Source organism: Streptomyces sp. NPDC030995 (assembly GCF_055571215.1).
Map to the genome: position 1 here is coordinate 54,241 of NZ_JBVIFS010000002.1, position 55,863 is coordinate 110,103.

At 72.5% G+C, this 55,863-nt stretch carries 51 protein-coding genes, 3 tRNA genes and 1 pseudogene (1 of these 55 only partly in view); 37 read left to right on the top strand and 18 right to left on the bottom strand.

The window, feature by feature from the left end; translation table 11 throughout:
- Positions 1–343: the start of a Gfo/Idh/MocA family protein gene (locus tag ACZ45T_RS03775; protein WP_468437153.1), read on the bottom strand. Its footprint begins 761 nt before the window's first position; 343 of the gene's 1,104 nt are visible here — the first part of the coding sequence; the start codon lies at positions 341–343; its stop codon lies off the left edge, out of view.
- A 76-nt stretch (positions 344–419) separates the two neighbouring features.
- Between ACZ45T_RS03775 and ACZ45T_RS03780 the strand changes: the two genes are divergently transcribed.
- The 13 genes from ACZ45T_RS03780 to ACZ45T_RS03840 all read left to right on the top strand — a co-directional run bounded on the left by ACZ45T_RS03780 (position 420) and on the right by ACZ45T_RS03840 (position 13,892).
- Positions 420–1,526, top strand: coding sequence for an ROK family transcriptional regulator (locus tag ACZ45T_RS03780; protein WP_468437991.1), 1,107 nt, complete (start codon positions 420–422; stop codon positions 1,524–1,526).
- 524 nt (positions 1,527–2,050) lie between these two features.
- Entirely contained in the window at positions 2,051–2,818 is a 768-nt protein-coding gene (locus tag ACZ45T_RS03785; protein ID WP_468437155.1) for a hypothetical protein, read from the top strand.
- 114 nt (positions 2,819–2,932) lie between these two features.
- Complete coding sequence (locus ACZ45T_RS03790; RefSeq protein WP_468437157.1) at positions 2,933–3,697, top strand: GntR family transcriptional regulator; 765 nt, start codon at positions 2,933–2,935, stop codon at positions 3,695–3,697.
- Positions 3,698–3,845: 148 nt separating this feature from the next.
- A complete protein-coding gene (locus ACZ45T_RS03795) occupies positions 3,846–4,967 on the top strand; it encodes a TIGR03364 family FAD-dependent oxidoreductase (RefSeq protein WP_468437159.1) in 1,122 nt (373 codons plus the stop codon).
- 5 nt (positions 4,968–4,972) lie between these two features.
- Positions 4,973–5,668, top strand: a complete 696-nt coding sequence (locus ACZ45T_RS03800; RefSeq protein WP_468437161.1) for a phosphonatase-like hydrolase — start codon at positions 4,973–4,975, stop codon at positions 5,666–5,668.
- Positions 5,665–6,714 (top strand): ABC transporter ATP-binding protein, encoded by a 1,050-nt coding sequence (locus tag ACZ45T_RS03805; RefSeq protein WP_468437163.1) that lies wholly within the window; start codon positions 5,665–5,667, stop codon positions 6,712–6,714. Before ACZ45T_RS03800 ends, ACZ45T_RS03805 begins: the two co-directional genes overlap by 4 nt.
- A gap of 193 nt (positions 6,715–6,907) precedes the next feature.
- A complete protein-coding gene (locus ACZ45T_RS03810; protein ID WP_468437993.1) occupies positions 6,908–7,783 on the top strand; it encodes a 2-aminoethylphosphonate ABC transporter permease subunit in 876 nt (291 codons plus the stop codon).
- The gene (locus ACZ45T_RS03815; protein ID WP_468437165.1) at positions 7,770–8,567 is read left to right on the top strand and encodes an ABC transporter permease; all 798 of its coding nucleotides are present in this window, start codon (positions 7,770–7,772) and stop codon (positions 8,565–8,567) included. The genes ACZ45T_RS03810 and ACZ45T_RS03815 overlap by 14 nt, the downstream gene beginning before the upstream one ends.
- A 56-nt stretch (positions 8,568–8,623) precedes the next feature.
- On the top strand, positions 8,624–9,697 hold the full coding sequence (locus ACZ45T_RS03820; protein WP_468437167.1) for a 2-aminoethylphosphonate ABC transporter substrate-binding protein: 1,074 nt from the start codon (positions 8,624–8,626) through the stop codon (positions 9,695–9,697).
- Between the two features lie 148 nt (positions 9,698–9,845).
- Positions 9,846–11,393 (top strand): alkaline phosphatase family protein, encoded by a 1,548-nt coding sequence (locus ACZ45T_RS03825; RefSeq protein ID WP_468437169.1) that lies wholly within the window; start codon positions 9,846–9,848, stop codon positions 11,391–11,393.
- A 167-nt stretch (positions 11,394–11,560) separates the two neighbouring features.
- Positions 11,561–12,340 (top strand): HAD-IIA family hydrolase, encoded by a 780-nt coding sequence (locus ACZ45T_RS03830; protein WP_468437171.1) that lies wholly within the window; start codon positions 11,561–11,563, stop codon positions 12,338–12,340.
- A 158-nt stretch (positions 12,341–12,498) separates the two neighbouring features.
- Complete coding sequence (locus ACZ45T_RS03835) at positions 12,499–13,116, top strand: hypothetical protein (protein WP_468437173.1); 618 nt, start codon at positions 12,499–12,501, stop codon at positions 13,114–13,116.
- 101 nt (positions 13,117–13,217) lie between these two features.
- Positions 13,218–13,892 (top strand): class F sortase, encoded by a 675-nt coding sequence (locus ACZ45T_RS03840; protein ID WP_468437175.1) that lies wholly within the window; start codon positions 13,218–13,220, stop codon positions 13,890–13,892.
- Positions 13,893–13,966: 74 nt separating this feature from the next.
- Here ACZ45T_RS03840 and ACZ45T_RS03845 read toward each other — a convergent pair.
- A tRNA-Lys gene (locus ACZ45T_RS03845) sits at positions 13,967–14,040 on the bottom strand.
- A 227-nt stretch (positions 14,041–14,267) separates the two neighbouring features.
- On the opposite strand from ACZ45T_RS03845, the gene ACZ45T_RS03850 reads away from it, so the two are divergent.
- The 4 genes from ACZ45T_RS03850 to ACZ45T_RS03865 all read left to right on the top strand — a co-directional run bounded on the left by ACZ45T_RS03850 (position 14,268) and on the right by ACZ45T_RS03865 (position 21,704).
- Positions 14,268–15,731: a peptidoglycan-binding protein gene (locus ACZ45T_RS03850; RefSeq protein ID WP_468437995.1), complete on the top strand. Its 1,464-nt coding sequence runs from the start codon at positions 14,268–14,270 to the stop codon at positions 15,729–15,731.
- 1,811 nt (positions 15,732–17,542) lie between these two features.
- A complete protein-coding gene (locus ACZ45T_RS03855) occupies positions 17,543–19,147 on the top strand; it encodes an SPFH domain-containing protein (protein ID WP_468437177.1) in 1,605 nt (534 codons plus the stop codon).
- A gap of 241 nt (positions 19,148–19,388) precedes the next feature.
- The gene (locus ACZ45T_RS03860; RefSeq protein ID WP_468437997.1) at positions 19,389–19,982 is read left to right on the top strand and encodes a lytic polysaccharide monooxygenase auxiliary activity family 9 protein; all 594 of its coding nucleotides are present in this window, start codon (positions 19,389–19,391) and stop codon (positions 19,980–19,982) included.
- Between the two features lie 39 nt (positions 19,983–20,021).
- Complete coding sequence (locus ACZ45T_RS03865; protein WP_468437179.1) at positions 20,022–21,704, top strand: AMP-binding protein; 1,683 nt, start codon at positions 20,022–20,024, stop codon at positions 21,702–21,704.
- Positions 21,705–21,774: 70 nt separating this feature from the next.
- Here ACZ45T_RS03865 and ACZ45T_RS03870 read toward each other — a convergent pair whose 3' ends face one another.
- Positions 21,775–21,981 carry a hypothetical protein gene (locus ACZ45T_RS03870; protein WP_468437181.1) on the bottom strand — a complete coding sequence of 69 codons (207 nt, stop codon included), beginning with the start codon at positions 21,979–21,981 and terminating at the stop codon, positions 21,775–21,777.
- Positions 21,982–22,113: 132 nt separating this feature from the next.
- On the opposite strand from ACZ45T_RS03870, the gene ACZ45T_RS03875 reads away from it, so the two are divergent.
- On the top strand, positions 22,114–23,976 hold the full coding sequence (locus ACZ45T_RS03875) for a TIR domain-containing protein (protein ID WP_468437183.1): 1,863 nt from the start codon (positions 22,114–22,116) through the stop codon (positions 23,974–23,976).
- Between the two features lie 24 nt (positions 23,977–24,000).
- Here the strand turns inward: ACZ45T_RS03875 and ACZ45T_RS03880 are convergent, their stop codons facing one another.
- Genes ACZ45T_RS03880 through ACZ45T_RS03890 form a run of 3 tightly spaced genes read right to left on the bottom strand, consistent with a single transcriptional unit; the run spans position 24,001 to position 26,833 of the window.
- Positions 24,001–24,489, bottom strand: coding sequence for a hypothetical protein (locus ACZ45T_RS03880; protein ID WP_468437185.1), 489 nt, complete (start codon positions 24,487–24,489; stop codon positions 24,001–24,003).
- Positions 24,490–24,520: 31 nt separating this feature from the next.
- A complete protein-coding gene (locus tag ACZ45T_RS03885; protein ID WP_468437187.1) occupies positions 24,521–26,365 on the bottom strand; it encodes an alpha/beta hydrolase in 1,845 nt (614 codons plus the stop codon).
- A gap of 9 nt (positions 26,366–26,374) precedes the next feature.
- On the bottom strand, positions 26,375–26,833 hold the full coding sequence (locus ACZ45T_RS03890) for a hypothetical protein (protein WP_468437189.1): 459 nt from the start codon (positions 26,831–26,833) through the stop codon (positions 26,375–26,377).
- A gap of 403 nt (positions 26,834–27,236) precedes the next feature.
- Between ACZ45T_RS03890 and ACZ45T_RS03895 the strand changes: the two genes are divergently transcribed.
- From ACZ45T_RS03895 to ACZ45T_RS03905, 3 genes are all read left to right on the top strand, one after another.
- Positions 27,237–28,592: a sensor histidine kinase gene (locus tag ACZ45T_RS03895; protein WP_468437191.1), complete on the top strand. Its 1,356-nt coding sequence runs from the start codon at positions 27,237–27,239 to the stop codon at positions 28,590–28,592.
- Positions 28,589–29,230 (top strand): LuxR C-terminal-related transcriptional regulator, encoded by a 642-nt coding sequence (locus tag ACZ45T_RS03900; RefSeq protein WP_468437193.1) that lies wholly within the window; start codon positions 28,589–28,591, stop codon positions 29,228–29,230. The genes ACZ45T_RS03895 and ACZ45T_RS03900 overlap by 4 nt, the downstream gene beginning before the upstream one ends.
- A 56-nt stretch (positions 29,231–29,286) precedes the next feature.
- Positions 29,287–29,360 (top strand) — tRNA-Lys (locus tag ACZ45T_RS03905).
- A gap of 85 nt (positions 29,361–29,445) precedes the next feature.
- On the opposite strand, the gene ACZ45T_RS03910 is transcribed toward ACZ45T_RS03905, so the two are convergent.
- Entirely contained in the window at positions 29,446–30,204 is a 759-nt protein-coding gene (locus ACZ45T_RS03910) for an IclR family transcriptional regulator (protein ID WP_468437195.1), read from the bottom strand.
- A 240-nt stretch (positions 30,205–30,444) separates the two neighbouring features.
- Between ACZ45T_RS03910 and ACZ45T_RS03915 the strand changes: the two genes are divergently transcribed.
- From ACZ45T_RS03915 to ACZ45T_RS03940, 6 genes are all read left to right on the top strand, one after another.
- Positions 30,445–31,596 (top strand): LLM class flavin-dependent oxidoreductase, encoded by a 1,152-nt coding sequence (locus ACZ45T_RS03915; RefSeq protein ID WP_468437197.1) that lies wholly within the window; start codon positions 30,445–30,447, stop codon positions 31,594–31,596.
- Between the two features lie 40 nt (positions 31,597–31,636).
- Positions 31,637–32,215 (top strand): IS607 family transposase, encoded by a 579-nt coding sequence (locus ACZ45T_RS03920; RefSeq protein ID WP_468437199.1) that lies wholly within the window; start codon positions 31,637–31,639, stop codon positions 32,213–32,215.
- Positions 32,208–33,848 (top strand): nuclease/transposase family protein, encoded by a 1,641-nt coding sequence (locus ACZ45T_RS03925; protein ID WP_468437201.1) that lies wholly within the window; start codon positions 32,208–32,210, stop codon positions 33,846–33,848. Before ACZ45T_RS03920 ends, ACZ45T_RS03925 begins: the two co-directional genes overlap by 8 nt.
- Positions 33,849–34,121: 273 nt before the next feature.
- Entirely contained in the window at positions 34,122–35,822 is a 1,701-nt protein-coding gene (locus ACZ45T_RS03930; protein ID WP_468437203.1) for a glycosyl hydrolase family 18 protein, read from the top strand.
- A 167-nt stretch (positions 35,823–35,989) separates the two neighbouring features.
- Positions 35,990–36,838, top strand: a complete 849-nt coding sequence (locus ACZ45T_RS03935) for a helix-turn-helix domain-containing protein (RefSeq protein ID WP_468437205.1) — start codon at positions 35,990–35,992, stop codon at positions 36,836–36,838.
- A complete protein-coding gene (locus tag ACZ45T_RS03940) occupies positions 36,798–37,058 on the top strand; it encodes a DUF397 domain-containing protein (RefSeq protein WP_468437206.1) in 261 nt (86 codons plus the stop codon). The genes ACZ45T_RS03935 and ACZ45T_RS03940 overlap by 41 nt, the downstream gene beginning before the upstream one ends.
- Before the next feature lie 53 nt (positions 37,059–37,111).
- Here the strand turns inward: ACZ45T_RS03940 and ACZ45T_RS03945 are convergent, their stop codons facing one another.
- Together ACZ45T_RS03945 and ACZ45T_RS03950 are read right to left on the bottom strand one after the other, a co-directional pair.
- Positions 37,112–37,465 (bottom strand): VOC family protein, encoded by a 354-nt coding sequence (locus ACZ45T_RS03945; RefSeq protein ID WP_468437207.1) that lies wholly within the window; start codon positions 37,463–37,465, stop codon positions 37,112–37,114.
- Positions 37,466–37,511: 46 nt separating this feature from the next.
- Positions 37,512–39,416: a putative bifunctional diguanylate cyclase/phosphodiesterase gene (locus ACZ45T_RS03950; protein WP_468437208.1), complete on the bottom strand. Its 1,905-nt coding sequence runs from the start codon at positions 39,414–39,416 to the stop codon at positions 37,512–37,514.
- A gap of 346 nt (positions 39,417–39,762) precedes the next feature.
- On the opposite strand from ACZ45T_RS03950, the gene ACZ45T_RS03955 reads away from it, so the two are divergent.
- Complete coding sequence (locus ACZ45T_RS03955; protein ID WP_468437209.1) at positions 39,763–40,998, top strand: M6 family metalloprotease domain-containing protein; 1,236 nt, start codon at positions 39,763–39,765, stop codon at positions 40,996–40,998.
- A 42-nt stretch (positions 40,999–41,040) separates the two neighbouring features.
- On the opposite strand, the gene ACZ45T_RS03960 is transcribed toward ACZ45T_RS03955, so the two are convergent.
- The 4 genes and pseudogenes from ACZ45T_RS03960 to ACZ45T_RS03975 form a co-directional block, all read right to left on the bottom strand.
- Positions 41,041–41,114 (bottom strand) — tRNA-Lys (locus ACZ45T_RS03960).
- Positions 41,105–41,717: pseudogene (locus tag ACZ45T_RS03965) on the bottom strand (bifunctional DNA primase/polymerase). The gene ACZ45T_RS03960 and the pseudogene ACZ45T_RS03965 overlap by 10 nt, the downstream one beginning before the upstream one ends.
- A 149-nt stretch (positions 41,718–41,866) precedes the next feature.
- Positions 41,867–42,208, bottom strand: a complete 342-nt coding sequence (locus ACZ45T_RS03970; RefSeq protein WP_468437210.1) for a hypothetical protein — start codon at positions 42,206–42,208, stop codon at positions 41,867–41,869.
- A 78-nt stretch (positions 42,209–42,286) separates the two neighbouring features.
- The gene (locus ACZ45T_RS03975; protein WP_468437211.1) at positions 42,287–42,856 is read right to left on the bottom strand and encodes an NADPH-dependent FMN reductase; all 570 of its coding nucleotides are present in this window, start codon (positions 42,854–42,856) and stop codon (positions 42,287–42,289) included.
- Between the two features lie 116 nt (positions 42,857–42,972).
- Here ACZ45T_RS03975 and ACZ45T_RS03980 point away from each other — a divergent pair, with 116 nt between their 5' ends.
- Positions 42,973–43,449: a MarR family winged helix-turn-helix transcriptional regulator gene (locus tag ACZ45T_RS03980; protein WP_468437212.1), complete on the top strand. Its 477-nt coding sequence runs from the start codon at positions 42,973–42,975 to the stop codon at positions 43,447–43,449.
- Positions 43,450–43,459: 10 nt separating this feature from the next.
- Here the strand turns inward: ACZ45T_RS03980 and ACZ45T_RS03985 are convergent, their stop codons facing one another.
- From ACZ45T_RS03985 to ACZ45T_RS03995, 3 genes are read right to left on the bottom strand one after another with little or no spacing between them, the layout of a single operon-like run.
- Positions 43,460–44,791 (bottom strand): AAA domain-containing protein, encoded by a 1,332-nt coding sequence (locus ACZ45T_RS03985; RefSeq protein ID WP_468437213.1) that lies wholly within the window; start codon positions 44,789–44,791, stop codon positions 43,460–43,462.
- Positions 44,788–46,359 carry a hypothetical protein gene (locus tag ACZ45T_RS03990; RefSeq protein WP_468437214.1) on the bottom strand — a complete coding sequence of 524 codons (1,572 nt, stop codon included), beginning with the start codon at positions 46,357–46,359 and terminating at the stop codon, positions 44,788–44,790. Before ACZ45T_RS03990 ends, ACZ45T_RS03985 begins: the two co-directional genes overlap by 4 nt.
- On the bottom strand, positions 46,347–47,504 hold the full coding sequence (locus ACZ45T_RS03995; RefSeq protein WP_468437215.1) for a hypothetical protein: 1,158 nt from the start codon (positions 47,502–47,504) through the stop codon (positions 46,347–46,349). Before ACZ45T_RS03995 ends, ACZ45T_RS03990 begins: the two co-directional genes overlap by 13 nt.
- A gap of 125 nt (positions 47,505–47,629) precedes the next feature.
- On the opposite strand from ACZ45T_RS03995, the gene ACZ45T_RS04000 reads away from it, so the two are divergent.
- Positions 47,630–48,226 (top strand): histidine phosphatase family protein, encoded by a 597-nt coding sequence (locus tag ACZ45T_RS04000; protein WP_468437216.1) that lies wholly within the window; start codon positions 47,630–47,632, stop codon positions 48,224–48,226.
- A 241-nt stretch (positions 48,227–48,467) separates the two neighbouring features.
- Here ACZ45T_RS04000 and ACZ45T_RS04005 read toward each other — a convergent pair whose 3' ends face one another.
- Positions 48,468–49,790 carry a tetratricopeptide repeat protein gene (locus tag ACZ45T_RS04005; protein WP_468437217.1) on the bottom strand — a complete coding sequence of 441 codons (1,323 nt, stop codon included), beginning with the start codon at positions 49,788–49,790 and terminating at the stop codon, positions 48,468–48,470.
- Between the two features lie 243 nt (positions 49,791–50,033).
- On the opposite strand from ACZ45T_RS04005, the gene ACZ45T_RS04010 reads away from it, so the two are divergent.
- The 3 genes from ACZ45T_RS04010 (at position 50,034) to ACZ45T_RS04020 (ending at position 52,135) form a co-directional block, all read left to right on the top strand.
- Positions 50,034–50,447 carry a hypothetical protein gene (locus ACZ45T_RS04010; RefSeq protein WP_468437218.1) on the top strand — a complete coding sequence of 138 codons (414 nt, stop codon included), beginning with the start codon at positions 50,034–50,036 and terminating at the stop codon, positions 50,445–50,447.
- Between the two features lie 17 nt (positions 50,448–50,464).
- The gene (locus ACZ45T_RS04015) at positions 50,465–51,343 is read left to right on the top strand and encodes a spermidine synthase (RefSeq protein ID WP_468437220.1); all 879 of its coding nucleotides are present in this window, start codon (positions 50,465–50,467) and stop codon (positions 51,341–51,343) included.
- A gap of 141 nt (positions 51,344–51,484) precedes the next feature.
- Positions 51,485–52,135: a class I SAM-dependent methyltransferase gene (locus ACZ45T_RS04020; protein WP_468437222.1), complete on the top strand. Its 651-nt coding sequence runs from the start codon at positions 51,485–51,487 to the stop codon at positions 52,133–52,135.
- A 16-nt stretch (positions 52,136–52,151) separates the two neighbouring features.
- Here ACZ45T_RS04020 and ACZ45T_RS04025 read toward each other — a convergent pair whose 3' ends face one another.
- Positions 52,152–52,697: a hypothetical protein gene (locus ACZ45T_RS04025; RefSeq protein ID WP_468437224.1), complete on the bottom strand. Its 546-nt coding sequence runs from the start codon at positions 52,695–52,697 to the stop codon at positions 52,152–52,154.
- A 79-nt stretch (positions 52,698–52,776) separates the two neighbouring features.
- On the opposite strand from ACZ45T_RS04025, the gene ACZ45T_RS04030 reads away from it, so the two are divergent.
- Genes ACZ45T_RS04030 through ACZ45T_RS04045 form a run of 4 tightly spaced genes read left to right on the top strand, consistent with a single transcriptional unit; the run spans position 52,777 to position 55,739 of the window.
- Positions 52,777–53,463: a response regulator transcription factor gene (locus ACZ45T_RS04030; RefSeq protein WP_468437226.1), complete on the top strand. Its 687-nt coding sequence runs from the start codon at positions 52,777–52,779 to the stop codon at positions 53,461–53,463.
- Positions 53,464–53,473: 10 nt separating this feature from the next.
- Complete coding sequence (locus ACZ45T_RS04035; RefSeq protein WP_468437228.1) at positions 53,474–54,886, top strand: sensor histidine kinase; 1,413 nt, start codon at positions 53,474–53,476, stop codon at positions 54,884–54,886.
- 36 nt (positions 54,887–54,922) lie between these two features.
- A complete protein-coding gene (locus ACZ45T_RS04040) occupies positions 54,923–55,087 on the top strand; it encodes a DUF5993 family protein (RefSeq protein WP_468437230.1) in 165 nt (54 codons plus the stop codon).
- Between the two features lies 1 nt (position 55,088).
- On the top strand, positions 55,089–55,739 hold the full coding sequence (locus tag ACZ45T_RS04045) for a disulfide bond formation protein B (protein WP_468437232.1): 651 nt from the start codon (positions 55,089–55,091) through the stop codon (positions 55,737–55,739).
- Positions 55,740–55,863: the final 124 nt, after the last annotated feature.

The following is a 55,863-nucleotide window of genomic DNA, read 5'->3' on the forward strand; positions in this document are numbered from 1 at the left end:
TGGCGGCGAGCGGCTTGTCCACGACCACCGGGATGCCGGCTTCGAGGGCGGTGGTGGCGAGCGGGACGTGCGTCCGGTTGGGGGAGGCGATCACGACGAGGTCGAGGTCCTGGCCCCGCTCCCACAGCTCGTCGGCGGTGGCGGCGATGCGGACGTCGGGGAACTCCGCGCGGGCCTGGGCCTGGCGGGCGGGGTCGGAGGTGACGACCGTGTCGAGGACGAGTCCGGGGGTGGCGGCCACGAGGGGGGCGTGGAAGACGGAACCGGCGAGTCCGTAGCCGATGACGCCGACGCGCAGGGGGGTGGAGGGGGAAGTGGGGGTGGAGGGGGCGGGGGTGCTCATGCGACTACTTTGGCAACAGTGTTGCCGAAGTGCAAGGAAGGTGGACAATGGGCAGGTGAACAGGGGTAGCGGGGACATGACGGGCGGCGGGGTGAACCTGCCCGCGCTGCGCGGGCACAACGAGGCGCTGCTGCTGGATCTGCTGCGCGGAGCCGGCCCGGCGGGCCTGGGCCGCAGCGAACTCGCGGCCCGTACGGGGCTCACCCCGCAGGCCGTCAGCAAGATCACGGCACGGCTCGGTGCGGAGGGGCTGGTCGCGGAGGCCGGCCGCGCCGCGTCCACCGGCGGCAAGCCGCGCACGCTGCTGCGGCTGGTGCCGGAGGCCCGGTGCGCGGTGGGGGTGCACCTGGACCGCGACGAACTCCGGGCGGTACGGGTGGACCTGGCCGGCCGGGTCGTCGCCGAGGGTGGTGGCCCGCTGGACTTCGGGGCCGGGCCGGAGGCGGCGGTGGAGGCGGTGGAGGCGGTCGTACGGGAGGTCGCGCGGGTTTCCGGCGGGGGCGCCGGGGCCGCGTTGCTGGGGGTGGGGGTGGCTGCGCCCGGCCCGCTCGATCACTGGGCCGGCGTGATGGGGCGGGTGACGGGGTTCCCGCAGTGGGAGGGCTTTGCGCTGCGGGAGGTGCTGGAGGGGCGGCTGGGGTTGCCGGTGGTGCTGGACAAGGACACGAATGCGGGTGCCGCGGCCGGGGGTCTCGGGGTCGGGCCGGGTGCCGCGCTGTACGTGCACGTCGGCACCGGGCTCGGTGCGGGGCTGTGGCTGGGCGGCGGGGTCTACCGGGGGGCGCGGTCGGCGGCGGGGGAGTTCGGCCACCAGGTGCTGCTGCTGGACGGCCCGCCGTGCAGGTGCGGAGGGCGGGGCTGCGCGGAGGTGCTGTGCCTGGGGGCGGTGGCGCGGGGGGATCTGCCCGAGGCGGCGCGGATCCTGGGTGAGGGTGTGGCGAACCTGGTCGCGTTGCTGGATGTGGACCGGGTGCGGTTGGGAGGGCGGGTGGTGGCGGCGGCCCCGGAGGTGTTCGTGGCCGGGGTGCGGGGGGTGCTGGGGGCGCGTGCGCTGGCTCTGCGGGTGGCTCCGCCGGTGGTTGAGCCGGTGGTTGAGCCGGCGGATGTCGGGGTGGCGGAGGTCGGGGTGGCGGAGGGGGCGGCGGAGTTGGCGCTGGCGTCGTTCTTCGGCCGGGCGGGGTGACCGTCGCCTCCGGCGGGGGCGGCAGTGGACGGCGGGGTGCGGCGCCGTTGCCGGGGGCCGCTGCCCCCGGACCCCCGCGCCTCAAACGCCGGCGAGGCTGAAAGAGCGGGGCTCCGCCCCCGACCCCGCGCCTCAAGCGCCGGCGGGGCTGGATTGGGGCGGCGGGGCTGAAAGAGCGGGGCTCCGCCCCGGACCCCGCGCCTCAAGCGCCGGCGGGGCTGGATGGGGCCGGCGGGGCTGAAAGAGCGGGGCTCCGCCCCCGACCCCGCGCCTCAAACGCCGGCGGGGCTGGATTGGGCTGGCGGGTCTGGATTGGGCCTGCGGGGCTGATTGGGCCCGCGGGGCTGATTGGGCCGGTGGGGCCGGTCGGGGTTGACCCCGTGCGCTGTTCGGGCGTAAACCGGGGTGACTCAGGCGTGGTGCCCGGTGCGGGTGCGGGGTGGCGTGGCAGCGTGCGGGCTGGGCCGGGGTGATTGTCACCTGGTCCGACCATCGTCCCGTCCGGCGAGCAGCGAAGGTCTTCCATGCGACTGCGCAAAGCCCTTGCCCTCACCGCCGTACTTTCCGCCGCCCTGGTCGCCACCACCGCACCCACCGCCGGAGCGGACGTCGGTACCGGCGGCGGAGCCCGTCCCGCGCCCGCGCTGCCGTCCCGCGTGCAGGCCACCTGCGGCGACGGGAAGAGCACCGCCTTCCCGATCGGCGCGCGCATCCGGGGCGGCCCGGCCGTGTACCGGACCGGCGGCGGGCCGCAGACCTGGTACCTGGACCTGACCAACACCACCGGGTCCCAGTGCACGGCCATCCACCCCGTCGTCGTCTTCACCGACAAGGCCCGCGCCCTGCGCCCCGCCCACCTGCGGATGGAGTTCGACGCCCCGGGCGGCACCTTCCCCGCCAGCCTGGAGCGCAGCGACCGCGACGAGATCATCGCCGTCTTCGACGGCGGAGACGCCTTCCCCGGATTCACCGTCGGCGCCGGAGCGTCCCTGACCGTCAGGGTCGGCCTCGCCTTCGCCCCCGACGCCCCCACCGGCGAGGTCCTCGCCGACGCCGCCCTCGTCCAGCGCAAGGGCGACGACGGCGACTGGATCGGCGAGGCCGGCGGCTACCGCTTCTCCGTCGAGGGGCCGGAGGATTCCGGCGAAGCGGGCTCCCTCGCCCACACCGGCCCCCGCGCGTGGGCGTACGGGGCCGGCGCGGGGGCCGGCGCCGTGGTCGCGGTCGCCGCCGGCGGCGGGCTGCTGCTGGGGGCCCGGCGGCTGCGCACCACCCCGCGCACCCCGCGCTGATCCCCGCGCATCCCGCGCTGATCCCCGTACGGGGCCGCGTACGAGGGCGCGTACCAGGTCACGTACGACCGCGCGCGCCGAGGCCCGTTCATTTCGCCCGCATAGAGTCCCTCCGTGGAAGAACAGATCCAGAGCCACCGCCCCGGCTCACCCGTCCGCTCCGGCATTCCCGAGCACGGCCGCATCCCCAAGTACTACGCCGTCAAGGCCCGGATCGCCGGGCTCCTCGACGAGCTCGGCGAGGGCGGCCTGCTGCCCACCGAGCGTGATCTCGCCGAGCGGTACGAGGTGTCCCGCGAGACCGTCCGCCAGGCCCTGCGCGAGCTGCTGCTGGAGGGCCGGCTGCGCCGCTCCGGGCGGGGGACCGTCGTCGCCGGCCCGAAGCTGGAGCAGCCGCTCTCCCTGGCGAGCTACACCGAGGGAGTGCGCCGCCAGGGCCGTACGCCGGGCCGGAACCTGATCGGCCTGGAGCAGTTCCCCTGCCCGCCCGACCTCGCCCCCGGCATCGGCGCCGAGCCCGGCGAGCCCGTCTGGCACCTGGAGCGGGTCCTGCTCGCCGACGACGAGCGCGTCGGCCTGGAGAGCACGTACATCCGCGTGGCCCGCGCACCCCGCCTGGACAGCGATTTCCAGCCGGACTCCTCCTTCTACGGATACCTCCGCGACAGCCTCGGCATCTCCTTCGGCGACGCCGACGAGAAGCTGGAGACGGTCCTCGCGACCCCCCGCGAAGCCCTGTTGATCGGCACCCCGCCCGCTCTCCCCATGCTGCTCATCCACCGCTTCTCGCGGGACCAGGACGGCCGGCCCCTGGAGCGGGTGCGTTCGCTCTACCGTGGTGATCGGTTCAGCTTCACGACCCGCCTGCGCGCCGAATAGTCCCGCGCGAATCCGCATGGAAGTGACCTAAAGGGGCATCCACGCATCACGGAATGGTAACGGGTCTGGTCCAAGCGTCGGGGGCTGTTCACCGGCGCGTTGCCGCACTGATCCTCCCGGGTCACCGGCCCCGCCCACCGTGGACGCCGTGAGAGTCATAGTCGTCGGAGGCGGCGTGGTCGGCACCATGCACGCCTGGCAAGCAGTCCAACGCGGCCACGAGGTCGTCCAGATCGAGCGAGAAGCGGAGGCCCGCGGCGCGTCCCTGCGTAATTTCGGCCAGATCTGGGTCAGCGGACGGGCCGGGGGCGAGGAGCTCGACACCGCCCTGCGGGCCCGCGAGCTCTGGGAGCGGATCGGCGCGGAGGTGCCCGGCCTGGGCTTCCGCGCGATCGGCTCCCTCACCCCCGTGCGCACCCCCGGCGAGTACGCCGTCGCCGAGGCGGCCGTGGCCCGCTCCGACGCCGCCGCCCGCGGCTACGAGCTGGTCACCGCCGAGCGGGCACGGGAGCTGAACCCTGCCCTGCGCGGCGCCTTCGAGGCCGCCCTGTGGTGCGAGCGCGACGCGGCCGTCGAGCCGCGCACCGCGCAGCTCCACCTCCGCGAGGCCCTGCGCGCCAGCGGCCGCTACACCTTCCTCGCCGGCCGCGAGGTCCGCGAGGTCGTCGGCGCGGCCGCCGTCCGCGACGACCACGGCGACGTCCACCGCGGCGACGCGGTCGTCCTCGCCACCGGCGCCTGGCTGTCCGGCCTGGTCCGCGAACTGGTCCCCGACCTGCCCGTGCGCCGCGTACGGCTCCAGATGATGCAGACCGCCCCGCTCGGCGAGCGGCTGACCACCTCGGTCGCGGACGCCGACAGCTTCCGCTACTACCCCGCCTACACGTCCCCCGCGCTCGATGCGCTGGGCGCCGAGCAGGAGCAGGCGCCCATCGCCGCCGCACACAAGATGCAGCTGCTGATGGTCCAGCGGCAGGACGGCGGACTGACCATCGGCGACACCCACGAGTACGAGCACCCCTTCGCCTTCGACACCCTCGAGGACCCCTACGAGCACCTCACCGGGGTGGTCGAGGCCTTCCTGGGCCGCCCGCTGCCGAAGATCCACCGCCGCTGGGCGGGCGTGTACGCGCAGTGCACCGACACCACCCGCGTCGTCCACCGCCAGCAGGTGGCCGACGGCGTCTGGCTGGTGACCGGACCCGGCGGGCGCGGCATGACCTGCTCGCCCGCCATAGCCGAGACCACCGCGAACGAACTGGGCTGGTAAGTCACATGACCGAAAGCAGCGGCAAGAAGCTGATCGTCCTCGACATGGCCGGCACCACCGTCACCGACGGCGGCCTCGTCGAGCGCGCCTTCGAGCGCGCCGCCGAGCACCTCGGCGTCGAGCCGGGCACCCCCGACCACGCCGAGAAGCTCCAGTACGTCCTCGACACCATGGGCGAGTCCAAGATCTCCGTCTTCCGCCACCTCTTCGGCACGGAGGAGCTCGCCCAGCGCGCCAACTCCGCCTTCGAGGAGGCGTACGGGGAGCTCGTCGACGGCGGCCTCGTCGCCCCGGTCCCCGGCGCCCGCGCCGCCATCGAGAAGCTCCGCGCCGACGGCCGCACCGTCGCCCTGACCACCGGTTTCGCCCGGGTCACCCAGGACACCATCCTCGGCGCCCTCGGCTGGCAGGACCTCGCCGACGTCACCCTGTGCCCCGCCGACGCGGGCGGCCGCGGCCGGCCCTACCCGGACATGGTGCTGACCGCGTTCCTGCGGACCGGCGCCGTGGCCGACGTACGCGACGTCGTGGTCGCCGGCGACACCGCGTACGACATGCTCAGCGGCCGGCGCGCCGGCGCCGGGATCGTGGCGGGCGTCCTGACCGGCGCCCACGACCGCGCGGCGCTCACCGAACACGGTGCGACGCACGTCCTCGGCTCCGTCGCCGAACTCCCGGCGCTCCTGGAGGAGTCGGCGTGAGCGGCATCCGCTTCGACGGGGTCAGCGTCGCCTACGACGGCAACACCGTCCTGGACTCCCTCGACCTCACCGTCGAACAGGGCGAGGTGATGGCGCTGCTCGGCCCCTCCGGTTCGGGCAAGACCACGGCGCTGCGCGCGGTCGCCGGTTTCGTACGGCCCGTCGCGGGCCGGGTGCTGATCGGCGGGCAGGACGTCACCGCGCTCCCGCCGCACAAGCGCGGCATCGGCATGGTCGTCCAGCAGTACGCGCTCTTCCCGCACATGCGGGTCGAGGACAACGTGGCCTTCGGCCTCAAGGCCCGGAAGGCGCCCAAGGCTGAGATCCCCGGCCGGGTCGCCGAGGCCCTGGAACTGACGGGCATGGCCGCCTATGCCAAGCGCTACCCCCGCGAGCTCTCCGGTGGCCAGCAGCAGCGCGTGGCCATCGCCCGCGCCCTCGCGATCCGCCCCGGCGTGCTGCTGCTGGACGAGCCCCTCTCGGCCCTCGACGCGCAGCTGCGCTCCGGGATGCTGGCGGAACTGGCCCGGCTGCACCGCGAGTTGCCGGAGGTGTCCATCCTGTACGTCACGCACGACCAGGTGGAGGCGCTGACCCTGGCCGACCGGATCGCCGTCATGGACAAGGCCCGGCTCCAGGACTGCGGGACCCCGCAGGAGCTCTACCGGGCCCCGCGCACCGAGTTCACCGCGTCGTTCGTCGGCAACGCGAACCTGCTGCCGGTGACGGTGGCCGAGGAGGGCGCCGTCTTCGAGGGCCGCGCGCTGGCCCTCGACCGCGGCCGCGCGGCGCCGGGCTCCACGGCCACCCTGTGCGTACGGCCGCACCTGCTCGGCCTCGGGGACGGCCCGAACGCACTGAGCGGCACCATCGCCGAGGTCCAGTGGCGCGGGTCGACGCACCGGCTGTACGTCGACGTCGACGGCCACCGGGTGAAGGCGGACCTCCCCGAGCTGCGGGAGACTCCGGCGTTGGGGGACCGGGTCACGCTGCACTTCGAACCGCGGGACGCGGTGCTGCTGGCCGCAGGGGTGTCGGATGCCTGACGCCTCGCGGCGAGCCGCCGCCGTTCCGGCTGCCGGTGGGCCCCCCTCCGGGGAGGCTCGGGGCTCCGCCCCGGACCCCGCGCCTCAAACGCCGGCGGGGCTGGATGGTGCGGCGGGGCTGGATGGTGCGGCGGGGCTGAGAGACCCGGGGCTGCGCCCCGGACCCCGCGCCTCACACGCCGGCGAGGCTGGAATCGGCGCGGCGGAGCCGCACGGAGCAGCGCGGGTCGAAGCAACCCCGCAGGGGAGACGGCTGCCGCGCAGTGTGTGGGCGTTGCCGCCCGTGGTCGTGCTCGGGCTGGTGTTCCTCTACCCGCTCGCGCTGGTCGTCCGGCAGTCCCTCACCCCCGAGAACGGCGGCGGGGCCTTCGACGCCTATGCCTCCGTCTTCGCCTCGCAGAGCTTCCGCGAGGCCCTCGGGACCACCGTCTGGCTGGCCGTCGGCGCCACCGCCGGCTGTCTCGTCCTCGGCTTCGTGCTCGCGCTGATCATCGCCTTCGTGCCCTTCCCCGGGGCCCGTGCCGTCGCGAAGTTCATCGACGTCTTCCTCTCCTTCCCCTCCTTCCTCATCACCCTCGCGCTGCTGTTCATCTACGGGACCGTGGGCATGGCGAACGGGGCATGGACCGACCTCACCGGCGACGCGGAGGGACCCTTCCACTTCCTCACCACCCCCTGGGGCGTTCTCCTCGCGGAGATCACGTACTTCACGCCCTTCGTGATGCGCCCTCTGCTCGCCGCCTTCTCCCAGCTGGACACCGCCCAGCTGGAGGTCGCCTCCAGCCTCGGCGCCCGGCCCGCCCGGATCATCCGGCGGGTGATCCTCCCCGAGGCCCTCCCGGCGCTCGCCGCCGGCGGCAGCCTCGTCCTCGTCATGTGCCTCAACGAGTTCGGGATCGTCCTGTTCACCGGAGCCAAGGACGTCACGACCCTCCCGATGCTCATCTACGGCAAGGCGATCCTCGAATCCGACTACTCGGCCGCCTGCGTCGTCGCCGTCGTCAACATCGCGATCTCCGTCGGCCTGTTCGGCCTCTACCGGGTGGTGAGCAAGCGTGCTGGTGCATAGCAAGTCCGGCCGCTGGGCCGCCTGGGGCCTCTTCGGCCTGCTCTTCCTGCCCCTCTTCGCCCTGCCCCTGCTCGTCGTGGTCGCGGCTTCCTTCTCCACCCACTGGTCCGGCGCCTTCCCCTCCGGTCCCACGACGGAGAACTACGCCTCCGCGGTACGCGGCGAATCCCTCCAGGCCCTGACCACGTCCCTGGTCACCGCCCTCGCCGCGAGCCTGCTCGCGCTCACCGTCGGCACCTGGGCCGCGCTGGCCGCCGCCGGGCTGAAGAAGCGCGGAAGGCGGTCCCTGGACGCGCTGTTCATGCTGCCCGTCGCCGTGCCGTCCGTGGTCGTCGGCCTCGCCGTGCTCGTCGCCTTCAGCCGGCCGCCCGTCCTGCTCAACGGCACCGGCTCGATCGTCGTCCTGGCGCACACGATCCTTGTCACGGCGTTCGCCCACCAGTCGGTTTCGGCCGCGATCGTACGGCTCGACCCCGCGTACGAGCAGGCGGCGGCCTCCCTGGGCGCCCGTCCCGCGTACGTCCTGTGGCGGGTCAGGCTCCCCCTCCTGCTGCCGTCGCTCACCGCGGCGGCCGGGCTCTGCTTCGCCCTGTCCATGGGCGAGTTGAGCGCCACGATGATGCTCTACCCGCCGGACTGGATGCCCCTCCCGGTCCGCATCTTCAGCGCCACCGACCGCGGTTCGCTCTTCAGCGGCTCCGCCGTCGCCGTGGTCCTGATGGCCGCCACCCTGCTGGTCCTCCTGGCGGTCTCCCGCATCCGCACCAAGGCCTCGTACCGCTGATCCCCGGTGCCGGGCCCCCGTACCCCGCTGACTCCCTTTCCCCGTGAGGAAGTTCCATGCCCAGCACGCCCCTGCTCCGCGCCACCGCCGCCGTCACCGGCAGCCTCGCCCTCGCCGCCTCCCTCACCGCCTGCGGCGGCTCGCCCGCCGCCGACTCCAAGGGCGGCGAGAAGGTCGTCACCGTCTACAGCGCCGACGGCCTCAAGAGCGAGAAGGGCGACGGCTGGTACGACAAGGTCTTCGCCGACTTCACCAAGAAGACCGGAATCGAGGTCAAGTACGTCGAGGGCGGCTCGGGCGAGATGGTGCAGCGCGCCGTCCGCGAGAAGACCAACACCCAGGCCGACGTACTGATCACCCTGCCGCCCTTCATCCAGCAGGCCGACGGCAAGGGCCTGCTCCAGGCCTACGAGCCGCAGGGCTCCGACAAGGTCAACGGCGGGGACAAGGCCGCCGACGGCAAGTGGACCTCGGTCGTCAACAACTACTTCGGCTTCGTCTACAACAAGAAGGAGCTCGCCCAGGCCCCCAAGACCTGGGAGGAGCTGCTGGACGCCAAGTACAAGGGCAAGCTCCAGTACTCCACCCCCGGCGTCGCGGGCGACGGCACCGCCGTCCTCATCAAGTCGATGCACGACTTCGGCGGCAAGGAGCCCGCGATGGAGTACCTGAAGGAGCTCCAGGCCAACAACGTCGGCCCGTCCTCCTCCACCAGCAAGCTCGCGCCGAAGACGGACAAGGGCGAGCTGCTCGTGGCCAACGGTGACGTTCAGATGAACTTCGCGCAGTCCAAGTCCATGCCGAACCTGGGCATCTGGTTCCCGGCCAAGGACGGCGGCAGGCCCACCACCTTCGCCCTGCCGTACGCGGCCGGCCTGGTCGCCAAGGCCCCGCACTCCGAGAACGGCAAGAAGCTACTGGACCACCTGCTGAGCGAGGACGCCCAGAAGCTGGTCAGCGAGGTCGGCGGCGGCTTCCCGGCGCGCACCGACGTCAAGGCGACGGACGCCAACGCCGTCGAGCTCACCAAGATCATGACGGGCGTCGAGATCTTCGAACCGGACTGGGCCGACATCGACAAGAACCTCACGGGCTACGTCGACGCGTGGAAGTCGGCAACCGGAAGCTGACCGGTTACTTCCTGGCCACCCGCGACCAGGACCATGACGCTTGCATAACGGGTCTGGACCGAAGACCGCACCTTCGGTCCGGACCCGGCGCATGCCACCGCTCATGTTCCCGCACCTTTCGCCGCTCACTTGCTCCCAGGAGGAGTACGTGTCCCCTGTCCTGCCCGGACGCCGCGTCATCGCCGTGACCGCCACCGCCACCGCCCTGATCGCCGCGGCCATCGCGGCCACCCCCACCCCCGCCGGCGCCGCCGACGCGGTCGCCGTCGCCGTCGCCAACACCGACAAGGTGCTCGTCATCGGCATCGACGGCACGGTCCTCGACCGCGTCAAAGCCGCCAACGCCCCGCACCTGAACGGCCTGATGGCCCAGGGCCTGACCGCCCGCAGCACCCTGTACGCGAACCCGATGGCCGCCACCTCCTCCGGCCCCGGCTGGTCCACCATCGCCACCGGTGTCTGGCCCGACAAGCACGGGGTGAAGGACAACTCCTTCACCGGCAAGAACTACACGGCCTACCCGGACTTCCTCACCCGCATCGAGACCGCCAAGCCGGCGCTCAACACGTACGCGGCCGCCGACTGGGAGCCCATCACCTCCACCGATCAGAACGGACCGATCTTCTCGGCCAAGGTCGACAAGCGCCTCTCCCTCAAGGGCGACCGCGACGGCTACCGCAACGAGGACCCGAAGATCGCCGCCGCGGCCGCCGCCGAACTGCGCGACCAGAACCCGGACGCCGCCTTCGTCTACCTCGGCGAGATCGACGCGGCCGGCCACTCCTACGGCGCCGCCAGCCAGCAGTACCTCGACACCATCGCCCGCGTCGACGTACTGGTCGGCCAGCTGCTCACCGCCGTCCAGAACCGCCCGACCTACGCCCAGGAGAACTGGAAGGTCCTGGTCACCACCGACCACGGCCACACCAACACCGGTGGCCACGGCGGCTCGACCATCCAGGAGCGCGGCACCTTCGTCATCGCCAAGGGCGCGGGCATCGCGGCCGGTTCGGTACGGGACGACGTGAAGCTCGTCGACGTGGCCGCGACCGCGCTCCAGCAGGTCGGCGTCCCCGCCGGCGGGCTGGACGGCGTCCCGCTGGGCGCCCCGGACGACGACCCCTTCGACACCCTGCGCCCGAACCTCCAGGCGCGCGTGGACGAGACGGGCATCCCGGCCGGCGTGAAGGGCTTCACGCACACCCCGCCCGCGGGCTGGTCCGTCGACAACTCCAAGATGGGCACGGGCGGTGTCGCCGAGTGGGCCGGCTGGGCCTTCGCGACCGACGAGTTCTGGAGCCAGTCGCAGCGCGACCAGTGGCGCGAGCTGAACGTCCGCTCCCGTGACGTCTTCGCCGTCGCGGACTCCGACGAGTGGGACGACAAGAGCCACACGGGCAGCTTCGACTCCACCCTGATCACCCCCAAGTGGGCCGTCACCGGCGGCAGCACGCGGAGTCTGACCTTCCAGACCCACTACCGCCAGGAGGCCGGGCAGACCGCCCAGGTCCTCGTCTCCTACAACGGCGGCACGCCGACCGTGGTGAAGTCCTACAGCGCCGACGCCGACGCCGTCGCCAAGGCCGAGTCCCTCGCGCTCCAGGTCCCGGCCGGTGCCACGGACGTCCAGATCCGCTTCCGCTACACCGGCAGCAACAACTGGTACTGGACCGTCGACAACGTCCGACTGGGCTGATCCAGGCCCTTCGCGCCGTCCTCGCGCGGTCCTAATGTGGTTCTCGCGCTGCCCTCGTGGTCCGGGCTGTGGACGGGAAAAGCGTCCACGGTCCGGCCCCGATAGGGTGGTACAGACCAGCGGCCAAGGTCAGAGGGTCACGGCCACCGAGAGCGGAGAACAATCCAGTGGCAGAGCGCAAGCCGATCGAATCCTGGCTCACCGACATGGACGGGGTCCTCATCCACGAGGGCACCCCGATCCCCGGTGCCGATGCCTTCATCAAGCGGCTGCGCGAGTCCGGCAAGCCCTTCCTGGTGCTGACCAACAACTCGATCTACACCCCGCGCGACCTTCAGGCCCGCCTGTTCCGCATGGGCCTGGACGTCCCCGTCGAGAACATCTGGACCTCCGCGCTGGCCACCGCGAAGTTCCTCGACGACCAGCGCCCCGGCGGCACGGCGTACGTCATCGGCGAGGCCGGTCTGACCACCGCCCTGCACGACATCGGCTACATCCTGACCGACCACGAGCCCGACTACGTGGTCCTGGGCGAGACCCGGACGTACAGCTTCGAGGCGATGACGAAGGCGGTCCGCCTGATCAACGCGGGCGCGCGCTTCATCTGCACCAACCCCGACGAGACCGGCCCCTCCACCGAGGGCCCGCTCCCGGCCACCGGCGCGGTCGCCGCGCTGATCACCAAGGCGACCGGCAAGAAGCCGTACTTCGCCGGCAAGCCGAACCCGCTGATGATGCGCACCGGGCTGAACGCCATCGGCGCGCACTCGGAGACCAGCGCGATGATCGGCGACCGGATGGACACCGACGTACTGGCCGGGCTGGAGGCGGGCATGCAGACCTTCCTCGTCCTCACCGGCCTGACCAGCGCGCAGGACACCGAGAAGTTCCCGTACCGCCCGACCAAGACGGTCGACTCGATCGCGGATCTGGTCGACCTCGTCTGACGCGGCCGGCCCGGCGCGTTCTGCCCGGCGCGTTCGGCCGACAGCGCGTTCGGCCGACGGGGCGTACCCCGTTTGAGGCGTACGGCTGACACGTACGGCGCCGTTCCGGATGCGGAGCGGCGCGCCGCGCGTGAATCTCCTTGACGAGGAGGTTCACCATGCGCAGTGTTCCGATCGCTCTCCGCGCCGCCGGGGTGGCCGTCGCCCTGACGGCATTCTCCGCAGTGACCACGCCCATCGCCCTCGCGGGCGAGGAGGACCGCGGCGACCGCGGCGACCGCGGCAGCATCACCGTCGACCCGAACCCGGCTCACCCCGGAGCGCAGGTCAAGCTGCGCGTCCAGGGGTGCGAGGGCACCAGGGGTGCGGCCAAGTCCTCCGTCTTCGTGGCGGACGTCGACCTGTACGGCCGCGACGGCGGCCGCAGCCCGCTCTACGGCGACGCGTTGATCAGCTCGCACGCCTCGCCCGGCTGGCACTCCGTCCGGGTGACGTGCGACGGCCACGAGAAGGTCAGCGGCTCCGTCCAGATCTCCGAGTACCGTCCGAGCCACCACCCCTCGCCGGTCTGGCCGGTCCACGCGGGCGGCGGCGGCATGGCCGCCGAACTCGCGGCGGCCGATCCGGCCGCCGTCGCGGCGGCGGCCAAGAAGCACCACGGCGACGACGGCCCGAGCCTGCCGCACACGGTGATCGGCGCCGTCCTGGCCGCGGTGGCCACCCTGGCCGTGGCGGGCCGGGCGCTGGCCCTGCGCCGCCGCCGCAGCGGTGAATGAGCGAGCCGTGATTGCGCGGGCGGTGAGTGAGTGGCCGGTGAATGAGCGCGCCGTGAATGACCGCGTCGTGAATGAGCGCGCCGTGAATGAGCGAGCGGTGAATGCGCGAGTGGCGCATGAGTGAGGGCAAGCCCTCGGCGGGCGGCCGGCTGCTGACCTTCGCCGCCTGGTCCGTGCTGGTGCTCGGCCTGTGGCTGTGGGGCCGCCAGCTCACCGGGGTGCCGGCCCCCGTCGCCGGCCAGGCGGGCGGGGTGGTGGGCCCGGGGCTCCCGGCCGCGCACGCCCCCCTCGCGGGGGCCCTGCCCCAGCGCGTCGACGTGCCCTCCATAGGCATCCAGGCCCCGGTGGTCCCCCGGGGCCTGGACAAGGACGGCGCGATCGATCCGCCACCGTACGACAGCCCGGGCACGGTGGGCTGGTGGGGCAAGGGTGCCCAGCCGGGGACCGCCGGGACCGCGCTGATGGTGGGGCACGTGGACACCCGCTCCAAGCCGGCCGTGTTCTACGGCCTGAGCTCGGCGCAACCGGGCGACAAGGTGCGGGTGGTGCGGGCGGACGGCTCGGTCGCCGAGTTCACCATCGAGGACGTACGGGTCTACGAGCGCACGGCTTTCGACGCGCACAAGGCCTACGGCCAGCGGATCAAGGGCCGGGCCGAGCTGAGGCTGGTGACCTGCGGGGGCTCGTACGACAAGGCGGCCAAGGAGTACACGGCCAATGTGGTGGTCTCCGCCTACCTGACGGGCGTCGGCATCCGCCCGGGCACGGCGGCCTAGGGGGTGTCTTGTCGATCAGGCCGGGAACGAAGAAGCCCCCCGCAGCTTTCGCTGCGAGGGGCTTCCTCCGTCTGTGCGCCGCCAGGGACTCGAACCCCGGACCCGCTGATTAAGAGTCAGCTGCTCTAACCAACTGAGCTAGCGGCGCCTGCTGACAGAGAAAACTCTACCCCACCTCTGCCGGTGCTCGTGACCAGCCACGCCCACCTTGTCCGATTAACCCATGTTTGAGGTGGTTATCGTGCACGATATGTCTGCGCCGTGCCACACCTGATGCTTTATCAGATGTGGCCCCGGTCGGCCAGTGGACGAGCAGGGGACGAGCAGGGGAGTGGACGGAACCGCATGACGATGCAGCCTCCGACGCATGTGCAGATGCCGATGCCCGCCTTCGAGGAGTACGAGCCCGCGGGCGACTGCGTGTGCCGGGGATGCGCGCAGCGCCGACGCGCCCTCGCCCGGGCGCGGGCCATACCGCTGCGCGACGGGGGTCATCCCGCGGCCCGCGGGGCCCGCCGGGCGCTGGTCCTGGCCACCGCCGCGGGAGTGGTCCTCGGCGGTGGCGGCGGAGCCGCGGTGGCGGTGACCACCCCGGCGCCCGGTCCGGTGGCGCTGGACGATCCCGGCTCCCCGCAGGGCGGCCAGACCCCCCTGCACGGCCCGAAGGCGAGCCCGGTCGGGCAGCCGGGCGCCCCCGGCAAGCCTGCCGCCGTGAAGCGGATCGACCGCACGACGATCATCAACCGGGCGAAGCTGTGGCTGGACGTGAAGGTCCCGTACAGCATGTCCACGTACTGGACGGACGGCTACCGGCAGGACTGCTCGGGCTACGTCTCCATGGTCTGGAACCTTGGTACGAACGAGTGGACCGGCAGCCTCGACAAATTCGCCACCAAGATCACCAAGGAGGAGCTGCTGCCGGGGGACATGCTGCTCTTCCACAACCCGGCGGACCCCAACAACGGCTCGCACGTGGTCATCTTCGGCGGCTGGGTCGACGAGACGCGCACGCACTACGTCGCCTACGAGCAGACGCGCCCGACGACGCGGAAGCTGGCCACGCCGTACGGGTACTGGAGCAACGCGGCGAAGTACGTCCCGTACAGGTTCAACGGGGTGACGGGCGGGGTCGTCCCGGAAATCCCGGAAATCCCGGAGGTCCCGGGAGCCCAGCCTCCGGTGGCCCAGCCTCCGGTGGCCCAGCCTCCGGTGGCCCAGCCTCCGGTGGCTCAGCCCCCGGTAGCCCAGCCTCCGGTGGCCCAGCCCCCGGCCGTCGAGCCGCCGGCGGGCCCGAAGCCCGGGGACGCGACGGTCTTCCCGGGCGCGGACAAGTTCGGCCCGGGCGCCTCGAACGACCACGTGGCCCAGCTGGGCCGGATGCTGATCGAGCGCGGCGCGTACCGCTTCTACCCGAAGGGGCAGGCCAGTCGCACCTGGACGGACGCCGACCGCCTGGCCACCCAGGCCTTCCAGAAGGCGCAGGGCTGGACGGGCGCGGACGCGGACGGCGTCCCGGGCGCGCACACCTGGCGGCTGCTGGTCGAGCGCCAGGGCATGGACATCCCGCCGACGGTGGGAGCCGCGCCGGGCCCCGGCGGTGTACGGGCCTATCCCGGGGCGGCGGTGTTCCGACCGGGCCGGTCGCACCCGGCCATCACGGCCCTGGGCCGCCAACTGATCAAAAAGGGCTTCGGCAAGCACTACACATCCGGTCCCGGACCCCGCTGGGGCGAGGCCGACCGCCGCAGCGTCGAGGCCTTCCAGCGGGCACAGGGCTGGCGCGGCGCCTCGGCCAACGGCTACCCGGGCCCGGAAACCTGGCGCCGGCTGTTCGCATGACGGAGGAAACGATGTTCCCCACGCGCACCACCTCAACCACGGGCACCCTCCACATCCCACCGCCCCCCACATCAGCCCCCGCGCCTGCGGCGGGTCCGGCCGGGGCTGCTGCCTCCGATCCGGTGGCCGTGGCCGGCCGGGCCGCTGCGCCTGCGCCTGCGGCGGGCTCGGCGCGGGCTGCGGATCCCGAGTCTGCGCCTGCGGCGGGCTCGGCCCGCGCTACGGATCCCGCGTCTGCGCCTGCGGCTCGCCCAGGGTGGGCCGCCGCCGATCCGGTGGCCGTGGACTCCACTGGCCGGGCTGCCGCCCCTGCGCTTGCGGGCTTGGCCCGCGCTACGGATCCCGCACCTGCGCCTGTGGCGGGCTCGGGGTGGGCCGCTGCCGCCGATCCGGTGGCCGTGGCCCCGCACGGCCGGGCTGCCACCCCTGTTCCTGAGGGGGGCTCGGCCCGGGCTCCGGGTCCCGCCGCTGCGCCTGCGGCGGGCTCGGGGTTGGTCTCGGCTGGCTGGGCCGATGCCCCGGTGCCTGCGGGGGGCCCGGCCTGGTCTGCGGATCCCTCTGCTTCGCCTGCGGCCGGCTCAGGGTGGGCTGCGGCTGCGGCTGCGGCTGCGGCTGCGGAGCTGGTGGCCGTGGCCTCGCCCGGCCGTGCCGCCGGCCCTGCACCTGCGGGGGGCTTGACCGGGGCTGCGGATCCCGCGCCTGCGCGTGCGGCCCGCCCGGAGTGGGCCGCGGCCACCGACCCGGTGGTCGTGGCCGGCCGGGCCGCTGCGCCTGCGGCGGGCTCGGCCCGGGCTGCGGATTCCGCCGCTGCGCCCGCGGTCGGCTCGGGGTGGGCCGCGGATGCGGAGCCGGTTGCCGTGGCCTCGCCCGGCTGGGCCGCCGCCCCCGCCGGTGCTGCCCGGTTGGAGTGGGCCGCGGATGCGGGGGCCGTGCCTGCGCCCGGGGCTCCGCCCGCGGAGGTCGTGGGTCTTGCCGCGCCGCGCGAGGCGGTCGAGCCGGGTGTCTCGTCGGCGCTGGCGGGCGTACCGGTCGAGCCGGGTCAACAGGTCGCTGCCGAGACCTCGTTCGGCTGGGCCGCCGCGTCCGCGCCTGCGGGCCGCCCGCGGTGGGCCGAGGACCCGGCTCCCGCCCCTGCGGACCGCCCGGAGTGGCCCGCGGATGCGGAGCCGGTGGTCGTGGCCTCGCCCGGCCGGGCCGCTGCCCCCGCGCCTGCGGCAAGTTTGGCCCGCGCTACGGATCCTGCCGCTGCGCCTGCGGCCCGCCCGGGGTGGGCTGCGGATGCGGAGCCGGTGGCCGTGGCCTCACCCGTCCGGGCTGCCGACCCTGCGTCTGCGGCGGGCTCGGCCCGGGCTGCGGATCCTGCCCCTGCACCGGCGGCCCGCCCGGAGTGGCCCGTGGCTGCGGAGCCGGTTGCCGTGGCCTCGCCCGGCTGGGCCGCCGCCCCTGCGTCTGTGGCGGGCTCGGCCCGGGCTACGGATCCTGCGCCTGCGCCTGGGGCTCGCTCGGCCCGGGCCGTGGACGCGGAGCCGGTGGCCGTGACCTGGCCTGGCTCGGATGCCGCTCCCGCGGCCCGCCCGGCCGAGGTCGTGGGTCTTGCCGCGCCGCGCGAGGCGGTCGAGCCGGGTCAACAGGGCGCTGCCGAGACCTCGTTCGGCTGGGCCGCCGTGCCCGCGCCTGCGGCGGGTTCCGCCCCGGGGCTCGTTCCTGCGGATGCGGGCCGCCCGGCCCGGGCCGCGGGTTCGGGTGCTGCGGCCGGGGCCGAAGTTCCGTCCGGCCGGGCCGCCGGTCCCGCGCTTGGCGAATCCGGCCCTGTGCCCCTGGCCGGCGCGGAGTGGCCCGCCGACCCGGGTCCCGCCCCTGCACATGCCGCCCAAGCGCCCGCCCGCCCCGCCGAGGTCGTGCCGCTTGCCGCGCCGCGTGAGGCGGTCGAGCCGGATCGACCCGCGCCCGACCCCGTACCGGCTGAGCCCAGCGCGCCCGTGCTGGTGGGCGCGCCCGCCGGGCAGGCTTCGCCCTGGGCGGCGGAGCCGGACGCGGAGTCCCGGCCGGCCGCCCGGGCGGGCCGGGCCGACGAGCCGCCGCTCGGGCCGGAAGTCCCTGCCGCCCGGAGTCAGTCCGAGCCCGAGCCGATGCACGCCTCGCCCTGGCCGGGCGTTCGGCACCCGCAGGACGAGGAGGCCCGCGCCGGGGACGCCCCCCTCCGCCGGAGGGACACCGACGGAGCCGAACGCCCTGCGGATGCGCACCCGCAGGGCGAGGACCCGGCTGCCGAACCCGCGGACGCGAACCGCGTGCCCGGGCCCGGCGTCGCCGAGATCGTCGCCCAGGCGGTGTCGCGCGGCCTGGCCGAGGACGACACGCTGGACCTTCCCCACCTGCGGCCGTCACCGCGGGGGACCGCCGTCACCGAGGTCCCGGTGCACCTCCCGTTCCGTGGCGAGCCGAAGCCCCTGCCGAAGCCTCCGCCGGCGCCCGTCCCCGCCCGGGCCCCCCGCCCCGCCCCCGGCCGCCGCGTACCCCGCGGTGACGGCCGGCTCCGGGAGCACCGCGGTCCCGTACTGCCCGGCTGGGTCGGCGTGGCCGTCGGCGGGATCGCCCTCGCCGGATGCACGGCAGTGCTGTGGCGGGCCGGGGCCGTCCCCGACCCCTTCCTGGCCGCCTTCGGCGCGGCCCCCCGCGCCTACCACGGCCTGCGCGCCACCCACTGGCCCCCGCTCGCCTTCCTCGGGATCGTCGCCCTCGTCGCACTCGGCGGCCTCGGCCGCGCCCGTACCGGCCACGCCTGGGTGCTCACCCTCTTCGGCCGCTACCGGGGCACGGTCCGGCGTACCGGCCTGACCTGGGTCAGCCCCCTCCTCCTGCGCCGCCGGGTCGACGTACGCCTGCGGCACTGGCGCAGCGACCCCATGCCCGCCGTGGACTCCGGCGGCCTCGCCCTCCAGGTCGTCGTCCAGGTCGTCTGGCAGGTCAAGGACACCGCCAGGGCCACCCTCGCCGTCGCGGACCACACGGAGTACCTCGCCGAGCAGGTCGAATCGGCCATGGCCCGCGTCCTGTCCCAGCTCCCCGCCGACGCCTTCCACGAGGACGCCCCGACCCTGCGCGACGCCGAGGCCGTCGGCGACGCGCTGACCCGGATGCTGGCGGCCGAGACCGAGGCCGTCGGGATCGAGGTGTTCTCGGCCCAGCCGACCCGGATCGAGTACGCCGCCGAGGTGGCCGAGGCCATGCGCCGCCGCCGGATCGCGGCGATCGACGCCAAGCACCGGGACACCGTGCTGACCTCGATCGTGGACGCGGTCGACGACACCGTCCACCGGCTGACCTCGCGCGGGCTCGTGGAGCTCGACGACTACGAGCGCAAGGCCCTGGTGAAGGACCTCACGGTCGCCTTCTACACCGGGCGCTCGGAATAGGACCCAGGAGACGTACGGGAACGGGTGGCCGGAATCGACCGGACCACCCGTTCTCTCATTGGTCTGGACATGGCCAACTTCCGTCAATAATCTGGGACTTGGTCTAGACCTAAATCCCCACACGTGTACGTCCATGCACACGCACACGCACACGCACACGTACACGTACACGTACACGCACAGCACGTGCGCGCTCGCCGAACTCCCCCCACGTTCAAGGAGCATCATGCGTAACGTCCGCATGCCCAGACGGGCCGGCGCCGCCGCGCTCGGCCTCGGCCTCGTCGCCGGAATCACCCTCCTCGGCGCCCCCAGCGCCAGCAGCCACGGCTACACCGACACCCCCATCAGCCGCCAGAAGCTCTGCGCCAACAAGACCGTCTCCGACTGCGGCGCGATCCAGTGGGAGCCGCAGAGCGTCGAGGGCTACAAGGGCTTCCCGGCCGCCGGCCCCGCAGACGGCAAGATATGTTCCGCGGGCCTCCCGCAGTTCGCCGAGCTCGACAATCCGCGCGGCGGCGCCTGGCCCACCACCAAGGTGACCAGCGGTCAGAGCTACGGCTTCCGGTGGCAGTTCACCGCCAACCACTCCACCACCGACTTCAAGTACTACGTCACCAAGAACGGCTGGACCGGCACCAAGGCCCTCACCCGCGCCGACCTCGAACCCCAGCCCTTCCTCACCGTCGCCTACAACGGCGCCCGGCCCGCCATGACCACCGTCCACCAGGGAGCCATGCCGAGCGGCAAGACCGGCCGGCACCTGATCCTGGCCGTCTGGACCGTCAACGACACCCCGATGGCCTTCTACGCCTGCTCCGACGTCCAGTTCTGACGTTCAGTTCTGACGTCACGTCAGCTACCCTCGGGCGGCATGCGGACGACGACGACGCCGACGACCGAACCCGAGACCGTCGCGGAGCTCATAGCGCGCCAATGGGGCGACCACCGGCCCGGGCTGAGGCACGCCGGCGGTGTCCTCAGCCACCACCGGACCGCCCAGGCGGCCGCCGCACGCGCCGCGCTCCTCGTCGACCTCATGCCTCCGGGGGCCGAGCCGCACCTCGGGCTCCTGCTCGACAACACCCCCGAGTTCCCGTTCTGGCTCGGCGCGGCGGCCCTCGCCGGGGCCGCCGTCGCCGGGATCAACCCCACCCGGCGCGGCCCCGAACTGGCCCGCGACATCCTGCACACCGACTGCCGGATCCTGATCACCGAACAGGCCCACCTGCCCCTCCTACGCGGCCTCGACCTGCCGGGCGTACGCATCCTGATCACCGACACCGAGGAGTACGCGGCCCTCCTCGCCCCCTACGCGGCCGCCAAGCCCGGCGAAGCCGCCCTGCGCCCGCCCGCCCCCGGCGACCGGCTGCTCCTCTACTTCACCTCCGGCTCCACCGGCGCCCCCAAGGCCGCCATCTGCAGCCAGGGCCGGCTCGCGGCGGCCGGTTCCGCGCTGGCCCGCCGCTTCCAGGTCACCCCGGACGACGTCCACTACATCTGCATGCCGCTCTTCCACGGCAACGCCGTCATCGCCGACTGGCTCCCGGCGCTCGCCGGCGGGGCCGCGGTGGCGCTGCGCCGGCGCTTCTCGGCCTCCGCGTTCCTGGACGACGTACGGGCGTACGGGGCCACGTACTTCACCTACGTCGGACGGGCGGTCCAATACCTCCTGGCCACGCCCCCGGGCCCGAACGACCGGACGCACTCCCTCCGGCTCGGCTTCGGCACCGAGGCCGGGGCGGTGGACGCGGAGCGCTTCGCCGAGCGGTTCGGGGTCCGGCTGGTGGAGGGCTACGGGGCCACCGAGGGCGGCGCCTCCGTCCAGCGCACCCCCGACACCCCGCCGGGCGCCCTGGGCCGGGCGGGGGAGGGCGACGACCTGGCGGTGATCGACCCGCGGACGGGCCTGGAATGCCCGGCCGCGGTGCTCGACCCGGCGGGCCGCCTGCTCAACGGCTCCGCCGCGATCGGCGAACTGGTCAACCGGGGCCGCAGCCTCTTCGAGGGCTACTGGCGCAACCCGGACGCGGAGGCCGAACGCACCCGGGACGGCTGGTACTGGACGGGAGACCTCTTCTTCCGCGACGCGGCGGGCTTCCTCTACTTCGCGGGCCGCACGGACGACCGCCTCCGGGTCGACAGCGAGAACCTCGCCGCGGCGGTGATCGAGAACATCCTGGCCCGCTGGCCGGCCGCGGCGGCGGTCGCGGTCTACGCGGTCCCGGACGAGGTGGCGGGCGACCAGGTGATGGCAGCCGTCTCCCTCCGGGAGGGCGCGGCCTTCGACCCGTCGGCCTTCGCCGCCTTCCTGTCCGCGCAGCCGGACCTGGGCACGAAGATGTCCCCGCGGTACGTCCGGCTGGTCGGGACGATGCCGGTCACGGCGACGAACAAGATCCACCGGGTCTCGCTGCGCCGCGCCGGCTTCCGCTGCCCGGACCCGGTCTGGTCCCGCACCCCTTCGGGCGGCTACGAGCAACTGGACGCGGCCGCCCTGTCCACCCTCCTGGCGGCCTACGAGACCCACGGCCGGTCGGACCTCCTGGACCGCTAGCCGGCTGCGGCGCCGCTGCGGGGGCCAGCCCCCGAACCCCCGCGCCTCAAACGCCGGCGGGGCTGAAGGGTCAGGAGGGGGTGTCCGCCGCCGTCTGCTGTGGCACCCGTACGGTGATCAGGTCACCGACCCCCGCCACCTCGTTCAGTGCCTGCGCGAGCGACAGAAGCACCTGCCGTACGGCCTCGATCTCCGCCCGCAGCTCCGGCGTCCGTGCCCAGCGCCGCTCATGCGCGACCGGATCGACACCGCAGGCCCTCGCCGTCGCCGAGCTCAACGACGGAGATGCGGGCGGTCAGTTCGGCATGCAGTTTCTACGGGGCCTGCCGTCGCTCCGCGTAACTCTCCATGGCACCCTACGAGTTCGGCGCGACCGCATCAGGGTATCCAGCCAAGCCGGGGGGCGGTCATGGGCGAACGCCACTACAGGCGAGACGCCTTCATCTCGTACAGCCATCAGCAGGACGTCCCGCTCGCCCAGGCGCTCCAGCGCGGTCTGCACCGCCTTGCGCGCCCTTGGGCCCGGCGCCAGCTCGTCAATGTCTTCCGCGACACCACCAGCCTCGCGGCGACCAGTGACCTCGGCGCGGCGATCCTCAAGGAGTTGTCCGACTCCCGGTACTTCATCTACGTCGCCTCACCCGCGGCGGCGCGGTCGAGGTGGGTCCGCGAGGAGATCGAGTTCTGGATCGAACACCGGCCCATGGACCGGTTCCTCATCGCGGTCAGCGACGGCGCCATCGCCTGGGACCCGTCCGTCAACGACTGGGACTGGTCGCGTACGACCTGCCTCCCGGAGGTTCTGCGGGGCAAGTTCGCCAAAGAACCCTTCTGGGTGGACCTCACCGCCGTCCGCGCCGCCGAACAGTTCTCCTTACGCGATGCCCCGCTTCGTGACGCCGTGGCCGCCCTGCTCGCTCCAATCCGAGGCCAGAGCAAGGACGAGATCGACAGCGAGGACCTCCGCCATCGCCGCGCGGCGCGGTGCATGCTGCGCATGCTGCGTGGTGCTGTCACCGCTCTGTCCCTCCTCCTGGTGACCGCCCTGATCGCCGGCTTCCTCACCTGGCAGCAGCGCGACGAGGCACTGGCCCGCGCTCGCACATCAGCCTCCCTGGCTCTCGCCGCCCGCGCGTTGGAGATGGCGTCCACCGACCCGCGCAGGGCCGCGCAGTACGCGCTGTACGCCTACGCGACCGAGCCGACCGGAGAATCGGCGCAGGCCCTGGCACGGGCGGTGGTGGCCAACGGCGAGGCGTCACGGCACATGCAGGGCGAGGTCACGCAGCTGAAGGCCGAGGAGCTCACCCCCGACCATAGGCTCGCCTTCCGGAGCAAGGAGGGCCGTACGGACCTCTGGACGGTCACCGACGCGGGCGTGCAGCGGCTCGGGCACATCGGCATCCCCGTCGTCCGGGACGACACCACCAAGGACGGTGTGATCGCCAACGGGGACGGCTCCAGAGTGGTGGTGGAGAAGGCCGGCACCCTGACCCTCTGGGACCCGAAGACCGGAGCCCAGATCGGCTCGCCCGTGGTGGACAGCCCGGTGAACGTGCCGCTGTTCTTCCTCCCCGACGGAATCCACCTGGTGGGCGCGGGCAACAAAGGCATATCGGTGACCGACACCCGTACCTGGAAGGTCGTCCAGGAGGTGGCGGGCACCGGGACCTATGACTCTTCGTCCGTCAGCGGGGACCGCAAGACCCTCGTGCTCCAGGAGGACCGGAAGGTCACGGTGCTGCGCGTGACCAAGGGCAACCGCCTCAAGCAGGTGCGCAAGACGGCGGAGGACATGAAGGGCGAGCTCACCGTCAGCCACAGCGGTGACAAGGTCGCCACCATCGACGGCGACAACCGCATCTCCATCCTGGACGTGGCCTCCGGACGCATCGTCCTCAGCAGCGCGGTCGCCGTCCGGGACGGTCAGCGAAGCGTGGTGTTCAACCGCGACTCGCGCTTCGTCGTCCAGGTCGTCGGTACCGGCAAGGACGCCACGTTCCAGTTCTGGGACGCCGGAACCGGAGAGTCGCGCGGCACCTGGGCGGTGGAGATACAGGTCGTCGGCGCGAAGGACACCGTGCAGATGTTCACGGCCCCGGACGGCTCGATCCTCACCTTCGGCGCCGACGGTTCCCTCATGCGCCGCACCATCGACGTCACCGCCTGGCGCGAGGTCCTGTGCAAGGTCGGATCCGACCCGCTCCCCGACAACGAGTACGACCGCTACCTCAAGGGCTTGGACGTCAAAGCGCCCTGCCACCGGCCCTAGGGGGTGTCTTGGCCGATTCTCGGCTCAGGAGTGTTCGACCGTCTGCCCCTCGGGTACCCGGTAGCAGCCGGACGCCACCTCGATGCCGAGGCTCGGGGTGGCGTGCTTGCTGTACGCGACGACCCAGACGCTCACCCTCCTGGCGTCGTTGTCCGCGATGAGGTTGAGGTTCTGGTTGGCACTGTTGTCGCGGTAGGAGTCCTTGACCACCCAGCCGCCCGTGCTCAGCTTCTCCTTGAGGTTCGCCATGGCGGTGTCGTTGTCGGCACCGGACGTCGGCTGGAAGTTCCACGGATGGTGGACCCGGAAGTAGGTCTCCGGGTCCTTGCCCGCGCACTTCCGGACGCCGGGCCCCGGCGCCGATGCCTTACCGGGCACCCCCACGAAGTCGTAGAGCTGGCTGGAGATCGCCTTCACGGCGGCGACCGCCTGCTCGGTGCCCGCAATGCCCGCGGACGGGATCTGCGGGGCCGTCGTGCCGGTCGGGGACTTACTGGTGTCGTTGTCAGTCATGCCTCATCCGGTGAAGAGAAGGAGCATCGCGCTACTCGGGAGCGGTGACACTTTGGTACGCGCCGATCACGACCCGCGCCTGGTTGTTCAGCGCGGTCGTGCCCGGGTCCCAGTAATCGCTGTGGTCTTTCACTTTTTTGGTTGCGTCGGGGCCGCTGCCCTCGGCGTCGGTGTTCATCTGGTTCGCCCCGAAGAGGTCGTCGCTGGGGATGATGAAAATTCCGCCGCCGTACCTCCCCTGGCTGCCGCCGTGACCGTAACGGCCGATGTCGGGCACGTCGTCACCGTCGGCCTCCTCGTTCCACACATGCCCCTTCGGTACGTCCATCTGCTCGGCCGAACCGACCTTGACCCCCGGGCTTCCGGCGAAGATCACGTCGTCGGCGTTGAGATCGCCCCTCTCTGCCGCGGCCCCGATGAGGGTGCTGCCGTACGAGTGACCGATGGCCGTCCGGTGCGGTTCCCCGGGGCCGCTGTGGGAGGCGTCGAGGCCGTCCATGAACTGGCGGTAGGCCGGGGCGCCGTCGTAGGCGTAGTGCTCGAAGGGAGCGTCCTTGACGGGGTCCTGCGGAGCGTCGTAGCCCAGCCAGGTGATGGTCGACACCGAGGCGCCCGGGGACAACTGGTGGGTCTGGCGCCAGAGATCGGTCATCCGGTCGATGCCGCCCCCGATGCCGTCCAGGTTGGACCCCGTTCCCGGCACGTACACCGCCTGGTGCTGCGCCGTGTCCGGGTTTCCGGTGGCGACGATGGCGCGCCCGTGCCCGTCGGGGCTGAAGCCGAGCAGGTACGCCTCGGGCAGCCCTTCGGTTCCGGTGATGTCGAAACGGTCCCCGATGGCTTTCATGCCGTGGAGGGAGCCGGTGAGGTGGCGGTAGTCGTCGCCGTACTTCCGGTCCCAGTCGTTCCATTCGTCGGTATGGACTTCGGCGCCCCCTCTGAGGTGCATCACAATGGTCCACTCGTTGGCGGGCGGTTTCGGGATCGCGTCCAGCCTGATCCGGTACTCGGCCTGCTTCTCGACGAACACGATCCGGTTGGCCTCGTCCCTGACCTCGGCGGGCAGGCCGTCCAGCCTGCCCACGAGCTCGGGGTAGAGGGAGAGATACGCCTCCCGTTCCTGGGGGGTGAGCCCCTTCCACCAGTCGGCGTTCTGCACGGGGGTGGCGTTGTACGGCGGCCCGCCGATGGAATCCAGGTAGCTCAGGCCGGCCGCCGATACGCCTTTCATGTCCGACTGGGCGTCGGCGAGGTCGTGCGCGGAGACGGTGAGGTCGTCGTCGGCCTTCAGCGCCCGTATCCTCGGCTCCCACTTGGCGTCCGCCTCCGTCGCCTCTTTGAGGGCGGCGGCGATGCGGTCCGCGAGGGCGATCGCCTCGGCGCGGTGGGGGTTGGGGTCGGCGCCCATGCGGGCGAGGGCGGACGGGGGGACGGCGGACGGGGCACCGGGGGCCCGGCGCTCCGCGCCGGCGGCGACCGTGCCGCCGGGGGGCGGCAGCTCGACGCTGTTGCGCGACTGTCCGGCCGGGTAGGTGACGCTGCCGTCGGCGCCGACCGTGCACTTGAGTGCCTCCGCGTCGCCGAGCGCGGACAGGAGCTTCCCGCGGGCCGTGTTCATGTCGTGGGCGAACCCGTTGAGCGCGGTGCTCACCAGCCCGCACTCGATCTGCGCGTAGTGGAAGTTGGCCGACAGCTGCTTCAGCTCCGCGAGCGCGGCGTCCCGGGCTTCCCCTTTGAGGGAACCGCGCATGCTGGCCGCGACGACGTTGTCGATGTGGTCCTTGGCCGCGGAGGCCATGTCGCTGCTCGCGCGGTAGCCGTCAGCCGCCTGCGCGAATTCGGACGGCTGCAGTGCCTTGAGCGTCGCGAGATCCATGGCGGCCCGTCACCGCCCCGGACCCTGGCCGCCGACAGCGGGCGTGTCGGCGTACCGGCTGTCGATGGCGGCGAACGAGGCCTTGACGGCTTCGTCGTTCGAGAGGAGGAGGTGGCCGGTCTGCTCCAGCGTCTCCTTGATGCTGCCGCAGCGCTCACCGACGCTCCTGAGGTACCGGGACCAGGAGCCGTACACGTCCTTCTGGGCCCCCGCGGTCAGGCACCCCGCGGCATCGGCCCCCTGCTGCCCGTCATCCAGCTGGGTCAGGGCCTTGCCCAGCCCTTCCCGCAGCCCTCCCACGCCCTCACCCGCCTTGTTCCACACGTTCTGGATGGACTGATAGCCCCCGGTGACGGTCTCCGTCGCCCCAGCGGGCCCGTCATCGGGCAGGGCCGAATTGAGCCGCATCTGCGGCCCCTGCCCCTGGGCGGCGTCCTGCTTCAGCTGTTCCCACTCGTCCCACGCCATGCGTGGTCTCCTCCCCCGTGGCCCCCGACGTGCACCTGGCCGCAGCGTGGCCCACCCCCGCACCCTGCCGGAGACCGGCCCGTCTCAAACCGATCGCTCCGGACGGAGCCCCTCCGCGCCGTCCGGACAGCTCGGACCCTGTGGCACCACGGAGACGAACGACGCTCTGCAGCACGGGAATTGGCGTGATGGCATCCATCTCAGCCTGGCCCAATTCCAGCCCCGCCGGCGTTTGAGGACCGGGTCCGGGCAGAGCCCGGGATACGGAGAAAGGGCGGGGCGGGGAGAAGGCTCCGCGCAGCGGCCACCCGCACACCCCCCACCCAGGTAGGTCCGGCCATACCCCCCCGCCCGCCCCCTGGGCCCATGGGCCCGCCCCACCGCCGCGGATAGTTTGGCCCGCATGGACGACGGCAAAGGCACCGGCACCGGCAACGGCACCGGCAACGACAACGGCAACGACGCCCGCACCACCTGGCAGGCACTGACCCGCCCCCACTACCTCCGCACCGCCTGGCCCTGGCGCGCCGCCGGCTACCTCGCCGGAAGCGCGCTCACCGGCATCCCCGTGCTCCTCGCCCTCGTCCTCCTCACCACAGTCGGCGCCACTCTCAGCATCGTGCTCGTCGGCCTCCCCCTCCTCGCCCTGCTCGGCCTCGCCGGAATCCCCACCGCCGCCGTCGAGCGCCGCCGCCTGCGCCTCGTCGAGACCGACCCCGCCCCCAGCCCCCACCGCACCCCCGCCGAGCCCGGCCTCGCCGCCTGGGCCCGGCTGCGCTACCGCGAGCAGGCCACCTGGCGCGAGCTCGGCTACGCCGTCCTGCACGGCTTCCTGCTCTGGTGGGTGGACCTCTCCGCCCTCGCCCTCTTCCTCGGCCTTCCCCTCGCGCTCCTCACCGCCCCGCTCCAGCTCGCCCTCGGCGACGGAGAGGCCAAGATCGTCAAGGTCTGGCTGATCACCACCTACCCCCAGGCCTTCGCGATCGCCGCCGCCGGAGCGGTCCTCCTCCCCGTCCTCCTCTATCCGCTCGGATCCTTCGCCGGGGCCCGCGCCGCCCTCACCCGCGCCCTCCTCGCCCCGCGCGAGAGCGAGCTCCAGGGCCGCCTCGCCGAGGTCACCCGTTCCCGCGCCCGCCTCGTCGGCGCCTTCGAGGCCGAGCGCCGCCGCATCGAGCGCGACCTCCACGACGGCGCCCAGCAGCGGCTCGTCGCCCTCACCATGAGCCTCGGCCTCGCCCGTCTCGACGCACCGCCCGGACCGCTCGCCGACCAGCTGGCCGCCGCCCACGACGAAGCCGGCAAGGTCCTGACCGAACTGCGCGAACTGATCCACGGCATCCACCCCCAGGTGCTCACCGACTACGGCCTCACCGGCGCCCTCGCCGACATCGCCGAGCGCTCCGCTGTCCCCGTCGACACCGCCATCGACTCCGCGCTGCCCCGGCTGCCCGAGTCCGTCGAGGCCGCCGCCTACTTCGGCGTCTGCGAGGCCCTCGCCAACATCGGCAAGCACAGCGGCGCCGCCCGCGCCGCCGTCGCCGCCCGGCACACCGGCACCGCGCTGCTGATCGACGTACGGGACGACGGGCGCGGCGGCGCCGATCCGGCCGCCGGATCCGGACTGACCGGACTCGCCGACCGGATCGCGGTCCTCGATGGCACACTGACGATCACCAGCCCGTCCGGCGGGCCGACCGTTCTGAGCCTGGAGATTCCGTGCCCGGTGAGCAGCCCCACCAGCGAGCCAGCGCGCCCTTGAAGATCGTCCTTGCCGAGGACGGCGTCCTGCTCCGCGAAGGGCTCGTCGGTCTGCTGACGCGTTTCGGCCACCAGGTGGCGGCCGCCGTCGGGAACGCGGTCGAGCTCCGCGCCGCCGTCGCCGCGCACGACCCGGACATCGTGGTCACCGACGTACGGATGCCCCCCGGCCTCACCGACGAGGGACTGCGCGCCGCCGTGGAGCTCCGGGCGGCCCGCCCGAGCCTGCCGGTGCTGGTGCTCAGCCAGTACGTGCAGCGCTCGTACGCCGCCGACCTGCTGGATTCCGGCGACGGCAGCGGCGTGGGCTACCTCCTCAAGGACCGGGTCGGGCAGGTGGAGCAGTTCCTCGACGCGGTGGTCACGGTGGCCGGCGGCGGCACGGTGGTGGACCCGGAGGTCGTACGCCAGCTCCTGCGCCGGCGGCGCGATCCGCTCTCCGCGCTGACCCCGCGCGAGCGGGAGGTGCTGGGCCTGGTGGCGGAGGGGAAGTCCAACGGGGCCATCGCCCGGGACCTGGTGGTGTCCGAGGCGGCCGTCGGCAAACACATCGGGAACATCCTGGGAAAGCTGGACCTGCCGCCCGCCGAGGAGACCCACCGCCGGGTGCTGGCGGTCCTCGCGTACCTCCGGGGGTGAGGGCCGGGTGCTGGTTTTGAGCACCCCGGAGGACCAGGTAGTATTTTCTCTGTCAGGCGCCGCTAGCTCAGTTGGTTAGAGCAGCTGACTCTTAATCAGCGGGTCCGGGGTTCGAGTCCCTGGCGGCGCACCTGTACTTCGGGCGGTTTCCGGTTCACCGGGAACCGCCCGAAGTGTTTTCCGGGCAGACTGCCCCCCTTTGCCTTTGGCCCCTTCTAGAGGGTGAGCGACAGCAGGAGCGGCGCCGCCTTCCGGTTCAGCGTGTCCGCCGCGGCCCGCAGCCGGTGCGCGTGCTCGACCGGCATCGACAGGGCCAGGCAGCCCACCGAGGCTCCGGCCGTGATCGGGACCGCCGCGCAGACCGTGCCCACGGCGTACTCCTGGAGGTCCAGGACCGGCACGGTGGCCGGCTGGGAGTCCAGCTTGGAGAAGAGGATCCGCTCGTTCACGATCGTCTTCGACGTCAGCCGGGCGATCTTGTGACGGGACAGGTGGTCGCGCCGCCCGTTCAGGTCGAGCTGCGTCAGCAGGCACTTGCCGACCGCGCTGGCGTGCGCGGCGGAGCGGAAGTCGACCCACTCGTGCACCTTCGGGGTGCGCGGGCTGTCCGCGAACTGCGTGATCCTGACCTCACCGTCCACGTACCGGCTGATGTAGACGGCCGCGCCGACGGAGTCGCGCAGCCGGTCCAGGGTCTCCTGGAGCTTGTCCGTCAGCGCCTGCTGACGGTCGATGCCGGAGCCGAGCAGGACGAGGGAATCCCCTATGGCGTAGGCGCCGTCGGACACCTGCAGGACATATCCCTCCCGGCGCAGCATGAGCAGCATCGGAGCGAGATGGACTGCGGGCAGGCCGGTCTCACGCGCGATCTGCACGTCGGTCACACCACCGGTGTGCCGTGCGATCGTTTCGAGTACGCGTAGTGCGTACTGCACCGAGTGGAACGGCGCGGTCGGCTCGGGCTTCAGCGCCACGGTTTCCCCCTAGCAGGTTGTTACCGCTTGCCCTACCACGATAGCCATCAAGCGGCCCATGTGGAGCGCCTGTTGAGAAGATTGATGGCTCAATCACGTCTCCTCGCCTGGATCTACTCCGCTGGCATATGCCATGGTCACGCGCACTGTCCCACTGTGCCTGGGAATGCCCGGCGGCCGCTCACGGTTCGAGTTCTTCGTACGGACGAAACAGGGCGACACAGCGAGACGGGAGCGACGATGAGTGACATCGGGGACGTCGGGGACGCACATCGACAGCAGGGCCGGAGCGGGATACGCGGCACCGCACGGGGCCGGGCGGCCGTCCCGCTCTCGGTCCTGGACCTCGTCACCGTCGGCGCCGGCAGCACCGCCCACGAGTCCCTGCGCACCAGCGTGGCCATAGCCCGGCTCGCCGAGTCCCGCGGCTACCACCGCCACTGGGTCGCCGAGCACCACTCCATGCCCGGCGTCGCCAGCTCCTCGCCCGCCGTGATCCTGGCCCACCTCGCCGCGCACACCTCCCGCATCCGGCTCGGCTCGGGCGGCGTCATGCTGCCCAACCACGCCCCGCTCGCCATCGCCGAGCAGTTCGGCACCCTGGAGGCGCTCGCCCCGGGGCGGATCGACCTCGGACTCGGCCGGGCCCCCGGCACCGACGGGCGCACGGCCGCCGCGCTGCGCGGGCCCGGGCGGCTCGACGAGGCCGCGGACGAGTTCCCCCGGCGGCTCGCGGAGCTCACCCGCTTCCTCGACGACGACTTCCCGGACGGGCACCCGTACGCCCGCGTGCACGCCGTACCGGGCCCGGTGCAGGGTCCGGCCGGCCGGCCGCCGCTGTGGCTGCTCGGCTCCTCCGGCTTCAGCGCGAAGCTCGCCGGGGAGCTCGGCCTGCCCTTCGCCTACGCGCACCACTTCTCGGCGGCCGGCACCCTGCCCGCGCTCGACCTCTACCGGCAGAGCTTCCGACCCTCGGCCGTACTGGACGCCCCCTACGCCGTCATCGGAGTCTCGGCGCTGGCCGCCGACACGGAGGGCGAGGCGCGGGCCCAGGTGCTCACGGGCGCACTGTCGATGCTGCGGCTGCGCACCGGACGGCCCGGACTGATCCCCACGCCCGAGGAGGCGGCAGCGTACCCCTTCTCTCCGATGGAGCGGGAGTTCGTGGACGGCTGGCTCGCGAACGTCGTCCACGGCACCGCCGACGAGGTGCGCACCGGGCTCGACGACCTCGCCAAGCGGACCGGCGCGGACGAGCTGATGCTGACCGCCAACGCGCACGGCGGGGCGGCCCGACTGCGCTCGTACAAGCTCGTCGCGGATGCGTACGGGATGCCGGTGGAAGGCTCGGCGCAGGTCGGTAGTTCTTACGCCGTCAAGCCACTCCTGTGAGTGATAGTGCGTTTGAGTGAGTGTCGTTACGGTCGTGGGTATGAACCTGAAGGAGTGGGCGAGAGCGCAGGGTGTGCATCCGCAGACCGCGTATCGCTGGTTCCGTGAGGGGACGTTGCCGGTGCCGGCTCAAAGGGTCGGGCCGCGCACGATCCTGGTGAATGTGGAAGCACATGGCGTGCCTCAAGCGGTCGGTGGTGTCGGCCTCTATGCGCGCGTGTCGTCGGATGACCAAAGCGCGGATCTTGAGCGTCAGGTGGCGCGTCTTTCGCAGTGGGCGGCGAAGACCGGTCGCCGGGTGGTTCGTGTGGAGTCGGAGACCGGTTCCGGGACGGACGGCTCCCGGTCGAAGGTGCGGCGCCTACTGGCCGACCCTGATGTGACCTGTGTGGTGGTGGAGCACAAGGACCGTCTCGGGTGCATGAACGTCGGCCTGGTCGAAGCTGCCCTGTCCGCGCACGGCCGTCGCCTCGTCGTACTGGATGACGGAGAGGCCAATGACGATCCGGTCCGGGACATGGCGGAGGCTCTGATCTCGTTCTGCGCTCGCCTGTACGGACGCCGCGGTGCGAGGGACAGGGCGGCCAAGGCCCTGGAGGCGGCGGCTCGGCGTGGGTGAGCCGAGAAAGGAGCTCCGCAGGATTGCCGCGCCGTTCGTTGTGTCGGGACCGTTGGGTGTGTCGATACGTGACCGGCTCAAGGGCCTGACCCCTGAGGATGAGACGGTGCTGCGATTGGTCGGTGCGCACCTGGGGGCCTTGGCTGGACATGACCTCAAGGTCCGCTGCTCGGACGCCCTGGAGCATTCGAACACCACGTGGGCCGACCGGAAGCGGGAGTTGACCCCGTTGTCGTCGTCACGGTGGGCGGGGAGCCTGACGAAGACCACGCACGACCAGTGGGCGCTGTCCCGCCGCGCGCAGGCTGCCCACCTGGCGAGTCTTGATGCGGGGATCCGTATGCTCCGCCACCGGCTGGCCCGCCCTATCGGAGAGAAGGGCACCAAACGCGCCCCGGGCGGCTACCGGTCGAAGCGTGAGTGGTTTGCCAAGTCCCGACGACTGGCTGCCCTGGAGGCTCGGCATGCGGCCGTTGCCGCTGATCGTGAGGCGGGTCGGGTACGGGTGGTGCGGGGCGGCAGGAAGCTGGCGAACACCCGCCACCACCTGGCGGCCGCCGGTCTTACGGAACCGCAGTGGCGAGAACGGTGGGAGGCCGCACGCTGGTTCCTCTCGGCCGACGGCGAGTCCGGGAAGAGGTTCGGCAACGAGACCATCCGGGTCACCCCCGACGGCGAGGTCAGCGTCAAGCTGCCAGCCCCTCTCACCGGCTACGCCAACAGCCCGCACGGCCGGTACACGCTGACGGCGCGCGTCGCGTTCGCCCACCGGGGCGAGGAGTGGCGCGACCGCGTGTGCGCGGACCGGGCCGTCGCTTACCGCATCCACTACGACACCTCGCGGGGCCGCTGGTACCTGGACGTCGCCTGGACCCGTCCCGCCGTCCAGACCGTGCCCCTTGAGGCCGCCCGCGCGAACGGCATCATCGGCGTGGACACCAACGCTGACCACTTCGCCGCCTGGCGACTCGACACCCACGGCAACCCGGCCGGCGAACCCCATCGCTTCCCCTATGACCTCACCGGTACGGCCCAGCACCGGGACGCGCAGATCCGCCACGCCATCACCCGCCTCCTCCACTGGGCGCAGCGGTGTGGTGTTCACGCGATCGCCATCGAAAACCTCGACTTCACTGAGGAGAAGACCCGCGAGAAGCACGGCGGGAAGAAGAGGTTCCGGCAGCTGATCTCCGGCATCCCCACCGGGAAACTCCGTGCGCGGCTCGTGTCGATGGCTGCCGAGCAGGGCCTGGCGATCGTCGCGGTCGATCCCGCGTACAGCAGCATGTGGGGCGCGCAGCACTGGCAGAAGCCCATGACCGCGCCCCACCGCACCACCACCCGGCACGATGCGGCGAGCATCGCGATCGGACGACGCGCCCTTGGGCACCCGATCCGGCGACGGACGGCACCGCCCCACGACGACCGGAGTGATCGTCGTGGGCATCGGACCGTCCAGGCCGAATCGGGCACCAGAGCGTGCGAGAGAACCTGCCCACCCGGAACGGACTGCGCCCCAAGAAGCGTGTCACCGAGCGGGAGGCGAAAGCAGGGGATCAGCGCGCCCAACACCGTTCGGGACGCGCCCAGTACGCATCAGTCGGTCCAAGACTCACTGATGCGTACTGGCTAGGAACGGTTTACGGATGTGCATGAACAGTCTTCGATGGTTTGGCTGGTTCGTTGCCAAAGCCTTGCGGGACGGTGTCTGAAGGGAAACTTAAACCGCTCGTCACTGGGGGCGGCCAACAGGTTCTGATGTGTGCTCAGCTCCCTGACCGGGGGATCTACGCGACGAGTGGTCTAGTCCTTCTTTGGTCCAAACCATTGACTCAGGCCTCGGGTGATCGCTATCTCTTCTCTCACCCACTCGTGATGCCCTCCCCCCACTTCCGGAGGCTGTTCCATGCACATCCGTAAATCTCTCGTCGCTGCCGCCGCCACGGCAGCGCTGGCAGCCGGAGCGCTTGCCTCCTTCGCGGGACTCGGCACCGCCGCCCAGGCGGCCGACGCCGGAACCACCGCCGCGGCGGGCGGCGTCCGCATCGCCTACTACGACCAGTGGAGCGTGTACGGGAACGCCTTCTATCCCAAGCACCTCGACACCCGCGGCATAGCGGGCAAGCTGGACGTCATCAATTACTCGTTCGGCAACATCCACCCCACCAACCTCACCTGCTTCGAGGCGAACAAGGCGGCGGGCGACGACAACAACCCCAACGCCGGTGACGGTGCGGGCGACTCGTACGCCGACTACCAGAAGTCCTTCAGCGCGGCGGACAGCGTCAGCGGGGTCGCCGACAAGTGGGACCAGCCGATCGTGGGCGTCTTCAACCAGTTCAAGCAGCTGAAGGCCAAGTACCCCCACCTGAAGATCAACATCTCGCTCGGCGGCTGGACCTACTCGAAGTTCTTCAGCGACGCGGCGAAGACCGACGCCTCCCGCAAGAAGCTCGTCTCCTCCTGCATCGACCAGTACATCAAGGGCAACCTGCCGGTCGAGGGCGGTTACGGCGGCCAGGGCGTCGCGGCCGGGATCTTCGACGGCATCGACATCGACTGGGAGTACCCGGGCTCGGCGGGCGGCCACCTCGGCAACCACTACGCCCCCGAGGACAAGCAGAACTTCACGCTCCTGCTCAAGGAGTTCCGCGAGCAGCTCGACGCCCACGGCGCGGCCAACGGCGGCAAGAAGTACCTGCTGACCTCGGCGCTCCCGGCCGGCCAGGACAAGATCAAGTACATCGAGACGGACAAGATCGGCGCGTACCTCGACTACGCGAACATCATGACGTACGACATGCACGGCGCCTGGGACGGCGACGGGCCGACGTACCACCAGTCCCCGCTCCAGCCCTCGGCGGCCGACCCGACCGACCCGATCGCGCCGGGCACCCAGAAGTACAGCATCGACAACGCCATCGACTCCTGGATCGACGGCAACGCGGCCTACGGGATCGCGGGCGGCTTCCCCGCCAACAAGCTGACGCTGGGATACGAGTTCTACTACCGCGGCTGGAAGGGCGTCCCCGCCGGGACCACCAACGGCCTCGCGCAGACCGCCACCGGCGCCTCCGCCGCCCGGCCCACCAGCCAGCAGGCCGGCATCGCCAACTACAAGGAGCTCGGCGGGATCGTCGACAACCCGGCGACCACCTTCTGGGACGACCAGGCCAAGGCCTCGTACTTCTACAAGGACGGCGAGTTCTTCACCGGCCTGAACCAGAAGTCCATCCAGGCCCGGGTCGACTACGGCAAGCAGCGCGGGCTGGCCGGCGCGATGATGTACTCCCTGCTCGGCCTGGACAACAACACCACGCTGCTGAACCAGATCTCGGACGCCCTCGGCTCCGCGACGCAGCCGCCGGTCACCACCCCGCCGACGACCACGCCTCCGACGACGACGCCGCCGACCACGACGCCGCCGACCACCACGCCGCCCACCGGCTGTGGATCGACACCGGCGTACGTCGCGGGCACCATCTACACCGCCGGCAACGAGGTCTCCCACAACGGCCGCAAGTACAAGGCCCAGTGGTGGACGCAGAACGAGACGCCGGGCACCACCGGTGAATGGGGTGTCTGGAAGGACCTCGGCGCCTGCTGATCTCCCCCCACCCCGCGCCGAGCGACACCCCGCCCCGCACCCCGCTTCCCGGGTGCGGGGCGGAGGTGTGTGACATGGTTGCGGGATTCCCAACACTGGACGTGTTGCAGTCATTACGCTCAGCCACAGGCTGCATCCGACCCACGTCTCCATGGGGGTGACCGTCCATGGTCCAAGCCCGCGACCTCGACCCCAGCGCCTCGCCGCTGGACTACTACGGCTACGAACTCCGCCGCCTGAGAGAAGGGGCCGGGCTGAAACAAGGGCAGTTGGGCGACATCATCTACTGCACGGGCTCGCTGGTCGGCATGATCGAACACACGAGGCGGGTGCCGACCCGGGACTTCTCGGAGCGGGTGGACGCGGCGCTGGGCACGGACGGGCACTTCTCCCGCCTGGTGGGCCTGGTCCTGCGGAGCGTGCTGCCGACGTGGTTCCAGGCGTACGCGGAGATGGAGGCCCGGGCGACGTTCCTTTCCACGTTCCAGTGCCAGTTGGTGCACGGGCTCCTCCAGACAGAGGCCTACGCGCGTGCCCTGATCGGCGCCGACCGGCCTGACCAGGTCGACGAACTGGTGGCGGCGCGCCTGGAGAGGCAGCGCATCCTGGAACGTGAACACCCTCCCGCCCTGTGGGTGGTGCTCAGTGAGGCCGTATTGCATCAGGAGGTTGGCGGTCCCGACGTCATGCGGGCCCAACTCACCCATCTGGTGAGCTTCCTTGAGCAACCGTGGGTGCAGATCCAGGTGCTGCCCTTTTCGGCCGGGCAACACACCGGAATGCTCGGCTCGTTCACCCTCCTTCGCTTTGACGACGAACCGGATCTCATCTACGAAGAGGGCTATGCCCGCGGCCACATGACGGCCAACCCGCCAGTGATCAAGGAACGTTCGGTCGGCTACGCTCGGCTGCAAGCCGCGGCGCTCTCTCCGGAGCGCTCGGCCGCGCTGATCGCTCGCGTAATGGAGGAACGCTATGGGGAACGGCCTGGACCTGACGAGCGTGCAATGGCGTAAGTCGTCCTTCAGTGGTACTACCGGCGGCGAGTGTGTGGAGTGCGCCACCCTCGGCGCCGCCGCCTGGCGCAAGGCTTCGTACAGCGGCTCAAGTGGCGGCGAGTGCGTCGAGGTGGCCGCTCAGCCCTGCCTCGTCGCCGTCCGGGACTCCAAGCGGCCCGACGGGCCGACCTTCACGGTGGCCCCGGAGGCGTTCGGCGCGTTCGTGCGGAGCCTCTGACCGTACGGCAGCCCCCTCGGCGGGGGCTGCCGTACGGGCAGGGTCAGACCTGCTTACTGACGCCGCTGGCCGAGGACGCAGAACTCGTTGCCTTCGGGGTCTGCCAAGACGACCCACGATTGTTCACCCTGGCCGATGTCCACACGCTGCGCGCCATGAGCCACCAGGCGAGCCACCTCGGCGTCCTGGTCATCGGGCCTGAAGTCGAGGTGCAGTCGGCTCTTGGCCTTCTTGATCTCGTCGTTCCGGACGAAGTCCAGCCCCGGCATCTGATCCGGCGCCGGGCGGATCTCGAACTCGTCGTCAGAGGAGTAGACGACAACCCAACCGAGAGCCTCGGCCCACCACTGTCCCAAAGCCGTCGGATCCACCGAGTCAACGATTACCTGTTCCCATTCCAAGGTCATCCGCTGAGCCTAGACCGGCCAGGGCCTCGAGAACAGGCACTCAGGCTCAGACCGGGGGGTGCGGTGTGGGCCGGTCCAACTGTCCGGGGCCCGAGGCCACTTGGCGGCTGATCATGCCCGCGATCACCTCCGGGGCCACCGCGCGGGAGTAGAGCCAGCCCTGCCCGGTGTCGCAGCCGACGCGCCGCAGGCGGGCCGCCTGCCCCGCCGTCTCCACGCATTCCGCCGTCACCGTCAGGCCCAGCCGGTGCGCGAGCTGGACCAGGGCCTCGACGATGGTCTCGTCGGCCGGGTTCGGGTGCGTGCCCTCCTCGTAGCGGAAGCCCCGTACGAAGGAGCCGTCCAGCTTCAGTACCGAGACCGGCAGCCGGCTCAGGTAGGCCAGGTTCGAGTACCCGGTGCCGAAGTCGTCGATCGCGATCCGTACGCCCATGTCGCTGAGCGCCTGGAGGGCCTGGAGCGGCCGGCCGGCCGAGCCCATCACCGCGGACTCGGTCAGCTCCAGCTGCAACAGCTGCGGCGCCAGGCCCGTCTCGGCCAGGATCTCCGCGACGTCGCCCACCAGGTCCGAGTCCCACACCTGCCGCACGGCGACGTTGACCGACACGAAGACGGGTGCGTCGCTGGGCTGCTCGATCTGCCAGCGCCGCGCCTGCCGGCAGGCGGTCTGCAGCACCCACTGGCCCAACTGGACGATGGACCCGTCCTCTTCCGCAATTCCGATGAACCGATTCGGCGTGAGCTTGCCGAACTGCGTGTGGTTCCAGCGCACCAGGGCCTCGACCCCGCGCACCGAGCCGCTCTCCAGGTCCACCAGCGGCTGGTACTCCAGCTCGAACTCCCCCCGTTCCACTGCCGGGCGCAGCGTGGAGGAGAGCGCCTGGCGGGTCATGCGGTGCGCGTTGCGCTCCGGGTCGAAGAGGGTCCAGCGGGCCTTGCCGTCCGCCTTGGCCCAGTACAGCGTCGTATCGGCGGCCTGCATCAGACCGGTCGCCGAGGTCCCGGCCGTGGCCCGCTCCACCACCCCGATGGAGGCGGAGACCGACAGCCGCTGCCCGGCCAGGTCGAACGGCTCCTGTACGGCGGTCAGTACGCTCTTCGCCAGGTCGGCGAGCTGGTCGGTGCCGCTGGAGTCCTCCACGAGCAGCGCGAACTCGTCGCCGCCGAGCCGCGCGACCAGGTGACCGCCGGTGCGTCCGTATCCGGACTGGTCGGCGCACTGGGTCAGCCGGGCGGCGACGGCGGCCAGCAGCCGGTCGCCGACGCGGTGGCCGAGGGTGTCGTTGACGGCTTTGAAGCCGTCGAGGTCCAGGTAGCACAGCCCGATCCGGCCGGTGCCGCCGCCGTGCTCGTACGAGGAGGCCTCCAGGGCGGCGGAGAGCCGCTCGAAGAACAGCGCACGGTTGGGAAGCCGGGTGACCGGGTCGTGCATCTGGAGGTGCCGCAGCCGGGCCTGGAGGTCGCGCCGGTCGCTGATGTCGGCCACGGACAGCAGGACGTCCCCGGTCCCGGGGACGGGCCCGAGGGTGACCTCGGTCCACAGCGAATGCCCGTCGGGGTGCTTGAGGCGGCGGGTGCAGCGCAGCCGGGCCTGCCGGCCGCGGAGCACTTCCTGGTACGCGGCCCAGGTGCGGGCCTCCGCGGCCAGGTCCACCAGGTCGGCGGCGCACCGGTGGACGAGCGCGTGCGGCTCGCTGCCCAGCAGTCCGGCGAAGGCCTGGTTGGCGGCGACCACGTAGCCGTCGCGGTCCACGACGGCCATGGCGAGGTGGGCCGCGTTGAAGGCGGCCCGGTAGTCGCGCAGCTCGGACTCGGTGGCGCGATGGGGCGCCGCCGAGGTGGCTGAAATGTGTGAGGTCGACGGCACTGCCGGCACTGCCGGGTGACGCTCCGTAATGGCCGATCGGATGCTGTCGGCCGCCGAACCGGTTCCCTCTGAGGTTCCGCTCACCGTTGGCTCCCGCAGTGTTCGTGAGTGTCCGTGCAGGAAAGTGTGCCGATCATAGAGGCTGCCGGGAGGCCCTATCCAGCGGCGTCGCCGTGTGGGGCCCGGGAGTTCGGCGTGCTGACGCTTCGTCGGACCAAGATCGCTTGATCGTTTCTGCGCGGCTGTGAGCATGCGAGGGCTTCCGCTGTTCTCGGGTGATCGGTCGTGACGTTCTGTAGGCAGGTGCGTGAAGCCCGGGGGTCACCGGCTTGCCGTATTGCTCACTCGTGTGGGGCAGTGGAACAGGGCATTAGTAAGACAATCGCCCCAAGGTGGCTAAACAGGGAAAAATCCACCACCGGAGGTCGATGTGACGCGACAGCAGCCACCCGGGGGAGTGGACCGCTCCCGCATCCGAAGTACCGGTGCAGCGCTCACTTCCCTGATGGCGCTCGCCGCCATGTCGCTCGTCGCGGGGCCCGCGGTGGCCGATTCCGGAGCCGGACCCTGCGCGCTGACCCGTACGGCGGCGCACCACTCCCTGGGCCTGGACAGCTGGAACGGCGCCTACCCCAAGCCCGAGCGCACCCTCGATGCGGTCATGGTCTTCCTCTCGTTCCCCGACCACCGGAGCACCGTCCCGACCAAGGAGATCGCCGGCGACTACTTCCCCGCCACCAGCGAGTTCTTCGAGCAGGCCTCCTACGGGCGGTTCCGCTTGGCCGCGCACCCGCAGAAGCAGTGGATCCGGATGCCCAAACCGTCCACCGCGTACGGGATAAGGCGTGACTGGGCCCCCGAGGACCGGGCGGCCTACCTGCGGGACGCGGTCGCCGTCGCCGACGCCGAAGTGGACTTCGGCAAGTACGACGTCGTCTACTTCGTCGCCGACCCGGACGCGCCCGGCGTGGACTCCGACGCCACGAAGGTCGTCAACTTCGACCGCCCGATCGTCGCCGACGGCGCGGAACTGCGGCGGATCGTCACCGTCTTCGAGCGCCACCCGCCGGACCGCAACGTACTGGCCCACGAGACCGGGCACGTCTTCGACCTGCCCGACCTCTACCACCGGCCCACGGACGGCAAGGGCGACTGGGACACGTACGTCGGGGACTGGGACGTCATGGGCAGCCAGTTCGGCATGGCCCCGGACCTCTTCGCCTGGCACAAGTGGAAGCTGGGCTGGCTGGACGCCACCCAGGTGGACTGCGTGCAGTCGGGCTCCTCGCTGCACACCCTTCAGCCGCTGGCCCAGGCTCCGGTGGCGGGCGGCACCGGCGGGACCCGGCTCGCGGTGATCCGTACGGGACCCGGCAGCGCGATCGCCATCGAGGCGCGGGGCTCCGCCGGAAACGACGGGGACACCTGCACGGAGGGGGTCCTCGTCTACCGGGTGCGCAACGAGGCGGCGTCGGGCGGCGGCCCGATCGAGGTGCTGGACGCCCATCCGGAGACGGAGGCGTGCTGGGACCGCTCGGTGTACCCGCCGCTGGCGGACGCTCCGCTGGAGGTGGGCGAGACCTACAAGGTGCCGGGGGAGCGGATCAGGATCGAGGTCGCGGACCGGACCCGGTCCGGCGCGTACACGGTGAAGATCACGACGTAAACGAAGAAGGCCCCCACTCGCGTGGAGGCCTTCTTCCGTCTGTGCGCCGCCAGGGACTCGAACCCCGGACCCGCTGATTAAGAGTCAGCTGCTCTAACCAACTGAGCTAGCGGCGCTTGCTGACGAGGTAGACATTAGCAGGAGGATCCGCGGAACGAAAAATCGATATCCCCAGGTCCGGTCGGTGCGGGGGTGCGGGCCGCCCGTACGAAGGCCCAGAGCAGCGCCTCGGGCCCGGGCAGCCACGGCGTTCGCGCGTCGGGGGCCACGAGCCACCGGGAAGGGCCGGGGGTGGCGGCCAGCGGCGGCACGGTGACGGCGTCGCCGCGGCCGTGGCAGAGGGGCGCCGGGGCGGTACGGGACCCTCCCCATTCCTCCCACGCCAGCAGGGCGGGAAGGCGGTGGGCGGTGCCGGGGGTGGCGAAGAGCAGCATCCGGCCGCGGTGCACGGCGACCGGGCCGGAGCCGGGGCCCTCGGACCAGAGCAGGTCCAGGATGCGGCGGCCGAGGACGAGCGGGACGTTGACGACGTCGAAGGCGTTCCCGCAGGGCAGCGTGGCGAGCGCGGTGGGCCGGGCCTCCCAGAGGGCGAGGGTGTGCGGGGGCTGGGCGGAGGCGGAGGCGAGCCAGGCGGCGCCCTGGGGGGTGACGTGGGTGGCGGGGCGCGCGGTGCGCGTGTCGAGGGCGGGGGAGGTGGTTGCCGTCGTCAGCGTCGTCATATGCCAGGTGTACCGGCCGTAGCGAACCGGTTTCCGGGAGTTACCGGAAACCGGGACGCGGTGGGCGTTGATGGGCTATCTTGCTCGCCGTTGCCGGGGGCCCTGCCCCCGGACCCCCAGCGCCTCAAACGCCGGCGAGGCTGACATGGCTACGGCAGTTCGGGGCTGCGTTGGAGGGACTCGCCGAATTCGATCATCTTGCGGGCGTAGTCCTCGGTCCACTCCGCCTGGTCGGCGATCGCCGCCGGCGAGAGTCGGTCGAAGCGTCCCGGATCCGCGAGCTGCGCGGCGGCCAGGGCCTGGTACTCCACCGCCCGGTCCTGCGCGGCCCGGAACGCCAGCGTCAGCTCGGTCGCACGCGCCAGGAGCTCATGCGGGTCCTCTATCGATTCCAGGTCGAAGAAGTGCTCCGGATCCGCCGCGGCCTCCGAGGGCTCGAAGAGCAGCGGCGCAGGCCGCAGCCTCCGCTGGGTCCGCTCCGGCTCTGCCATGCGTGTCCTCCTGCTGCGCGTGCGAAATGCTTCCGGGCCACCGTCCATTGTCCAACGCCGCGCAAGGGTGCGGTCCGCTTACACCGCGACGGCCTCCGCAGCGCGCTCCGCGGCCAGCCCGGCCACGTCGTCGAGTACGCCGGCCAGCTCGCCCGCGAGTCCCTCGGGGGCGGTGAAGCCCTCGGGGCCGATCAGCTTGGGGAGGCCCGGGATGGCGATGGAGCGCTCGGCGGGCAGCATGCCGACCCGGTTGAGCACGGGCATCAGCATCTCGGCGGCCGGGGCGCCGCCGCTGGGGCCGCCGCTGTAGCTGACGATGCCGACCGGCTTGCCGGCCCACTCGCGGTAGAGGAAGTCGATGGCGTTCTTGAAGGGGGCGGTGAAGCCGGCGTTGTACATCGGCATGACGAAGACGAAGGCGTCGGCCGAGTCGATCAGGGCGCTCCAGTCGCGGGTGTGCTGGTGGACGTAGTTCCCGGTGGAGGCGTACTCGGGCTCGTCCAGGAAGGGCAGCGCGATCTCGGCGAGGTCGACCGGGGTGACCTCGAAGCCGCCGTGCTCGCGGGCCTGCTCGGTGACCCACTGGGCGAGGGGGCGGCCGGAGGAGGTGGGGCGGGTGGCGGCGGAGATGACGTGGAGGCGGGTCACGGCGTGGGCTCCTGATGGGTCTCGAGCGGTTGTTGATGTGTCACCTATAAAAGCGGGATGTTGGTGATGTGTCAACCAGGTAGATGATGTGTCATCGATCTGGTTAGAGTGCAGATATGACCCCCGCATCCGAGCCCCGGTGGCTCACGGAGCCCGAGCAGGACGCCTGGTACGCCTGGCGGCGGATGTTCCCGCTGGTCAACGCGGGGATCGCACGTGACCTCAACCAGGACAGCGGGCTCTCCGAGGCCGACTACGACGTGCTGTCGGTGCTGGGCTCCACGGACGGCCACCGCATGCGGATCAGCGCGCTGGCCGAGCTGATGCAGTGGTCGCGCAGCCGGCTGTCCCACCAGCTCACCCGCATGGAACAGCGTGGCATCGTCCGCCGCGAGGAGGTGGCCGCCGACGCCCGGGGCGCGGAGGTGGTCCTCACCGAGACCGGCGTGAGCGCGATCACGGCGGCGGCCCCGCTCCACGTGGAGTCGGTGCGCCGCCACCTGATCGACGTCCTGACCCCCGGGCAACTGCGCACCCTGGCCGAGGTGGGCGAGGTGCTCGCCGCCCGGATGGGCGTCACCCGCAAGTCCTGAGGGGTGGGCCTCACGGCCGCCAGGCCACGCGGTGCTCCGCCAGGTGCGCGAGGACCGAGTGGTTCGCCTCCCAGCCGTCGGGGAACTTCACCGTCACGCCCAGCTGGACCGGTTCCGTCGAGGGGTGCTCGTCCAGGAGCTCCGCTATGCCCGCCCGGGCCACCACCACGCACGCGTGCCGGTGCCGGGAGGCCAGGACGCACAGGCGGCCCGTCTCCAGGTGGAAGGCCGTCGCGTCCGGGCGGCCCGACAGCGGGTGGAGGACCACCGTCAGGTCGTACTCGCGGCCCTGGAGCCGGTTCGCCGTGTCCACCGTGATCCCCGTGACCCCGAGTGCGGCCAGCGCCGCGCGGACCGCCGCCGCCTGGTCGCGGTGCGCGGTGCCCACCGCAATCCGGTCGGCGGTGAGCGGGGCCGGCTCCGGGGACTGCTCGTCGGAGGTCACCGCCCCGCGGTCCAGTGCGCGGCGGACCACCAGGGCCACCGCCCGCACCGCCTCCGGGTCGGTGCGCGGGGTGTGCCGCGCGGGCAGCTCCAGCAGGCCCCAGCCCGCCTCGGCCGCCTCGTCCAGCACCCGGTCCGGCCCCGACCCGTCCGAGGGGACCCCGTACGACAGCCGCCGCTCGCCCGGGCCCGTACCGCTGCGGAACTGCGTGTACGGGTAGAACGCGCGGGAGACCAGCGGCGCCGCCGTCGCCGGGAGCCGCCAGGACACCGGCAGCCGGTGCTGCGGCAGCTGCGGGTTGTGGGCGAGCAGGGTGCTCACCGCCGAGGCGGACGGGTCGTAGGACAGGCCCGCCCACTGCTCCGCGCCGACCACGCTGAAGGGGTCCAACTGCCCCGGGTCGCCCACGAACAGCGCCCGGTCGAACAGCCCGGCCACGGCCAGCAGCGCGTCCGAGCGCATCTGGTACGCCTCGTCGACGATGGCGTGCTCCCAGGGCTCCACGTCCTTGACGAAGGCCCACTTCGCCGCCGTGGAGATGGTGACGGGGAGCTCGGCCAGGTCGCCGGGCTTGGCCGAGAGGGTGACCGAGGGGAGGTCGCGCAGGGCAGGGTCGTAGGCGTCGCCGTCGCTGCTGTGCAGCCGGCCGACCTTCAGCCCCGGGTCCTTGTCGGCGAGGCGCAGCACCAGGTCGTCGACCTGCGCGTTCGTCTGCGCCACCACCATCAGCCGGCGCCCGGCCGCGGCCAGCTCCCGGGCCGCCCGGACCACGAGCGTGGACTTGCCGGCTCCGGGCGGGGAGTCGACGACCACGCCCCGCTCGGTCCCGTGCAGGGTGTCGTGCAGGATCGCGGCGGTCGCCTCGGCGGCCGCGGCCCCCGGGTCGAAGGAGTTCACAGCAGGTCCTCGTCGGTCACGGCGTCGGCAAGCACGGGGGCGGTCAGGTGTCCCGGCGGGCCGCCGTGCGTCCACGGGGTCTGCTCGGGGTCGGGGAGCTTCGGGCCGCCGCGGGCGTCGTGCTCGAAGAGCGTCCAGCACACCCGGTCGCCCTTCTCCGGGACCGAGCCCGGTTCGGGGTCCTTGCCGCGGCCCATCTTGTCGAGCAGCCGCAGCACGACCCGGCCGTCGGCCTCGTACCGGACGAACTGCGCCGACTGCGGGCGCCCGTCCAGCGAGCGGAACACCTTCCCGCCGCCCCCGTCCGCGAGCTGCGGCCGGTCCTCCGTCACCACCGTCACCAGCGGGCGCGGGCTCGGCCGCTTCGACTCCGTCCACTCCATCACCACCTCGGTGACCTCACCGGCGAATGCCTCGCCCGCGAGCCGCCGGCCCGCCATCACCAGGGGGTCGTCCAGCGCCTCCTGGGCGTCGAGCCGCACCTGCTCGGTCTCCCGCGTGGCCAGCTTCTGAGCCGCCGTCACCGCGTCGTCGCGGCGCGGCTGGGGCGGCTCGCCCGCCCGTACCCGGTCCCGGTGGCCGGTGTACGACCAGCGGTCGCGCGTCCAGCGCTCCTCGGCGCGCTCCCCGGCGGGCAGGGTGCGCAGCAGGTCCACGGCCCGCCACACGGAGTCCCAGGTGGGCATCATCTGCGCCGCGACCAGGGCCCGTACGTCCTGCTCGGCGCGCGCCCGCACCCGCTCGTCCTGCGGCTCCGCCGAGCGCGCCGCGTCGTAGCGGGCCATCGCCGGGGCGAGCAGCTTGTTGTCGAAGGCCGGGTCCGTGGCCGGTCCGGCGGGCGGGACCAGCAACTGGCCGTCCCGGTCGCGGGCCAGCTCGGCGCGCAGGGCGGCCTCGGCGCCCGACTCCCCCTCCGGGGGCGCCGTCCAGGCCAGCAGCGCACCCAGGTGCTGGTCTTCCAGATTGCTCTGGCCGCTGGCCCAGTGCCGTCCCAGCAGCTCCGTCGCCGACAGCAGCATCGAGGATCCCGGCACCCGGGAGCGCTCGGCGAGGTGCGTGAACCAGCGCCCCAGCAGCGGCACCCGCGCGGGCGCCGGATACGGATTCTCCGGATCCTCCTCGGCGGTGCGCCGGAACCGCATCGAGCGCCCCAGCAGCCGCACGTACTCGATGCCCGCCCGGCTCGGCACGATCAGCTGTGGCGCGTCCAGGCACAGCTCGGCCTCGACCTTGGACCTCTTGCCCGTCTCCGGGTCGGTCTCGTTGCGTTCCACGAGCTCGACCCCGTCGGCGTACGCGTCCACGTACGGCAGCACCTCGGCGGCGAGGTCCGCCAGGAAGGCCCACCGCAGGTCCCGGTCGCGCGGCTGCGGCACCACCAGCAGCCGCGGCTCGGCGCGGTCCGTGCCGACCAGCGCGCCGAGCGGAGCCCCCGCTTCACCGGCCGTCGTCAGCGGTACGAGGACCAGCGGGCGCTCGCTCAGATGCCGGTGCCGTACGGTCGCCAGCGGCTGGGCCCGGCCCGCCCGGACGGCCTCCAGCCGCGCCAGGGTGTTCAGGAGGGACATGCCGCGCCCTCCTCGGCCGAGCGGAGCGCCTCGGCGCGCAGCCGGGCCGCCCGGTGCAGCGCGGCCGCGGTCGGGTCCTCGGCGCAGCCGGCGCCGGCGGCCGCCGCGAGGGCCTCCTCGACGGTGGTCAGCGCGCCCAGCTCACCCCGTACGGAACGGCCCAGCGCCGTCACCTCGTCGGCGCCGCGGGCCTTGTCCCGGCAGTGGAAGGCCAGCTCGCAGGCGGCCAGGCACTCGGGGGCGTAGGCGGCGTCCACCGCGGCCACCGCCTCGGTCAGCTCCTCGGTCGTGAGCGCCGGGTCGAAGCTGAGCCCCTCGGGCAGCGCGGCGGCCAGCTCCTCGACGCGGGTCAGCCGGTCCAGCTGGCGCCGGGTCACGGAGCGCTCGCGGCGGATGTCGACGGGCGAGGCGGTGGGCAGGTTCGAGAAGTCCTTGGGGCAGACCAGCAGCACGGTGTGCCCGACCTCGGCGCCGGCCAGCTTCTCGGCGGTCTTCTCCAGGGCCAGCACGTAGACGGCGGCCTGGCGGGCGGCGGCGCCCACCTTCGCGGCGTCGGCGGCCCCGTCGATCATCGGGAAGGACTTGATCTCCACGACGGTCCAGCGGCCGTCGGGATGCACGACGACGGCGTCCGGTTCCAGGTAGGCGGGGGAGCCCGCCACCTCCAGGGCCAGCATCGGGTGGTCGAGCAGCGTCCACGCCCCGGCGTCCCGGCCGGCGGCGGTGGCCTCGCGCAGGGCGAGCGCGGTGCGGGCGGCGCGGCCCTCGGGCCCGGCGGCGGTGAGGTCGGGGATCCGGGCGCCCGGCCCGGGGGGCTCGGCGGCGGGGGCGAGGTGGGCATGGACCAGGCGCAGCAGCTCGGCTCCGCCGTCGCCCTTGACCTTGGCCTCGAAGGAGTTCCCGCGGACCATGGCGAACTGCGACTGCCCGAAGGAGGCGGGGGAGCCGAGGGCCGAGGCGAGCGCGGTCTTGTCCACTCCGGCGCCGTCGAGCAGGGCGCGTCTGCCGCAGCCGGGATTGGCGGCGAGCGCCGCCAGCGCCCGGGCGTCGAGCGGTCGGGGCGGCACGGCCGGACCGCGCAGGCCGGCGAGCCGCCGGCGCAGCGTGGTCGGCTGCGCGGGGCTGCTGGGCGGGTAGGAGCTCACCCGCGGAAGTGTCCCATCCGCCACTGACAATCGTGGACTTAGCGCGGAAACCGGCGATGGGATGATGTACGGACGGCAGAACCACCGTAAAACCGAATGAACGCACCTGTACCGGGAGAATTCACATGGCCCCCCGCATCCTGCTGGCCCGCCACGGCCAGACGGCGTGGTCCAAACTCGGCAAGCACACCGGACGCACGGACGTGCCGATGCTGGAGGAGGGCAAGCGGGGCGCGAAGCTGCTCGGCGAGCGGCTGGCCCGCGACCCGTGGCGGGGCCTGCCCGGCCTGGAGGTCCGCACCAGCCCGCTGGTCCGCGCCAGCGAGAGCTGCGAGCTGGCGGGCTTCGGCGTCCAGGCGGAGCCGTGGGACGCGCTGATGGAGTGGGACTACGGCGACTACGAGGGCATGACCCCGGCCGAGATCCAGGCGATCCGGCCCGGCTGGCTGATCTGGCGCGACGGGGTCCCGGGCGGCGAGTCCGTCGCCGATGTCGCGGCGCGCGCGGACGAGGTGGTCGCCTGGGCCCGCTCGGCGGAGCGGGACGTCCTGGTCTTCGCGCACGGCCACATCCTGCGCACCCTGGCCGCGCGCTGGCTGGGCTTCGAAGCCTCCTTCGGCGCCCGCATCCGCCTGGAGCCCACTTCCCTCTCGGTCCTCGGCTGGGCCTATGGCTCGCCCGCCCTGGAACGCTGGAACGACACGGGCCACCTGGACGGGTAATCGCCGGCTGCGGCGCCGCTGCCGGGGGCCCCGCCCCCGGACCCCCGCGCCTCAAACGCCGGCGGGGCTGAAAGAGCGCCTCAAACGCCGGCGGGGCTGAAATTGCCCTCCCGGGCAATCCAGCCTCGCCGGGGCAAATCCAGCCCCTCCGGCGTTTGAGGAGCGGGGTTCGGGGCGGAGCCCCGGTCTTTCAGCCTCGCCGGCGTTTGAGGCGCGGGGTCTGGGGCGGAGCCCCAGCAGCTCAGGCCGACGCGTGCCGCGTCAGGAAGGCCCCCACCCGAGGAGAGCGCTGATGCGGAACAAGCGCGTCGGCCGTCTCCGACAGCTTCGACCGGATCCGGGTCGACTGGACCTGCCCCAGCAGGTCCAGCACCCGCCCCCCCGCCCACGCGGCCTCGTCCGGCGCACCCGCCCGCGCCAGATCACCCGCCAGCTCCGCCGTGTACAGGGCCACGTTCCGGGCGAAGTGCGGATCCTGGAGGTCGGCGGCCCGGCGGGCGTGCCGCGCCGCGCGCGCGTGCTCCCCGAGCGCCGCCCAGCACCGCGCCTCCAGGGATTCCAGTTCCGCCTCGCCGAAGAAGGACATCCACTCGGGGTCGGCGTCCGCCTCGCCCCGCGAGAACTCCGTGTGGGCCACCGCCAGCGCCTCCTCGCAGGCCCGGCGGTCGGCCAGCCCCGCCCACCCGCCGGCCTCCCGCAGCGCGAGCAGCGACAGCAGCCGCGGGGAACCGAGGGAGCGCGCGGCGCGGCGGCCCGCCTGGGCCGCCCGTACCGCCTCGCGGGAGCGGCCGCAGTCCCGGGCCAGGAAGGCCATGTTGCTGAAGGCGTGCGCCTCCAGGCCCGCGTCCCGCGACACCCGGGCCGTCGCCAGGGCCTCCGCGTAGTGCGAGCGGGCGTCGTCGAAGCGCCCGGAGTCGTGGGCCAGCCAGCCGACCGAGACGGCCAGTTCGCCGGCGCCCGCGTGCAGCCGGTCCTCGGTGGACTGCCGGGTGGCTCCCGCGTCGAGCAGCGCGTAGGCGGTGCGCAGGGGTTCGGCGGCCTTGCGGTACAGGGCGTCGGCCCCGTGCCGGTCGTCCAGCAGCCGGATCTGTCGTACGGCGTCCTCGACGGCGGCGGCCTCGGCCTCGCCGGCGCGGGAGGGGATGCGGCGGGCGTCGCCGAGCAGGGTGAGGCCGAGCGTCGCGGCCGCCACGGTCGCGGAGCCGCCCGCCATGAACGCGCGACGCAGCACGTCGCTCTCCTTGGGACGGGAAGAAGGGGAACGGTGGGCGGGGACGCAGGCGGGCTCGCGCAGCGCCGAGCGGCCCCGGACGCTCTCGCGCGGGGAGAATCCCAGGTCTGCCAGGGCGCGGCCGGGGAACATGTGGAGGAAGACCCGCTCGTAGGCGTAGTTGGGGCAGCGGATCTCGCCGGACTCGACCCGGCCGATGTAGCGCGCGTCGCAGGAAACCGTTTCTCCGATTTCCTTCGCCGCCCGGCGCACCAGGGCCGCGAACTCGGCCGGCGAGCGCTGCCCGCGCAGCCGCCGGAACGTGGAGTTGGGTGAGTGGGGGGACGCCGCCATGGACGTGACCTCTCTGGCAAGGAACCCAGCGCCGGTGCTGTGGAGGTGGGGCCCGGCGCGCATGAACGTACCGCCAGGGGCAGGGGGTTCATGCGATGTTTGGCTACAAAAGGGATATCTCACCCGCGATCCGCCATGAACTGCCATCCTTTGCGGCGTCTTGCCGCCGCACCTGTTGACGTTCCCGTGCGTTGAACCCATGCGGATACGGATCGAGGAGGGGTTCCCTTGGTGGAGGCCGGCATGGAGAGTACTGGAACGAGCACCGCGCCCGAGCCCGGCACGTCCCCGGAGCCGGACCTGGACCTGGACCTGGTGACCGTCCCCACCCGGCAGGGTCTGGAGGCGGTGGACATCATCCGCCGCGCCGCCAGCCAGGCCGGCGGGGTCGGACCCGTCCTGCACGACGGATCCGGCGACACCCTCGGCTTCCTCGTCCCGCCCGGCACCGCCGACGCCTGGGACCTGCCGGGCAGCGCGTGCACGCAGACCAACGGCCGCGGGATGCGCTTCGGGGACGCCGCCTCGCCCGTCGCGGGGGCCACCGGCTGGCTGCTCCCGCCGGAGGCCGTCGGACCGGTCACCGATCCCGAGGTGCTGCGCGCGGCGCTCGGCGAGGCGGCCCGGCTGATCGAGGCCGCGGACAACTGCCGCTGACCGGTCACAATGGGGTGGTGGCAGGCAAGGACAGGAACAAGGGCAAGCAGCGCGGCAGGGCTTCCGCGGAGGCGGTCGTCGGGCAGGTGGACGGCGGCCGGGCGGAGCTGGAACCGGACCGCGAGCGCGCCGGCGCCTGGACCCTGCTGATCGACGGAGCCCCGCAGTCGCACGTGGACCTGGACGATCCCGGGTACCTGGACTTCGCGTACCAGCGGCGGATCGGCCACCTGATCGACCTCGTCGCGCCCGCCCGGCAGCCCCTGAACGTGGTGCACCTGGGCGGCGGCGCCTTCACCCTCGCCCGCTACACCGCCGCCTCCCGCCCGCGCTCCACCCAGCAGATCGTGGAGATCGACGCCGCCCTCGTGGCCTTCGTACGGGAACACCTGCCGCTGGACCCGCAGGCGCGGGTCCGGGTCCGGGCGGTGGACGCGCGGGCGGGCCTGGCCAAGGTTCCGGACGGCTGGGCGGACCTCGTGATCGCGGACGTGTTCAGCGGCGCTCGGACCCCGGCGCACCTGACGAGCACCGAGTTCCTGGACGACGTACGCCGTGCCCTGGCGCCCACCGGGTGGTACGTGGCCAATCTCGCCGACGGCCCGCCGCTGGCCCATCTGCGGAGCCAGATCGCCACGGCCGCGTCCCGGTTCACGGAGCTGGCGCTGGCCGCGGATCCGGTGGTGTGGCGGGGGAAACGGTTCGGCAACGCCGTCCTCGTGGCGGCCGACCGCGAGCTGCCCGTCGCCGAATTCACCCGCCGGGTCGCGAGCGACCCGCACCCGGGCCGGGTCGAGCACGGCCGGGCCCTGGCGGACTTCGCAGGTGGGGCGGCGCCGGTCGCGGACGCCTCCGCGGTGGCCTCGCCGCAGCCGCCGCCGTCGGTCTTCCGGTAGGGCCCGGTCCGGTTCCGGATGCGGACGGGGTTCTCGCGGAGAAAGATCGGCAGAGGACTCCCGGCGGGCGGTCCCCCTGCGTAGCCTGTGAAGCCCTAGGAGGGTTGCCCCTTCTACGACGCGTTCAGGAGACGGCCAAAGATGTCTGATTTCCCCGCAACCCCCGGCGCCCCGACCCCCGGGACCCCGGCGCCCGGCGCCCCCAGCACCGCCGGTTCCGACTACACCCAGCGGCTGGCCCGCCTGGAGCAGTCCGGAATCAAGCGGCTGCTGCCGACGCAGGCGCCGTACCGGTGGAACCTGCAGCGCCTGAACCTGGGCCGGGTCCTCGACATCGGCTGCGGCCTGGGGCGGAACCTGCTCAACTGCGGCCCCGACAGCGTCGGCGTCGACCACAACCCGCACTCGGTGCAGACCTGCCGCGAGCGCGGACTGAACGCCTACACCCCCGACGAGCTGGCCGCGGCCCCGGACTGCGGGCCCGGGTCCTTCGACAGCCTGCTGGTCGCGCACGTGCTGGAGCACGTCGACGAGGAGACCGCGGCGGCGCTGCTGGAGCAGTACCTTCCGCTGGTCAAGCCGGGCGGTTCGGTCGTCATGATCACCCCGCAGGAGGTCGGCTACCGCTCGGACGCCACCCACATCCGCTGGGTCGGTTTCGAGGAGCTGCGCAGCCACGCGGGGCGGGCCGGGGTCGCGGTCCGGCGGACCTACTCCTTCCCCTTCCCCCGCCCGATGGGCAAGGTCTTCCCCTACAACGAGTTCGTGCTGGTGGGCACGGTCCCGGCATGACGGGGAAAGACACCCCCTAGGGGTCGACGATCTCGACCACCGGCGGGTGGTCGTGCCAGGTGCAGAACACCGACACCTCGCGGCCGTCCCGGGTGAAGGTGACCCGGATCCAGTAGTCCTGCTTCCATACCTGCATCCGCCACCCCGCCGCCGGGGTCGCTGAGACCAGCTCGGCCGAGGAAGCCCCCAGGTCGAAGACGACCCGGCCGCCCGAGACGGGATAGGCCTTCACCGTGTCCGCGGCCCCGCCCTCCTCCTGCTGGTACGGGCGGGGGGTGGCCGAGGGCTTCTGGGACGGCTTGCCGGAAGAGGCGTCGGCGGTCGGCGTGCCGGCCGGGGTCGGCGAGGCGGAGGGCGACGGGGAAGCGGACGCGGACTGCGGCGGCTGCGTGCCCTGCGCGTCCTGCGTCGAGGAGGACAGCGGCAGGGTGGCCAGCGGCACCGCGAGCGGCGGATCGTAGGCCGTACCCGACATGACGGTGTGCACGCCCCACCAGGACAGCGTCACCGCCGCCCCGGTGGCCAGCGTCCAGGCCATGGCATGGAGAAGTCCTCGTCGCATCAGGGCACATACTGCACCACCCGCCACAAGAGCGGCCCGCCACCCCGGTGGGTCCCCCGAATGGACTACGGTGCGGGCCATGGCAAGTGTGCTCGTGGTCGAGGACGACCAGTTCGTACGTTCCGCCCTCATCCGGCACCTGACCGAGGCCTCGCACACCGTGCGGAGCGTCGGCACGGCCCTGGAGGCCCTGCGCGAGGTCGCGCACCACCGCTTCGACGTGGTCATCCTCGACCTCGGGCTGCCCGACCTGGACGGGTCGGAGGCGCTCAAGATGCTGCGCGGCATCACCGACGTGCCGGTGATCATCGCCACCGCGCGCGACGACGAGGCGGAGATCGTCCGGCTGCTCAACGACGGCGCCGACGACTACCTGACCAAACCCTTCTCCGTGGAGCACCTCTCCGCCCGGATGGCCGCCGTGCTGCGCCGTTCCCAGGCGGCGGGGGCCGAACCGCTGTCCCGCGTCCTGCGCGTGGGCGGCCTCTCCATCGACCCGCTGCGCCGCCAGGCCGAGCTCGACGGCGCCGTACTGGACCTCACCCGGCGGGAGTTCGACCTGCTGGCCTTCCTCGCCGGGCGGCCCGGGGTGGTCGTGGCCCGGCGCGAGCTGCTCGCCGAGGTCTGGCAGCAGTCGTACGGGGACGACCAGACCATCGACGTCCACCTGTCCTGGCTGCGCCGCAAACTCGGCGAGACCGCCGCCCGGCCGCGCTACCTGCACACCCTGCGGGGCGTGGGCGTGAAGCTGGAGCCGCCGCAGTGAGGGGCGCGCCGTGAGATGGGCGCTGGTCAAGGTGTGCCTCGCGGTCACCGCGATGGTCGTCGTGGCCTTCGCCGTACCGCTCGGGCTCGTCGTCCAGGAGATGGCCAGCGACCGGGCCTTCTCCAACGCCGAGCGGCAGGCCGCCACCATCGGCCCGACCCTCTCCATCACCACCGACCCGGTGCAGCTGCGCAAGGCGGTGGAGTCCACTCAGATGGGCGCCGCCCGGCGGATGGCCGTCCACGTGCCGGCGATCGGCGCCGCCGCCCCGGTGGAGATCGGCGGGGGCTGGGCGGGCGAGCACGCCGTGGCCGAGACCCGGCGCATCGGGCGGGCCACCACCGCCTCCGTGGCGGGCGGGGGCTCGGCGCTGCTCCAGCCGACCGCGCTCGGGTCCGGGGACATCGCGGTGGTGGAGATCTACGTACCGGAGAGCGAGGTCAGCAACGGTGTCGCGACCGCCTGGCTGGTGCTCGCGGGCGTCGGACTGGCCCTGATCGTGGGCTCGGTGGCGGTCGCCGACCGGCTCGGCGCCCGGCTCGTACGGCCCGCCGAGCGGCTCGCGGACGCCGCGCACCAGCTGGGCGAGGGCAAGCTCGGCGCGCGGGTGCCGGAGGCCGGGCCGAAGGAACTCCGGTCGGCGGCCGTCGCGTTCAACGCGATGGCGGACCAGGTGGTGGAACTCCTCGCCAACGAGCGGGAGCTGGCCGCCGACCTGTCGCACCGGCTGCGGACGCCGCTGACGGTGCTGCGGCTCAACACGGCCTCGCTCGGGGACGGTCCGGCCGCCGAGCAGACCCGGGCGGCGGTGGAGCAGCTGGAGCGCGAGGTCGACACGATCATCCGTACGGCGCGCGAGCAGCGCCCGGCCACCGGCCTGGTCGGCGCGGGGGCCGGCGCGGGCGCGGGCGCCGGGTGCGATGCCTCCGAGGTGATCCGCGACCGGATGGCCTTCTGGTCGGCGCTCGCGGAGGACGAGGGCCGCGAGGTGCGGCTCGCGGGAGTGGACCGTACGGTACGGATCCCCGTGGCCCGGCCCGAACTCGCCGCCGCCCTCGACGCCATGCTCGGCAACGTCTTCCGGCACACCCCCGAGGGCACCCCCTTCGCGGTGGACGTCCACGACGCGGGGGACGCGGTCATCGTGCTCGTCTCGGACGCCGGCCCCGGCATCGCCGATCCGGACGCCGCCCTGCGCCGCGGCAACGACGGCGGCCGCGACGGGTCGACGGGCCTCGGCCTGGACATCGTGCGCCGGGTCGCGGAGTCGACGGGCGGCGACGTACGGCTGGGGCGCTCGGTGCTCGGCGGGACCGAGGTCCGGGTCTGGATCGGCCTGGACGGCCGGAGCCGCGGCGGCCCCGGCGCGGGGCGGGCCCGGCGCGGGCGGCGCGGCAACCGACGTAACCGGGGGCGCGCCTAGCAGGGTGTATGTCCCGGTATCGGTACGGTCCGCGGCATGGACACCCTCATCTTCGGCGGGCTGCTCGCCACGTTGATCGCCATGTACCGGGAGTCGTCCCGGACGGTCGTGCTCGGAGCGTGGTTCGTCATGCTGATCGCCGTCATCCTGCTGATGTCGCACCACATCACCAGCAGCCTCGCCCTGACACTGAGCTACTGACATGACCATGATGAACACCCTCCTGCCGGAGGCCCCGCCGGAGGGCGGACTGCTGGGCAAGGCCCAGTACTGGTTCGCCTGTTTCTTCGCCATCGGCTGGACGGCCGTCGTCTGCGGCGGCCTCTTCTACCAGTTCGGGATGTGGGACCACCCGTGCCCGCTCTGCATCGTGCAGCGGATGTACATGCTGCTGGCGGCGATGGGCGCGGCGTACATCATCCGTACGGCGCTGTTCCACGGCGCGGTGCCGGCCCGCGACTACATGATGGGCTGGGGCCTGTCCCTGGTCGCGGTGATCGCGGGCTCCTTCGCCTCGTGGCGGCAGACGATGCTGCACGTCCTGCCGGGTGACAAGGGGTACGGGAGCGAGGCCTTCGGCCTGCACCTGTACGTGTGGGCGTGGATCCTCTTCCAGGTCTCGGTGATCGCCATCGGCATCGCCCTGGCCTTCGCCCACTCCACGGCGGACCGCACGATCCCGGCGGCCGAGCCGGGACCGCTGCGGACGGTGGGGCAGCTCGCGCTGTGGTTCCTGGGCCTGGTCATCGCCGTGAACGTGGTGGCCGTCTTTCTGGAGGAGGGCTTCCACTGGTTCCTCCCGGACGACCCGAACCGGTACCAGTTCTTCTACGACGTGGGAATCCTGGACTGAAGCGACCCGAACCGATCTGTCTCGTACGCATCCAGGGCGCGAACCCCGCCCGACCGGCTCGGCTCAGGCCCCGCACGGACGGGGGCGCAAATGTTGCCGCGCCACCGGGCCCCGCCGAGTGTGA

Excerpts from the sequence above, each read along its gene's own strand:
- ACZ45T_RS03780 (WP_468437991.1), top strand. The coding sequence starts at position 420 with ATGACGGGCGGCGGGGTGAACCTGCCCGCGCTGCGCGGGCACAACGAG.
- ACZ45T_RS03785 (WP_468437155.1), top strand. The coding sequence starts at position 2,051 with ATGCGACTGCGCAAAGCCCTTGCCCTCACCGCCGTACTTTCCGCCGCC.
- ACZ45T_RS03800 (WP_468437161.1), top strand. The coding sequence starts at position 4,973 with ATGACCGAAAGCAGCGGCAAGAAGCTGATCGTCCTCGACATGGCCGGC.
- ACZ45T_RS03820 (WP_468437167.1), top strand. The coding sequence starts at position 8,624 with ATGCCCAGCACGCCCCTGCTCCGCGCCACCGCCGCCGTCACCGGCAGC.
- ACZ45T_RS03835 (WP_468437173.1), top strand. The coding sequence starts at position 12,499 with ATGCGCAGTGTTCCGATCGCTCTCCGCGCCGCCGGGGTGGCCGTCGCC.
- ACZ45T_RS03840 (WP_468437175.1), top strand. The coding sequence starts at position 13,218 with ATGCGCGAGTGGCGCATGAGTGAGGGCAAGCCCTCGGCGGGCGGCCGG.
- ACZ45T_RS03850 (WP_468437995.1), top strand. The coding sequence starts at position 14,268 with ATGCCGATGCCCGCCTTCGAGGAGTACGAGCCCGCGGGCGACTGCGTG.
- ACZ45T_RS03860 (WP_468437997.1), top strand. The coding sequence starts at position 19,389 with ATGCCCAGACGGGCCGGCGCCGCCGCGCTCGGCCTCGGCCTCGTCGCC.
- ACZ45T_RS03865 (WP_468437179.1), top strand. The coding sequence starts at position 20,022 with ATGCGGACGACGACGACGCCGACGACCGAACCCGAGACCGTCGCGGAG.
- ACZ45T_RS03875 (WP_468437183.1), top strand. The coding sequence starts at position 22,114 with ATGGGCGAACGCCACTACAGGCGAGACGCCTTCATCTCGTACAGCCAT.
- ACZ45T_RS03880 (WP_468437185.1), bottom strand. The coding sequence starts at position 24,489 with ATGACTGACAACGACACCAGTAAGTCCCCGACCGGCACGACGGCCCCG.
- ACZ45T_RS03885 (WP_468437187.1), bottom strand. The coding sequence starts at position 26,365 with ATGGATCTCGCGACGCTCAAGGCACTGCAGCCGTCCGAATTCGCGCAG.
- ACZ45T_RS03890 (WP_468437189.1), bottom strand. The coding sequence starts at position 26,833 with ATGGCGTGGGACGAGTGGGAACAGCTGAAGCAGGACGCCGCCCAGGGG.
- ACZ45T_RS03895 (WP_468437191.1), top strand. The coding sequence starts at position 27,237 with ATGGACGACGGCAAAGGCACCGGCACCGGCAACGGCACCGGCAACGAC.
- ACZ45T_RS03915 (WP_468437197.1), top strand. The coding sequence starts at position 30,445 with ATGAGTGACATCGGGGACGTCGGGGACGCACATCGACAGCAGGGCCGG.
- ACZ45T_RS03920 (WP_468437199.1), top strand. The coding sequence starts at position 31,637 with ATGAACCTGAAGGAGTGGGCGAGAGCGCAGGGTGTGCATCCGCAGACC.
- ACZ45T_RS03930 (WP_468437203.1), top strand. The coding sequence starts at position 34,122 with ATGCACATCCGTAAATCTCTCGTCGCTGCCGCCGCCACGGCAGCGCTG.
- ACZ45T_RS03935 (WP_468437205.1), top strand. The coding sequence starts at position 35,990 with ATGGTCCAAGCCCGCGACCTCGACCCCAGCGCCTCGCCGCTGGACTAC.
- ACZ45T_RS03940 (WP_468437206.1), top strand. The coding sequence starts at position 36,798 with ATGGGGAACGGCCTGGACCTGACGAGCGTGCAATGGCGTAAGTCGTCC.
- ACZ45T_RS03945 (WP_468437207.1), bottom strand. The coding sequence starts at position 37,465 with ATGACCTTGGAATGGGAACAGGTAATCGTTGACTCGGTGGATCCGACG.
- ACZ45T_RS03970 (WP_468437210.1), bottom strand. The coding sequence starts at position 42,208 with ATGGCAGAGCCGGAGCGGACCCAGCGGAGGCTGCGGCCTGCGCCGCTG.
- ACZ45T_RS03980 (WP_468437212.1), top strand. The coding sequence starts at position 42,973 with ATGACCCCCGCATCCGAGCCCCGGTGGCTCACGGAGCCCGAGCAGGAC.
- ACZ45T_RS03990 (WP_468437214.1), bottom strand. The coding sequence starts at position 46,359 with ATGTCCCTCCTGAACACCCTGGCGCGGCTGGAGGCCGTCCGGGCGGGC.
- ACZ45T_RS04000 (WP_468437216.1), top strand. The coding sequence starts at position 47,630 with ATGGCCCCCCGCATCCTGCTGGCCCGCCACGGCCAGACGGCGTGGTCC.
- ACZ45T_RS04005 (WP_468437217.1), bottom strand. The coding sequence starts at position 49,790 with ATGGCGGCGTCCCCCCACTCACCCAACTCCACGTTCCGGCGGCTGCGC.
- ACZ45T_RS04010 (WP_468437218.1), top strand. The coding sequence starts at position 50,034 with ATGGAGAGTACTGGAACGAGCACCGCGCCCGAGCCCGGCACGTCCCCG.
- ACZ45T_RS04020 (WP_468437222.1), top strand. The coding sequence starts at position 51,485 with ATGTCTGATTTCCCCGCAACCCCCGGCGCCCCGACCCCCGGGACCCCG.
- ACZ45T_RS04025 (WP_468437224.1), bottom strand. The coding sequence starts at position 52,697 with ATGCGACGAGGACTTCTCCATGCCATGGCCTGGACGCTGGCCACCGGG.
- ACZ45T_RS04030 (WP_468437226.1), top strand. The coding sequence starts at position 52,777 with ATGGCAAGTGTGCTCGTGGTCGAGGACGACCAGTTCGTACGTTCCGCC.
- ACZ45T_RS04040 (WP_468437230.1), top strand. The coding sequence starts at position 54,923 with ATGGACACCCTCATCTTCGGCGGGCTGCTCGCCACGTTGATCGCCATG.
- ACZ45T_RS04045 (WP_468437232.1), top strand. The coding sequence starts at position 55,089 with ATGACCATGATGAACACCCTCCTGCCGGAGGCCCCGCCGGAGGGCGGA.